The 53,369-nt window shown below is 71.8% G+C and carries 58 protein-coding genes and 1 pseudogene (2 of these 59 only partly in view); 24 read left to right on the plus strand and 35 right to left on the minus strand.

Annotation, left to right across the window (positions count from 1 at the left end):
* The 6 genes in view from C7444_RS14415 to C7444_RS14440 are tightly spaced (at most 36 nt apart) and all read left to right on the plus strand, a layout consistent with a single transcriptional unit that may run on beyond the window.
* Positions 1–1,242 carry the 3' portion of a nitroreductase family protein gene (locus C7444_RS14415; protein WP_245909580.1) on the plus strand. It extends 552 nt beyond the left edge of the window, so the window shows 1,242 of its 1,794 coding nt (coding positions 553–1,794); the start codon falls outside the window, past its left edge; its stop codon occupies positions 1,240–1,242.
* The gene (locus C7444_RS14420; protein WP_110401551.1) at positions 1,239–2,024 is read left to right on the plus strand and encodes an ankyrin repeat domain-containing protein; all 786 of its coding nucleotides are present in this window, start codon (positions 1,239–1,241) and stop codon (positions 2,022–2,024) included. The genes C7444_RS14415 and C7444_RS14420 overlap by 4 nt, the downstream gene beginning before the upstream one ends.
* 14 nt (positions 2,025–2,038) lie before the next feature.
* On the plus strand, positions 2,039–2,476 hold the full coding sequence (locus tag C7444_RS14425; protein WP_110401552.1) for an ArsC/Spx/MgsR family protein: 438 nt from the start codon (positions 2,039–2,041) through the stop codon (positions 2,474–2,476).
* A gap of 24 nt (positions 2,477–2,500) precedes the next feature.
* Entirely contained in the window at positions 2,501–2,737 is a 237-nt protein-coding gene (locus C7444_RS14430; protein WP_110401553.1) for an FmdB family zinc ribbon protein, read from the plus strand.
* 36 nt (positions 2,738–2,773) lie between these two features.
* Positions 2,774–3,211: an OsmC family protein gene (locus tag C7444_RS14435; RefSeq protein WP_110401554.1), complete on the plus strand. Its 438-nt coding sequence runs from the start codon at positions 2,774–2,776 to the stop codon at positions 3,209–3,211.
* 14 nt (positions 3,212–3,225) lie between these two features.
* A complete protein-coding gene (locus C7444_RS14440; protein ID WP_110401555.1) occupies positions 3,226–3,489 on the plus strand; it encodes a hypothetical protein in 264 nt (87 codons plus the stop codon).
* 28 nt (positions 3,490–3,517) lie between these two features.
* Here C7444_RS14440 and C7444_RS20300 read toward each other — a convergent pair whose 3' ends face one another.
* On the minus strand, positions 3,518–3,685 hold the full coding sequence (locus C7444_RS20300) for a hypothetical protein (protein WP_170130764.1): 168 nt from the start codon (positions 3,683–3,685) through the stop codon (positions 3,518–3,520).
* Positions 3,686–3,718: 33 nt separating this feature from the next.
* Here C7444_RS20300 and C7444_RS14445 point away from each other — a divergent pair, with 33 nt between their 5' ends.
* The gene (locus C7444_RS14445) at positions 3,719–4,021 is read left to right on the plus strand and encodes a DUF6156 family protein (RefSeq protein ID WP_211317564.1); all 303 of its coding nucleotides are present in this window, start codon (positions 3,719–3,721) and stop codon (positions 4,019–4,021) included.
* 14 nt (positions 4,022–4,035) lie between these two features.
* Positions 4,036–5,577, plus strand: coding sequence for a DUF2779 domain-containing protein (locus C7444_RS14450; RefSeq protein ID WP_110401556.1), 1,542 nt, complete (start codon positions 4,036–4,038; stop codon positions 5,575–5,577).
* Between the two features lie 110 nt (positions 5,578–5,687).
* Here the strand turns inward: C7444_RS14450 and C7444_RS14455 are convergent, their stop codons facing one another.
* Positions 5,688–6,140, minus strand: a complete 453-nt coding sequence (locus C7444_RS14455) for a transcriptional regulator (RefSeq protein ID WP_110401557.1) — start codon at positions 6,138–6,140, stop codon at positions 5,688–5,690.
* A gap of 152 nt (positions 6,141–6,292) precedes the next feature.
* Between C7444_RS14455 and C7444_RS14460 the strand changes: the two genes are divergently transcribed.
* Positions 6,293–6,541, plus strand: coding sequence for a hypothetical protein (locus C7444_RS14460; protein WP_110401558.1), 249 nt, complete (start codon positions 6,293–6,295; stop codon positions 6,539–6,541).
* Between the two features lie 29 nt (positions 6,542–6,570).
* On the opposite strand, the gene C7444_RS14465 is transcribed toward C7444_RS14460, so the two are convergent.
* The 5 genes from C7444_RS14465 to C7444_RS14485 all read right to left on the minus strand — a co-directional run bounded on the left by C7444_RS14465 (position 6,571) and on the right by C7444_RS14485 (position 10,106).
* Positions 6,571–6,945 (minus strand): ribonuclease HepT family protein, encoded by a 375-nt coding sequence (locus C7444_RS14465; RefSeq protein WP_110401559.1) that lies wholly within the window; start codon positions 6,943–6,945, stop codon positions 6,571–6,573.
* Positions 6,942–7,220: a hypothetical protein gene (locus tag C7444_RS14470; RefSeq protein WP_146219404.1), complete on the minus strand. Its 279-nt coding sequence runs from the start codon at positions 7,218–7,220 to the stop codon at positions 6,942–6,944. The genes C7444_RS14465 and C7444_RS14470 overlap by 4 nt, the downstream gene beginning before the upstream one ends.
* The gene (locus tag C7444_RS14475; protein ID WP_110401561.1) at positions 7,217–8,161 is read right to left on the minus strand and encodes an LLM class flavin-dependent oxidoreductase; all 945 of its coding nucleotides are present in this window, start codon (positions 8,159–8,161) and stop codon (positions 7,217–7,219) included. The genes C7444_RS14470 and C7444_RS14475 overlap by 4 nt, the downstream gene beginning before the upstream one ends.
* A gap of 199 nt (positions 8,162–8,360) precedes the next feature.
* On the minus strand, positions 8,361–9,116 hold the full coding sequence (locus C7444_RS14480; protein ID WP_110401562.1) for a YkgJ family cysteine cluster protein: 756 nt from the start codon (positions 9,114–9,116) through the stop codon (positions 8,361–8,363).
* Positions 9,117–9,209: 93 nt separating this feature from the next.
* Entirely contained in the window at positions 9,210–10,106 is an 897-nt protein-coding gene (locus C7444_RS14485) for a LysR substrate-binding domain-containing protein (protein ID WP_110401563.1), read from the minus strand.
* 208 nt (positions 10,107–10,314) lie between these two features.
* Here C7444_RS14485 and C7444_RS14490 point away from each other — a divergent pair, with 208 nt between their 5' ends.
* From C7444_RS14490 to C7444_RS14520, 7 genes are all read left to right on the plus strand, one after another.
* Positions 10,315–11,064: an SDR family NAD(P)-dependent oxidoreductase gene (locus C7444_RS14490; RefSeq protein WP_110401564.1), complete on the plus strand. Its 750-nt coding sequence runs from the start codon at positions 10,315–10,317 to the stop codon at positions 11,062–11,064.
* Between the two features lie 140 nt (positions 11,065–11,204).
* Positions 11,205–12,191 carry a TRAP transporter substrate-binding protein gene (locus C7444_RS14495; RefSeq protein ID WP_110401565.1) on the plus strand — a complete coding sequence of 329 codons (987 nt, stop codon included), beginning with the start codon at positions 11,205–11,207 and terminating at the stop codon, positions 12,189–12,191.
* Positions 12,192–12,267: 76 nt separating this feature from the next.
* Entirely contained in the window at positions 12,268–12,804 is a 537-nt protein-coding gene (locus C7444_RS14500) for a TRAP transporter small permease (protein ID WP_110401566.1), read from the plus strand.
* A 13-nt stretch (positions 12,805–12,817) separates the two neighbouring features.
* The gene (locus C7444_RS14505; protein ID WP_110401567.1) at positions 12,818–14,077 is read left to right on the plus strand and encodes a TRAP transporter large permease; all 1,260 of its coding nucleotides are present in this window, start codon (positions 12,818–12,820) and stop codon (positions 14,075–14,077) included.
* 34 nt (positions 14,078–14,111) lie between these two features.
* On the plus strand, positions 14,112–14,996 hold the full coding sequence (locus tag C7444_RS14510) for a sugar phosphate isomerase/epimerase family protein (protein WP_110401568.1): 885 nt from the start codon (positions 14,112–14,114) through the stop codon (positions 14,994–14,996).
* Complete coding sequence (locus C7444_RS14515; protein WP_110401569.1) at positions 14,993–15,877, plus strand: transketolase; 885 nt, start codon at positions 14,993–14,995, stop codon at positions 15,875–15,877. Before C7444_RS14510 ends, C7444_RS14515 begins: the two co-directional genes overlap by 4 nt.
* On the plus strand, positions 15,874–16,878 hold the full coding sequence (locus C7444_RS14520; RefSeq protein ID WP_110401570.1) for a transketolase family protein: 1,005 nt from the start codon (positions 15,874–15,876) through the stop codon (positions 16,876–16,878). Before C7444_RS14515 ends, C7444_RS14520 begins: the two co-directional genes overlap by 4 nt.
* 26 nt (positions 16,879–16,904) lie before the next feature.
* Here C7444_RS14520 and C7444_RS14525 read toward each other — a convergent pair whose 3' ends face one another.
* Positions 16,905–20,744 carry a PAS domain S-box protein gene (locus tag C7444_RS14525; RefSeq protein ID WP_146219405.1) on the minus strand — a complete coding sequence of 1,280 codons (3,840 nt, stop codon included), beginning with the start codon at positions 20,742–20,744 and terminating at the stop codon, positions 16,905–16,907.
* Between the two features lie 120 nt (positions 20,745–20,864).
* Positions 20,865–21,083 (minus strand): HP1242/YdcH family protein, encoded by a 219-nt coding sequence (locus C7444_RS14530; protein WP_110401572.1) that lies wholly within the window; start codon positions 21,081–21,083, stop codon positions 20,865–20,867.
* Between the two features lie 161 nt (positions 21,084–21,244).
* Between C7444_RS14530 and C7444_RS14535 the strand changes: the two genes are divergently transcribed.
* The gene (locus C7444_RS14535; RefSeq protein ID WP_375136937.1) at positions 21,245–21,514 is read left to right on the plus strand and encodes a DUF1653 domain-containing protein; all 270 of its coding nucleotides are present in this window, start codon (positions 21,245–21,247) and stop codon (positions 21,512–21,514) included.
* Between the two features lie 46 nt (positions 21,515–21,560).
* Here C7444_RS14535 and C7444_RS14540 read toward each other — a convergent pair whose 3' ends face one another.
* On the minus strand, positions 21,561–22,895 hold the full coding sequence (locus C7444_RS14540; RefSeq protein WP_110401573.1) for an aminotransferase-like domain-containing protein: 1,335 nt from the start codon (positions 22,893–22,895) through the stop codon (positions 21,561–21,563).
* Positions 22,896–22,940: 45 nt separating this feature from the next.
* Between C7444_RS14540 and C7444_RS14545 the strand changes: the two are divergent.
* Positions 22,941–23,258: pseudogene (locus C7444_RS14545) on the plus strand (AraC family transcriptional regulator); the annotation flags it as partial.
* A gap of 49 nt (positions 23,259–23,307) precedes the next feature.
* On the opposite strand, the gene C7444_RS14550 reads toward C7444_RS14545, so the two are convergent.
* The 4 genes from C7444_RS14550 to C7444_RS14565 all read right to left on the minus strand — a co-directional run bounded on the left by C7444_RS14550 (position 23,308) and on the right by C7444_RS14565 (position 26,686).
* Positions 23,308–23,679, minus strand: coding sequence for an energy transducer TonB (locus C7444_RS14550; RefSeq protein ID WP_110401574.1), 372 nt, complete (start codon positions 23,677–23,679; stop codon positions 23,308–23,310).
* Between the two features lie 97 nt (positions 23,680–23,776).
* Positions 23,777–25,090: a PQQ-dependent sugar dehydrogenase gene (locus tag C7444_RS14555; RefSeq protein ID WP_110401575.1), complete on the minus strand. Its 1,314-nt coding sequence runs from the start codon at positions 25,088–25,090 to the stop codon at positions 23,777–23,779.
* Positions 25,091–25,153: 63 nt separating this feature from the next.
* The gene (locus C7444_RS14560; RefSeq protein WP_375136938.1) at positions 25,154–26,170 is read right to left on the minus strand and encodes a sugar-binding transcriptional regulator; all 1,017 of its coding nucleotides are present in this window, start codon (positions 26,168–26,170) and stop codon (positions 25,154–25,156) included.
* Positions 26,171–26,236: 66 nt separating this feature from the next.
* Positions 26,237–26,686, minus strand: coding sequence for an RpiB/LacA/LacB family sugar-phosphate isomerase (locus C7444_RS14565; RefSeq protein ID WP_110401577.1), 450 nt, complete (start codon positions 26,684–26,686; stop codon positions 26,237–26,239).
* A gap of 343 nt (positions 26,687–27,029) precedes the next feature.
* Between C7444_RS14565 and dhaL the strand changes: the two genes are divergently transcribed.
* The 5 genes from dhaL to C7444_RS14590 all read left to right on the plus strand — a co-directional run bounded on the left by dhaL (position 27,030) and on the right by C7444_RS14590 (position 36,795).
* Positions 27,030–28,787 (plus strand): dihydroxyacetone kinase subunit DhaL, encoded by a 1,758-nt coding sequence (gene dhaL, locus C7444_RS14570; protein WP_110401578.1) that lies wholly within the window; start codon positions 27,030–27,032, stop codon positions 28,785–28,787.
* A gap of 134 nt (positions 28,788–28,921) precedes the next feature.
* Complete coding sequence (gene tkt / locus C7444_RS20930; protein ID WP_211317565.1) at positions 28,922–32,002, plus strand: transketolase; 3,081 nt, start codon at positions 28,922–28,924, stop codon at positions 32,000–32,002.
* Positions 32,003–32,216: 214 nt separating this feature from the next.
* The gene (locus C7444_RS14580; protein ID WP_170130765.1) at positions 32,217–35,123 is read left to right on the plus strand and encodes a CHASE domain-containing protein; all 2,907 of its coding nucleotides are present in this window, start codon (positions 32,217–32,219) and stop codon (positions 35,121–35,123) included.
* Positions 35,120–35,536, plus strand: a complete 417-nt coding sequence (locus C7444_RS14585; RefSeq protein WP_245909581.1) for a response regulator transcription factor — start codon at positions 35,120–35,122, stop codon at positions 35,534–35,536. Before C7444_RS14580 ends, C7444_RS14585 begins: the two co-directional genes overlap by 4 nt.
* Positions 35,533–36,795 (plus strand): methyl-accepting chemotaxis protein, encoded by a 1,263-nt coding sequence (locus tag C7444_RS14590; protein WP_110401581.1) that lies wholly within the window; start codon positions 35,533–35,535, stop codon positions 36,793–36,795. Before C7444_RS14585 ends, C7444_RS14590 begins: the two co-directional genes overlap by 4 nt.
* Before the next feature lie 40 nt (positions 36,796–36,835).
* Here C7444_RS14590 and C7444_RS14595 read toward each other — a convergent pair whose 3' ends face one another.
* From C7444_RS14595 to C7444_RS14690, 21 genes are all read right to left on the minus strand, one after another.
* Entirely contained in the window at positions 36,836–37,486 is a 651-nt protein-coding gene (locus C7444_RS14595) for a glutathione S-transferase family protein (protein ID WP_245909582.1), read from the minus strand.
* A gap of 26 nt (positions 37,487–37,512) precedes the next feature.
* On the minus strand, positions 37,513–37,869 hold the full coding sequence (locus C7444_RS14600) for a ribonuclease HepT family protein (RefSeq protein ID WP_110401582.1): 357 nt from the start codon (positions 37,867–37,869) through the stop codon (positions 37,513–37,515).
* 9 nt (positions 37,870–37,878) lie between these two features.
* A complete protein-coding gene (locus C7444_RS14605; RefSeq protein WP_110401583.1) occupies positions 37,879–39,618 on the minus strand; it encodes an ATP-binding protein in 1,740 nt (579 codons plus the stop codon).
* 25 nt (positions 39,619–39,643) lie between these two features.
* Positions 39,644–41,185, minus strand: a complete 1,542-nt coding sequence (locus tag C7444_RS14610) for a (Fe-S)-binding protein (RefSeq protein ID WP_211317567.1) — start codon at positions 41,183–41,185, stop codon at positions 39,644–39,646.
* A 3-nt stretch (positions 41,186–41,188) separates the two neighbouring features.
* A complete protein-coding gene (locus C7444_RS20410; RefSeq protein WP_211317568.1) occupies positions 41,189–41,665 on the minus strand; it encodes a hypothetical protein in 477 nt (158 codons plus the stop codon).
* Entirely contained in the window at positions 41,662–42,873 is a 1,212-nt protein-coding gene (locus C7444_RS14615; RefSeq protein WP_211317569.1) for a flavin monoamine oxidase family protein, read from the minus strand. The genes C7444_RS20410 and C7444_RS14615 overlap by 4 nt, the downstream gene beginning before the upstream one ends.
* Before the next feature lie 71 nt (positions 42,874–42,944).
* Positions 42,945–43,247, minus strand: coding sequence for a 2Fe-2S iron-sulfur cluster-binding protein (locus tag C7444_RS14620; protein ID WP_110401584.1), 303 nt, complete (start codon positions 43,245–43,247; stop codon positions 42,945–42,947).
* A 37-nt stretch (positions 43,248–43,284) separates the two neighbouring features.
* On the minus strand, positions 43,285–44,127 hold the full coding sequence (locus C7444_RS14625; protein ID WP_110401585.1) for an SIR2 family NAD-dependent protein deacylase: 843 nt from the start codon (positions 44,125–44,127) through the stop codon (positions 43,285–43,287).
* 46 nt (positions 44,128–44,173) lie between these two features.
* Positions 44,174–45,322, minus strand: a complete 1,149-nt coding sequence (locus C7444_RS14630; RefSeq protein WP_245909589.1) for a DegT/DnrJ/EryC1/StrS family aminotransferase — start codon at positions 45,320–45,322, stop codon at positions 44,174–44,176.
* A 64-nt stretch (positions 45,323–45,386) separates the two neighbouring features.
* The gene (locus C7444_RS14635; protein WP_211317570.1) at positions 45,387–45,662 is read right to left on the minus strand and encodes a hypothetical protein; all 276 of its coding nucleotides are present in this window, start codon (positions 45,660–45,662) and stop codon (positions 45,387–45,389) included.
* A gap of 7 nt (positions 45,663–45,669) precedes the next feature.
* Positions 45,670–45,894: a putative nitrogen fixation protein NifT gene (gene nifT, locus C7444_RS14640; RefSeq protein WP_110401587.1), complete on the minus strand. Its 225-nt coding sequence runs from the start codon at positions 45,892–45,894 to the stop codon at positions 45,670–45,672.
* A gap of 23 nt (positions 45,895–45,917) precedes the next feature.
* Positions 45,918–47,111, minus strand: a complete 1,194-nt coding sequence (locus C7444_RS14645) for a cysteine desulfurase family protein (protein ID WP_245909583.1) — start codon at positions 47,109–47,111, stop codon at positions 45,918–45,920.
* Entirely contained in the window at positions 47,108–47,482 is a 375-nt protein-coding gene (locus C7444_RS14650) for a DUF3024 domain-containing protein (protein ID WP_110401589.1), read from the minus strand. Before C7444_RS14650 ends, C7444_RS14645 begins: the two co-directional genes overlap by 4 nt.
* Complete coding sequence (locus C7444_RS14655) at positions 47,479–47,751, minus strand: nitrogen fixation protein NifZ (protein ID WP_110401590.1); 273 nt, start codon at positions 47,749–47,751, stop codon at positions 47,479–47,481. Before C7444_RS14655 ends, C7444_RS14650 begins: the two co-directional genes overlap by 4 nt.
* A gap of 12 nt (positions 47,752–47,763) precedes the next feature.
* Positions 47,764–48,099 carry a nitrogen fixation protein NifZ gene (locus C7444_RS14660; RefSeq protein ID WP_110401591.1) on the minus strand — a complete coding sequence of 112 codons (336 nt, stop codon included), beginning with the start codon at positions 48,097–48,099 and terminating at the stop codon, positions 47,764–47,766.
* Positions 48,092–48,904 carry a 4Fe4S-binding leucine-rich repeat protein gene (locus C7444_RS14665; RefSeq protein WP_110401592.1) on the minus strand — a complete coding sequence of 271 codons (813 nt, stop codon included), beginning with the start codon at positions 48,902–48,904 and terminating at the stop codon, positions 48,092–48,094. Before C7444_RS14665 ends, C7444_RS14660 begins: the two co-directional genes overlap by 8 nt.
* A 20-nt stretch (positions 48,905–48,924) precedes the next feature.
* Positions 48,925–49,521, minus strand: coding sequence for a hypothetical protein (locus C7444_RS14670; protein WP_245909584.1), 597 nt, complete (start codon positions 49,519–49,521; stop codon positions 48,925–48,927).
* Positions 49,518–49,910: a HesB/IscA family protein gene (locus C7444_RS14675; protein WP_110401619.1), complete on the minus strand. Its 393-nt coding sequence runs from the start codon at positions 49,908–49,910 to the stop codon at positions 49,518–49,520. The genes C7444_RS14670 and C7444_RS14675 overlap by 4 nt, the downstream gene beginning before the upstream one ends.
* A 5-nt stretch (positions 49,911–49,915) precedes the next feature.
* Positions 49,916–50,110, minus strand: coding sequence for a 4Fe-4S binding protein (locus tag C7444_RS14680; RefSeq protein WP_110401594.1), 195 nt, complete (start codon positions 50,108–50,110; stop codon positions 49,916–49,918).
* Between the two features lie 44 nt (positions 50,111–50,154).
* The gene (gene nifB, locus C7444_RS14685) at positions 50,155–51,735 is read right to left on the minus strand and encodes a nitrogenase cofactor biosynthesis protein NifB (protein WP_110401595.1); all 1,581 of its coding nucleotides are present in this window, start codon (positions 51,733–51,735) and stop codon (positions 50,155–50,157) included.
* Positions 51,736–51,965: 230 nt separating this feature from the next.
* Positions 51,966–52,943, minus strand: coding sequence for a tripartite tricarboxylate transporter substrate binding protein (locus C7444_RS14690; protein ID WP_110401596.1), 978 nt, complete (start codon positions 52,941–52,943; stop codon positions 51,966–51,968).
* Between the two features lie 296 nt (positions 52,944–53,239).
* Here C7444_RS14690 and C7444_RS14695 point away from each other — a divergent pair, with 296 nt between their 5' ends.
* A protein-coding gene (locus C7444_RS14695) for a class II glutamine amidotransferase domain-containing protein (RefSeq protein ID WP_110401597.1) crosses the window boundary here: on the plus strand, positions 53,240–53,369 show its start. The gene runs 476 nt beyond the window's last position; the window shows 130 of its 606 coding nt (coding positions 1–130); it begins with the start codon at positions 53,240–53,242; the stop codon falls past the right edge of the window.

The following is a 53,369-nucleotide window of genomic DNA, read 5'->3' on the forward strand; positions in this document are numbered from 1 at the left end:
CGCGAGGCCTGGAAGTACGGCGAGCGGGCCTTCCGCTACGGCCAGCTCGACATCGGCCATGCGCTGGGCGCGCTGCGTCATGCCGCGGCCGTGCTGGGCTGGCGGCTGCGCCGCGTGCCCATGGGCAGCGTGTCGCTGGCCCGGCTGCTGGGCCTGGACCGGGATGCGGACTACGGCCAGGCCGAGCGGGAAGAGCCCGAACTGCTGCTGCAGATCGTGGCCGACGACCGGGCGCCCGCCATCACGCCGCGGCCCGCCGCCTGGACCTGGTCGGGCCAAGCCAGCCGGCTGGACCGCCACCCGATGTACCGCTGGCCGGTCATCGCCACGGTGGCCCGGGCCAGCCTGTCCCCCGAGGTGGACGACACCGGCGCGAGCGGCCCCGGGACAGGCACACCGGCCAGCGCCCCGGCCGACCTGGCGGCCATGGCCGGCACGGACCCGGTGCAGGCCGTGCCGGCCGGCAGCCGGGCGCACGAGCTGGCGGCCACGCTGATCCGCCAGCGCCGCAGCGCGCAGCGCTTCGATGCCCGGGCGCGGGCGCCGCTGGCCACGCTGCTGCCGCTGCTGGCCACGCTGCAGTCGCCGCGGCTGCCGCTGGACCTGGGTCCGGCCGGGCCGCGGGTGCATGTGCTGGCGTTCGTGCACCGCGTGGACGGGCTGGCGCCCGGCGCCTACCTGCTGCCCCGGCGGGCCGCGGCGCTGCCGCTGCTGCAGCAGGTGCTGGGCGGCACGACCGACTGGCAGGTCGACGAGCCGGTGCGGCAGCAGGCGCGGGCGGCCGGGCTCGGCGAGCTCATGCTGATCCGCCTGACGGACAACCCGGCGCTGGCCGGCACGCTGCGCACGCTCAACTGCCATCAGGCACTGGGCTCGGATGCGCTGGTCGCGCTGGCCCTGCTGGGCGAGTTCGACGCCAGCCTCGGGCCGGCCGACGACGGCGCCCGGCCCTGGGCCTACCGGGACCTGTTCCACGAAGCGGGCCTGCTCGGCCAGGTGCTCTACCTGGAGGCCGAGGCCGCCGGCCTGGCCGGCACCGGCATCGGCTGCTACTTCGACGACGCCACCCACCAGTTGCTGGGCCTCGCGCCCGGGGACACGCGGCTGCAGAGCCTCTACCACTTCACGGTCGGCGTGCCGGTGCGCGACGGACGCATCACCTCGGAGCCACCCTACGCCCACCGCCTGCCTGTCCTGCCCCCGCCCCCTTCCACCGACGCCGACGGAGACCCCGCCCCATGAGCCCCAGCCCGACCCCCTCCAGCGGCCTGATCCGGCTGGCCCCCGACGAGGTGCAGGCCCACCTGGCGCAGCGGCCCGCCGCCCTGGTGCTCGACGCCCGCGACGAGCAGGCTCATGCACGCAGCCACTGGCCCGGCAGCGTGCGCCTGGACGGCCGCAACCACGAGCGCCTGCTGATGCGCGAGGCCCGCGACCGGCCGGTCTTCCTCTACTGCCACCACGGCAACGCCAGCCAGACCTATGGCGGGATGTTCGTCGACTTCGGCTTCACCGATGTGGCCGATCTGGTCGGAGGCTGGACCGCCTGGGAACAGGCCCGCACGCCGGCAGCGCCCGCCCGGCCCGTGCCCGATGCGCTGGCCCGCTGGCTGGAGGCAGAGGGTTTCGACGCGACCGCCCCCGAGCGGCCCGGCCGGCATGGCAACACGCCGCTGATGCATGCCGCCTGGCGGGGTCAGCACCACCGGGTCGACGAGCTGCTGGACCTGGGCGTGAGCCTGGAGGCGGTCAACGGCGACGGCAACAACGCGCTGTGGCTGGCCTGCGTGCACGGCGAGCCAGGGCTGATCCGGGCGCTGGTGGGTCGTGGCGTGCCGATCGACCACCAGAACGCGGCGGGTGCGAGCTGCCTGATGTATGCCGCCTCGGCCGGCAAGCCGCAGGTGGTCGAGACGCTGCTGGCCCTGGGCGCCAACCCGCGGCTGACCTCGCAGGACGACTGGACCGCGCTGGACATGGCCGCCTCGATCGAATGCCTGCAGCTGCTGCGCTCGCCGGCCTGAACGGAGCTCATCGCATGACCCACCTGCACTTCCATGAAAAACCCGGCTGCGGCGGCAATGCCCGCCAGCGCGCGCTGCTGGAGGCCGCCGGCCACACGCTGGAGCGGCACGACCTGCTGACCACGCCCTGGACCCGCGAGCGGCTGCTGCACTTCCTCGGACCGCTGCCGGTGGCGCAGTGGTTCAACCGTGCCGCGCCACGGGTGCGCAGCGGCGAGCTGCAGCCCGAGGCGCTGGACGCCGACACCGCCCTGGCGCTGCTGCTGGCCGAGCCGCTGCTGATCCGCCGTCCGCTGATGCAGCGCGCCGACGACGCCAGCGTGCAGGTGGGCTTCGACGCCGACGCGGTGCACGCCTGGATCGGCCTGCAGCCCGGCTCGGTGCCCGCCGGCGCCCGGCTCGAGGGCTGCGCCGCGGCCCGCGGGGCCTGCGCGCCGACGTCCGAATCTTGAACCTTGACGCACAGGAGATCCACCATGCCGATGTACGAGTACCACTGCCGGGCCTGCCAGGCCGAATTCGAGTTGCTGGTGCGTTCGAGCACCGTGCCCGCCTGCCCGCAGTGCGGCAGCGCCGAGCTGGAGAAGGTGGTCTCGCGCATCGCCCCGGCCGGCAAGATCGAGGCGATCCGGGCCTCGAACCGCCGGGCCGCTGCCCGGGAAGGGCATTTCAGCCACTTCAGCAAGGCCGAGCAGGCCAAGCTGCTCAAGTAACGGCCACCCGGCCACCTCCCCCAACAGGAGTCGATGATGGATCTTGTCTACAAAGCCGCGATGCTGACCCAAGGCGGCCGTGCCGGCAGCGTGCAGAGCGACGACGGCAGCTTCAAGCTCAAGCTGGCGGTGCCCACGGAGATGGGCGGCCCCGGCGGCGGCCCGTCGCCGGAGATGCTGCTGGCCGGCGCGCTGGCGGCCGACTACGAGCACTCGCTGCGCCACATCGTCCGGCTCGACCGCCTGCCGGTCAAAGGCTGCTACGTCGAGGCCACGCTGAGCCTCTACAAGACCTTCGAGGAGACCTTCAAGATGGCGCTGACGCTGACGGTGCATCTGGCCGGCCCGGTCGACCAGGTCAGCGCCGACGCGCTGGTGCAGCGCGCCCGGGGCATCAGCCCGATGCTCGAACTGGTGAAGAACAACATGACCGTCCACCTCGCCGCCGTGCTCGACACGCCGGTGACCGCCTGACACCGGAGCCCCGCATGAGCGACACCACCGCCCCCACGCCCGCCGCCGGATTTTTCGTCGACTGGGACAGCAACCTGCGCAGCGTCGACGACCCGGGCGGCGGCTACCGCTGCGAGGTCGACCACGGCGCCCGCTACGTCGGCGTGTTCAGCCGCGACGGCGCGCTGGCCCACGAGGCCACGCTCTACCGCACGCTCGAGGCCGTCGAGCGGGCCGGCATCAAGGCCAGGCTGGTGCCGGGCAGCCAGCCCTGGGGCCGGCCCCGGGACGGCTTCTGAGCCCCTCCGGCCGACCGGCGGGGCCGCATCAGTCGGGGGTCATGTCCGGCTGCAGCACCACCTCGTCGGGCTGGCCCCCCTCGCCGGGCGACCACAGCAGGCCGCCCAGCGGCGAATACCCCGCATCCCCCTCGAGCAACACCGCCGCCCGGGGCGGCAGGCCGCGCAGGGCCTCCATCAACTGTTCGACCGTCATCACAGGACCTTTCAGGTGAGTCAGAACCACACCGTGGCATGCAATGCCGATGCCACCGACACCACGATCGTGGAGCGCTTCTTCCTGACCTACCGCGGCGTGCGGCTGCCGCTGCAGCTCACCGAGGAGCTGGCCCCCGAGGCGCTGCGCCACCGCAACACCTGGTTCCGGGCGCTCTACGACGCGCAGGGCCGCATGCAGCGCTGCGAGAAGCATGTCTACGGCGCGATCGAGCTGCTGCACGAATACCGCTGGACGGCCGACGGGCGGCTGCACGAGGCCGTCATCACCGAAGGGGACGAGGCGCCACGCGCCCTGATCCTGACGCCGGCCTGAGAGGACCCGAACCCATGGCCGATCGTGACCCGCTGCTGCTCGACGAGGATCTGCGCCGCTGGCGCCAGTGCGCACGGCGGCTGTGGCTGCACCACCGCGCGCCCGGGGCGGCCACGCCGCGGGCGACCCAGGCCGAACGGGCAGATGCCAGCCTGACCGGCGGCCCCGCGCCCGGCGAGGCGCTGCAGGCCTCGTGGCCGGGTGCGCGGGTGATCTCGGCGGTGGACGCGCCGCGCGACAGCGCCGCCTTCTGGCCCGACGCGCTGCAGCGCACCGCCCACGCCCTGGCGGCCGACCCGCCGCGGCCGCTGATCGGCGCCTGCCTGGTCGATGCGGCCCAGGGGCTGGTGGTCCGCATCGACCTGATGGTGCCGGGCCCGCGCGGCTGGCGCCTGGTGCGGGTGCGCCACGCCACCGTCGGCGACGAGATCGACGTCGACCATCTGGTGCTGTGGGCCGAGCTGCTCGAGCGCCAGGGCGTACCCGTCAGCGCCCTGACGCTGGCCCTGGTGGACACCGACTTCATCTACCCTGGCCACGGCCTCTACGCCGGCCTGTACCGCGAGGTCGACCTGACCGAGGCCCGGCCCGCCCGCGCCGGCTGGAACTGGCCCGCCGAGATGCGTGTGCTGCTGTCCGGACCGGACCCCGGGACGCCCTGCGGCAGCCAGTGCCACCGGCCCGAGCGCTGCCCCTGCCTGGACCACTGCAGCGCCGGGGCCCCGTCCGACGACCCGGCGCCACCGGTCGACCCCACGGTCAGCCTCGAGATCTTCGGCCGCGAGCAGGCCGCCCGGCTGCGCGAGACCGGCTGCCGCACGGCCCTGGACGTGCCGCCCGCGGCCCTGACGGCACCACGGCACCGGCGCGCCTGGCAGGCCGTTCACGCGCGGCACCTGGTGGTCGCCCCCGGAGCGCGGGACGTGCTGGCCGTGCAGCCCGGGCCACGCCACTTCCTGCGCTTCGAGACCATCGGCTTCGCCGTGCCGCCGTGGGCCGGCACGCGGCCCTACCAGGTGCTGCCCTTCCAGTGGAGCTGCGCCACCGAGCACACCCCCGGCGCGCCGCGGCGCGAGGCGCATTTCCTGGCCGGGCCGCGCGACGGTGATCCGCGCCGGGCCTTCGCCCTCAGCCTGCTCGAGGCACTGGGCAGCTGCGGCGCGGTGCTGGCCTACAACGCCGGCTTCGAGCGCAACCGGCTGCGCGAGCTGGCCATCGCCTGCCCGGACCTGGGCTCCGCGCTGGAGGCGCTGCAGCCCCGCATCGTCGACCTGTTCCAGCTGGCACGGGCGCACCTCTACCACCCGGCAATGGCGGGTTCGTGGTCGGCCCGCTCGGTCTTCGACGCGCTCGCGCCGGAGCTGGGCTGCGGCCGCTTCGAGGTGCTGGGCAGCCTGTCGCCGCTGGCCGCGTTCGCCCGCAGCCTGGGCCGGGGGCTCGACGCGCACGGCATCGCCACGCTGCAGGCCGCGCTGATCGACCATGGCCGACGTCAGACACTCGCACTGGTGCGCCTGACGGCGGCGCTGGAAACCGGCCAGGTGGCAGCCCCCTGACGCGAGCGACGACCTGGCCATGCCACAGGCGTTCCGGCGCTCGGCCACGCTCGACCGCGGGAGCGACACCGCCACGCTGGCGCACCCGCGCCAGCCGACGAGGCGCCGCTTCATGCTCGGCGATCTGCATGCCGACGTGAGCCGCTGCCGGACGACAGGCACAGGGGGCTGGCGAGGCGTTCGTCGAGGTAGCGCAGCACCCAGGCATCGACGCGCGGCAGGCAGCCCTGCAGCGCCTGCTGACCCTCGGGAATGGCGAAGTACAGCGGCTCGTGCAGGTAGGGGTCGCGCATCGCGGCGACATCGGCCGCGTCGTGGCTCAGGTCGAGATGCAGTCCGTCGATGTCGTTGTACTGGTGCTGGTAGTGGCCACGGATCGAGCCGCCGAAGAGCCGGCACATGAGCAGCGAGCCGTACTTGCAGGCCCCCGACAGATCCGGCGGCGGCACGGCCTCGCGCTGGGCTGCCCACTCGCACCACATGCGGAACATGAAGGCCTTGGCCAGCGGGAAATGCCCGGCGGCGTAGGTCAGCGCGCCGCTGCGGGGTCGACTCCAGTCCATCCGGTCTCCTTGGCTCATCGGTGCCTGCCGCGCAGGAAACATGCCCGTGTGCGGATCGACACGCCGATCCGCTCTTTCAGGGGGGAAGGGCGCATGGAAAGTGTCAGCATCTTGTAAACTAGGTGAAAACCCTAGTCACGAAAGGACTCACCATGTCCAGACCCGTCGAGCTCATCAAGGCTCTGTTCTCCTCCGGCACCGAAGCCGCGCTGCTGCCCATGAAGGTCTGCACCCCGCCCGCCGCCGTGCTGGGCCTGCCGTTCGACGCCCTGCGTGCCCAGTACGCCTGGGCCGTGCGTGCCGGCCTGGTGGAGCGTTCGCTGCTGGCCTCGAGCCGCTTCGAGCGCCAGCTCGCCGCCCTCGAGCAGATGGCCTACGGCCCCTTCGCCCGCCGCGTCTGAGCCGCCCGGACACCGGGCGCGGCCATGCCTCAGAGCGTGAAGCGCCACAGCTCGGGCCAGCGCTGGCGGTAGCGCCGCAGTTCCAGGCCCGCCTCGGGCAGCCAGGACTCGAGGGCCGCCCACACCAGCCGGCGCGAGGCCTCGTCCTCGCGCGAAAGGCGATCACCCAGTTCCTCCCAGCTCTGCCAGTCCACCCGGGGCAGGCGCGCGCGCACCGGCTCGGGCAGGTCGCGGGCGCTGTCGCACAGGGTGCGCAGATGGCGCAGGATCGCGGGCCGCGCCAGGCGCGACTGCTCGTACTGCGCACGATCGGCATCCCCCAGCAGCACCTGGATGCATGCGCCCGCCTCGAAGAGGCTGGTCAGCAGCGAAGCGACGTAGAGATCGCTGGCGGTCGCGTTCATGCAGGACCGACCAGTGCCACGCCATCCCGGTAGCCCGCACCCGCGACCAGACGCTCGCAGCGGATGCGGAAATGCCGCTCCATCGCCTCGGGCACGGGCAGTCGATCGGCGAAGGACGGCTGGTGGCTCAGCACCTGAGCCCGATGGGCCACCCAGGCGGACAGCAGCGCCGCACGGGCCTCGGCCTCGCTGCCGCCCACGCCGCGCCACACGTGGTCGTGCGTGATCATCTCGGCCAACACCAGCGCCAACGTCGTGGCGGGTGGCGCCGTCATTCGTCTTCCAGCAGCGGCCGGACCTCGTCGACCATGTCCGCCAGGATGTGCTTGGCGGTGTCGAACTGCGCGCTGGTCGGCGCGATCGCCACGCTGGTGGCACCGAACTCGCGACCGAGTCGGCGCACGCCCTCGGCCACGTCGGCGTGGCTGCCCACCAGCGAGCAGGCCATCAGCGCCTCGACGTCACCGGCCATCGAGCGGTGGGGATCGGCGCCCCAGCCGCGGGCCTGCGCACGCGCCACCAGGTCCTCGAAGTAGGGCCGCGCGATCGCCTCGGCCTGCTCGCGCGTGGCCGCCGGACAGGCAAAGCGGGCGATGACCAGGCCCGGATCGGCACGCCCTCCGGCAGCCCGGTGGCTGGCCAGCATCGCGCGGATGCGGGCATCGGTGTGGGTGGCCGCCGCGATCAGGCCCAGCCCTTCGCTGGCGGCCACGGCCAGCGACTGCGGATCGTCGGCCGCCAGCCACATCGGCCAGGGCACCTGCACCGGACGGGGCACGACCCTGCCCGAGGCCATCAGACGCCTGAGCTCGGCCAGGCTGCTGCGCAGCCACTTGCCGGCCTCGTCGGCGGCGATGCCGTGGGCCTTCAGCGTCTCGGGAAAGGCCCGGCCGCTGGCCACGCCGACCTGCAAGCGGCCCTTGCCGAGCAGGTCGAGCGTGGCCAGGTCCTCGGCCAGCCGCAGCGGCGCATGCAGTGCCGGCACCAGCGGCAGCGCGCCGATGCGGGCCTTGCTGGTCACGCCGGCCAGGTGGCCCAGCAGCGCGGTGATGGCACCGGTCGGCCAGGCCACGTCACCGTGCTGCTCGCCTATCCAGATCTCGTCGTAACCCATGCGATCGGCCTCGCGCACCAGCACGAACTGGCGGATCAGCGCCCGGCCATCCTCGACCGTCGGGTTCTCGAACAGGCACAGGCACGACAGCTTGGGATGCATGGGAAGGGCTCCTGGTCACGGGGTTCCCGTCCGATGTTGCAAGACGCGTGCAGCCGCCCGGGGCGCCCTCCGGGCCGGTCGGCCGTGGCACCCGCGACATTCACGACACGCCGCCCCGACCAGCCTGTCGGAAAGTCGACAGGCCCGACAGGCTCACGGCAGGAGCCAGGTCGGCAGCGCCGGCCGCAGCGGGTCGCCCTCAGGCGGGCTTGAGCTGGTCGAAGGTGCGCGCCATCTCGTCGGCATCGACCTCGTGCACCCGCGCGGCGGCCAGCGGATCCTCACCCCGCAGCCAGGCCGCCTCGGCGTCGGGCCGGGCCATCGCCAACTGCAGCGCGCCGTTGAGCTCGTGCATGCCCCAGGCCATCCCGGCGTCGCGCAGCGCCGACTGCATCGCGTTCTGCACCAGGCTGCGCACGGTCATGTGAGCCAGCGAGCAGGGCACCTCGGTCGAGCGGCCGGCCATCGCGTCGACACAGGCGCGCCGGTCGTGCGAGGCATGGCCGCGGCACGACAGCGGCCGCACCGGGTAGATCACGCACGCCCCCTGGGCCACGAACGGGCAGGGCTCGCGACGCTGCAGGCGCTCAGCCTCGGTGAGCCCGGCGGTGTGGCGGTCGGCACCGGCCAGCCGGGCCATCAGGTCGATGCCACGCGCCAGCAGGCCGGGCTGGACGGCGCGCAGGAACTGCGCGACCAGCAGCACCTCCGGCGTGGTGGCCGTGACGCGCAGGCTGCAGCAGGCCGCGCAGCCTCGCCCGCAGTCCAGCGCCGGTCCGCCCTCGGCCTGCAGTTCGGCATTGCGCTCGTAGCTGTCGATGGCCTGGGACAGCAGGGTGCGCACCAGCACCGACGGATCCGCGTCATCGGCACGGGCGTGCTCGAGGGTCTGCACGAAAGCGCCATGCTGCGCCTGGAAGAAAGCCAGCGGACCGGCATCGACAGCGTCATTCATGGCCGCACAGGCTAGCGGCGACCCGTCCGCGCGGCTTGACCTGCCGCAAGCTCCTGCTCCTGCACATGACCGCGGGCCTGGCTCCGGGGCCGCTCAGGGAAAGGACGGCGATGCCAGCGCGGCCGTGCTCACCCAGTCGCTGAAGGCCTCCACCTCGGGGCGCTTGCCATGGCGCGGCGGGTGGACCAGGAAGTGAGCCAGCACCTTGACCGACCACTCGGGCGGGAACACCGGGGCCAGCCGCCCCTCGGCCAGCAGCACGCCGGCGATGGTCGCGCTCTCCAGCGCCACGCCCAGGCCCTGGACCGCTGCATCCATCGCCAGCTGGGCCCGGTCGAAGCGCAGCGCGAACCGCTCGGGCCCCTGGTTCACGCCGCGGTCGGCCAGCCAGTCGGACCACTGCACCACGCTCACCGTGCTCTGGATCAGCGGCGTCTGCAGCAGGTCGGCCGGCGTGCGCAGGCGGTAGCGCTCGATGAAGGCCGGACTGGCCAGCGGCAGGATGTGCTCCTCGAACAGCGGGCGCACCAGCAGGTCGGGCCACTGCGGCCGGCCGTAGCGGATGTCGAGGTCGGCCTGGCCGAGCGCGAAGTCGCTGTGGGTCGGCGAAGCCGACAGGAACAGCGAGATGCCCGGATGCTGGGCCGCGAAATCCGCCAGCCGGGGCATCAGCCACAGGCTGGCGAAACTGGGGCTGGCGTGAACGTACAGGCTGTTGCGCACGCCCTGGCGCACGTCGTCGGTGGCCGCGCCGATGGCGCCCAGCGCCCCGGCCACGCGCCGCAGGTAGGCCTCTCCGGCGACCGACAGGCGCACGCCCTGGGCGCTGCGGTCGAACAGCTTGACGCCCAGGAAACCTTCCAGCTTGGCCACCTGGTGGCTCACCGCCGAGGCGGTCAGGCTGAGTTCGCCGGCGGCCAGCGCGAAGCTGCGCCGGCGGGCCACTGCTTCGAAGGCCTGCAGCGTGGCCAGAGGGGGGAGATGGGCCATGTCGGACACCGGTGAAGAGAGGGAGCCGGGCGGTACCGCCCGGTTGCATGACCGCCACGAGGGCGGCCGACCGTGCCAAGCGTGGTTTCCCTATGCTGCACAGCAGCATGACAAACCATCATCAAGCACTGAAATCTTATCGCTTGTCTTCATGTGGCCGGCGCCAAAGAATCCGCCCCATTCCATTCCCCCACCTGGAGACGAACGAATGCTGCTGAACAAGAAAGTTGCCGTGATCACCGGCGGCGCCGGCCTCAACGGCCTGGGTTTCTCCACCGCCCGCATGATGGCCGCCCAGGGCGCCCGGGTCGTGATCCTCGACCTGGCCGGCGCCAACCCGGCCGCCGCCGCCGCCCAGCTCGGCGAGGGTCACGTCGGCCTGGTCGCCGACGTGACCGACAAGGCCAGCTGCGACGCCGCCGCCGCCGCCGTGCTCGAGGCCTTCGGTCGCATCGACATCCTGGTCAACAACGCCGGCATCACCCAGCCGGTCAAGACGCTGGACATCACCGGCGCCGACTACGACCGCATCCTGGACGTGAGCCTGCGCGGCACGCTGTACATGTCGCAGGCCGTGATCCCCGCCATGCGCGCCCAGAAGGCCGGCGCCATCTGCTGCGTCTCGTCCGTCTCGGCCCAGCGTGGCGGCGGCATCCTGGGCGGCCCGCACTACTCGGCCGCCAAGGCCGGCGTGCTCGGCCTGGCCCGCGCCATGGCACGCGAGTTCGGCAACGACGGCATCCGCGTCAACTGCGTGACGCCGGGTCTGATCGCCACCGACATCAACAAGGGCCTGATCCCGGACGACAAGATGAAGGCCATCCTCGAAGGCATTCCGCTCAACCGCGTGGGCGTGCCTGACGACGTGGCGGGTTGCCTGGTCTTCCTGGCCAGCGACCTGGCCAAGTACCTGACCGGCGTGACCCTGGACGTCAACGGCGGCATGCTGATCCACTGAGTCCGCCGACCGGCGACCCCCCCGGCCTGCCGGCCCCTCGACGTCAGGGTATTGCGCAACGCGCAGGCCCTGGCGGGCAGAGATGATCCCCGCTGACAACACCCCGCCGCGCACGCACGTGGCGACACTGGAGACAAGACATGCAACGCAAGACCTTCACCCTGGCCGCTCTCGCACTGGCCGCGCTGGCCGCCCTGCCGGTGGCGCAGGCACAGACCGTCAAGCTGACGCTCGGGCACGGTGCGGCCCCCGGCAATCCGCGCCACGAGGCGTCGGTGAAGTTCGCCGAGGTGGTGAAGGCCCGCTCGGGCGGGCGGGTCGAGGTGCAGGTGTCGCCGTCGGCGCAGCTGGGCGACGACGCGGCGATGGTCACCGCGATGCGCACCGGCGCGCTCGACCTGTCGGCCAACTCGCAGGGTGCGGTGGCCGCGGTGGTGCCCGAGTTCGCGGCCTTCGGCATGCCTTTCCTGTTCAGCGGCCTGCCGCAGGCCTGGAAGGTGCTCGACGGCCCGCTGGGCCAGGAGCTGGCCGGCAAGGCGGCCGAAAAAGGCCTGGTCGTGCTGGGCTACTGGGACAACGGCATCCGCCACATGTCCAACAGCAAGCGCCCGATCCTCAAGCCCGAGGACCTGAAGGGCCTGAAGATGCGCACCCCGCCCGACGCGGTGACGGTCGACATCATGCAGAGCCTGGGCGCCGAGGCGCAGCAGATCAAGTTCGCCGAGCTCTACGTCGCGCTGCAGCAGGGCGTGGTCGACGGCCAGGAGAACCCGCTGATGAACATCCACGCCAGCAAGCTCTACGAGGTCAACAAGTTCATCTCGCTGACCGGCCACAAGTACGAGATGACGCCGCTGCTGATGAGCAAGCGCACCTGGGACCGCCTGGGTGAAGCCGACCGCAAGGTGCTCCACGAGGCGGCCGCCGAAGCCACCGCGCTGCAGCGCAAGCTGTCCCAGGAAGCCGACGAGAAGCTCGTCGCCGACCTGAAGTCCAAGGGCGTGCGCGTGGACGTGGCCGACAAGGCCGCTTTCGAGAAGGCCACCGGCACGGTGGACGACAAGTGGATGGCCAGCCCGATCGGCCCCTTCGTGAAGAAGGTGATCGCCGCTGCCCGCGGCAAGTGATCCACCACCGCTGACGCGTCCCAACCTGATCCCGCGGTGCGCCGGCCACGCCGGCGCACCGCCTCCGGAGATTCCGATGAAGTTGCTGGAACGAGGCATCGTCCTGACCTGCCAGACGGTGATGTGGATCTCCACCACCGTGATCTTCCTGATCCTCAGCGTCAACACGGTGCTGCGCTATTCGACCGGCAGCAGCCTGCAATGGGGCGCCGAGCTGCCCGAGCTGCTGTTTCCGTGGCTGGTGATGGCCGGCGTGGTCCTGGGTGCGGCCCACGGCTCGCACATCACCACCACCTTCCTCGTCGAGACCCTGCCCGCCAGCGTGCGCCGGGTCATCGCGCTGATCGTCTGGCTGACCGTCGCCGCGCTGTACGGCACGCTGGCTCGCGCCACCTGGAACATGCTGGAGATCGTGGCCGACGAGAAGAGCCCGATCCTGCAGGTGCCCGGCTCGGTCACCTACGGCTGCGTGATGGGCGGCATGGTGATGCTGTCGCTGCTGGCCCTGGTCTCGGCCTGGCGGGTCTGGTGCGACGGCCCGGCCGGCTCGACCGACGGCCACGCCCAGAACCCGCCGATCGACACCGCGCGCGACGCGGTCCACCTCGCCTGAACCGGAGCACGACATGACCGGATTGATCCTCATGGTGTTCGGCATCGGGGCTGTCGCCGCGATGCCGATCGCCCACGCCCTGCTGATGGCGGCCATGGCCGCCACCGCCAGCTCCGACCGCGTGCCGCTCGACCTGCTGGTGCAGCAGATGGTGGCGCAGGTGCAGAGCTTCCCGCTGATCGCGATCCCCTTCTTCATGCTCACCGGCTCGCTGATGATGGGCGGCAAGCTGGGCGAGTCGCTGATCGGCGTGCTCAGCTCGCTGATCGGGCGCTTCCACGGCGGCCCGGGCCAGGTCGGCGTGCTGTCGTCGACCATCTTCGGCGGCGTGTCGGGCTCGGCCGTGGCCGATGCCTCGGCCATCGGCTCGCTGCTGATCCCGTGGCAGAAGCGCCTGGGCTACCCGCCGGCGTTCTCGGCCGCGACGCTGGCCGCGGCGGCCACGATCGACATCCTGATCCCGCCGTCGATCCCGATGATCCTGTTCGCGCTCAGCTCCAACACCTCGGTGGCGGCGCTGTTCGTGGCGGGCATCCTGCCGGGCCTGCTGATGTGCGGCGGTTTCATGGCCGCCTGCTGGTGGGTGGGCAAGCGCCGCAACTTCCCGCGCGACACCCGCAAGCTCGAGTGGGGCCCGTTCAGCCGGCAGCTGCTCTACGCCTCGCCCGCGCTGGTGCTGCCGGTGCTGATCATCGTCTTCCTGCGCTTCGGCATCGCCACGCCCACCGAGGTCAGCGTGCTGTCCACGCTCTACGCCGGCGTGGTGTCGGCGGTGATCTACCGCGACCTGGGCCTCAAGCGACTGCACCATGCGGTCGTCGAGGCCGGCCTGGCCACCGGCGTGGTGCTGCTGGTGATCATGGCCTCGGCGGCCATCGGCTGGCTGCTGACCTTCGACCACATGCCCGACGGCGTGGTGGCCTTCGCCAAGGACTTCCTCGACAGCCCCTGGGCCATCATCCTGATGATGAACCTGCTGATGCTGGTCTGCGGCATGTTCATCGACCTGCCCGCGGCGGTGCTGCTGCTGACGCCGGTGTTCGTCCCGCTGGCCAACGCCATCGGCATGGACCTGGTGCAGCTGGGCATCATGATGACGGTGAACCTGGCCATCGGCCTCTACACCCCGCCGGTCGGCACGACGCTGTTCATCACCAGCGCGGTGGCCAAGGTCAAGGTCGGCGAGACGGTGCGCGAGCTGGGACCGTTCTACCTCGTCGCCTTCGGCGTGCTGGCCCTGGTGTCCTATGCACCGAGCCTGATCCTGGGCTGACCCGCCCATCCCCTCGAGATCCAGGAGAGAGTCCATGAACAGAGATTCGATGCCGGCTGCCGCCGGCAGGAATCGCATCGTCTCGGTGTCGGGTGCCCCCTACGACGGCTACCCCGCGCCGATGATGCTGGAGAGCCTGGCCCGCATCGGTGCCAGCCACGTCGAGCCGGCCTTCATCGTCGGCTACACCGAGCCCTTCGACGAGTCGGCCTTCCGGCCCGAGCGGGCGGTCGAATACGCCCGCTGGCTGGCCGACGCGGGCATCGGCTGCCACGCGCTGTCCTCGCACATCGACCTGGGCCGCCCGGACGCGCTGGCGGTCTTCACCGGGCGCATGCACTTCGCCGCCCGCATCGGCGCGCGGGTGATCAACACCAACGCCGCCGCCCGGGCCAACGAGACGCGCTTCTTCCAGAACATCGCCCCGCTGGCCCGGCTGGCCGAGGAACTCGGCCTGGTCATCGGCCTGGAGAACCCGGGCGACGGGTCGGACAACCTGCTCAACACCGCCGCCGACGCCACCGCGCTGCTCGAGCGCATCGGCCACCCGCGCGTCGGGCTGAACTACGACGCGGGCAACACCATCTCGCACCGCCCCGGCGTGCCGGCGGCCGACGATGCGCTGGCGGCGATGGCGCAGTGCGTGCACACCCACGTGAAGGACGTGCGGCGCACGGCGCAGGGCTGGTTCTTCACGGCGCTGGGTGAAGGCGACATCGGCTGCGACCGCATCGTGCAGGCCATCGCCGGCACGTCGCTGAGCCTGTCCATCGAGATCCCGATGCGCCTGCACCGCGGCCCGGACGCCCAGCCCAGCCGCCTGGCCTGGCGCGTGCCGCTGACCGACATCGAGGCGCGCCTGTCGGCCGCGCTGAAGTTCGTCGACCACCACCTGTCGACCGTGGAGCAGACCGCATGAACATCCCCCCATCCGAGGCCCTCGACGACGTCGCCGAAACCGACCGGCAGGCGCTGCTGAGCGCCCTGCGGGCGCGGGCCCGCCGCATCCGCCGCCTGGCGGTGCGCATGGGCGCGGTCCAGGGCCAGGGCTACGTCGGCCAGGCGCTGGGCGTGGCCGACCTGCTGGCCGTGCTGCACGGCCATGTGCTGCGCTTCGATCCGGCCGAACCGCGCTGGCCCGGTCGCGACCGTTTCCTGCTGTCCTGCGGCCACTACGCGATCGCGCTCTATGCGGCGCTGATCGAGTCCGGCGTCATCCCCGACGCGGAACTCGAGACCTACGGCAGCGACGACAGCCGCCTGCCGATGAGCGGCATGGCCAGCTACACGCCCGGCATGGAGATCTCCGGGGGATCGCTCGGCCAGGGGCTGACCATCGCCGTGGGCATGGCCCTGGGCCTGCGCCACAAGGGCAGCGACCGCTGGGTCATCAACCTGATGGGCGACGGCGAGCTCGACGAAGGCTCGACCTGGGAAGCCGCCCAGGCCGGCGCGCACCACCGCCTGGGCCGGCTGATGGCCATCGTCGACGCCAACAACATGCAGGCCGACGGCCCGTCCAGCGACGTGATGCGCTACGAGCCGCTGGTCGACAAGTGGGTCGCCTTCGGCTGGCGGGTGCGGCGGGTCGACGGCCACGACGTGGCCGCGCTGGTCGAGGCCTTCGACGACCTGCAGCAGGGCCCGGGCGATGCACCCTGCATGTTGATCGTGGACACCCGGCTCGGCCGGGGCGTGCCGTTCCTGGAGGGCCGCGAGAAGGCCCACTTCATCCGCGTCGACCCGCATGAATGGGATCTGGCGCTGGAAGCCCTGGCTGTCGAGGAAACCCCCGCATGAACTCCGCCGTCTCCACCCCGACGAGGCTCAAGACCTCGGCCATGATCGCCTCGATCGCCGCCGAGGGCCAGCGCACCGTGGCGGCCCCGTTCGGCCACGCGCTGGCGGCACTGGCCGAGAGCCGGCCACAGATCGTCGGCCTGAGCGCCGACCTGGCCAAGTACACCGACCTGCACATCTTCGCGCGGCAGCACCCGCTGCGCTTCTTCCAGATGGGCATGGCCGAGCAGATCCTGATGGGCGCGGCCGCCGGCCTGGCCCATGAAGGCTTCATCCCGTTCGCCACCACCTACGCGGTGTTCGCCACGCGGCGGGCCTACGACTTCATGCACCAGGCGATCGCCGAAGAAGGCCTGCCGGTCAAGATCGTCGCCGCGCTGCCCGGCCTGACCACCGGCTACGGGCCCAGCCACCAGGCCGCCGAAGACCTGGCGCTGATGCGCGCCATGCCCGGCATGACGGTGATCGACCCCTGCGACGCGCACGAGATCACGCAGGCCGTGCCGGCGATCGCCGCGCACGACGGCCCCGTCTACATGCGCCTGCTGCGCGGCCAGGTGCCCTGCGTGCTGGACGAATACGGCTACACCTTCGAGCTGGGCAAGGCGAAGATGCTGCGCGACGGCCGCGACGTGCTGATCGTCTCCACCGGGCTGATGACCATGCGCGCGCTGGAGGTGGCCGAGCAGCTGCGAGGCGACTCGGTCGACGTGGCGGTGCTGCACGTGCCCACCCTCAAGCCGCTGGACGAGGCGGCCATCGTGCAGGCCTGCGCCCGCGAAGGCCGGCTGGTGGTGGTGGCCGAGAACCACACCGTCATCGGCGGCCTGGGCGAAGCCGTCGCCGGCGTGCTGATGCGCCACCGCGTGATGCCGGCCGGCTTCCACCTGGCCGGCCTGCCCGACGAGTTCCTGGCCGCCGGGGCGCTGCCGACGCTGCACGACCGCTACGGCATCTCGCGCGAGGTGCTGGCCCGGCGCATCCAGGGCTGGCTGGGCTGAAGCGGGACGCCGCCGCGCCGCGCCGCTCAGTCGGTGTCGGTGTCGGTGTCGGTGTCGGTGTCGGTGTCGGTGTCGGTGTCGGTGTCGGTGTCGGCAACGGCAACGGCAACGGCGTGGCCGAGCACGCGCCTGAGCCGCTGCACCAGCGCCATCAGCGCCGCGTGCAGCCGCTGCGCCTGCTGCTGCCGCGCCGGCTCGTCGGCCAGCGTGTCGTGGCCGGCCTCGAATTCGGCCAGATCGGCCTCCAGCCGCACCGCCCCGAGCGTGGCGCAGGCGCTGCGCAGCGACTGGCTGGCCTGGCGCCAGTCCGGCGCCCGCGTCAGCAGCGCCGGCACGCCGTTCGCGTAGGTGCGCACGAAACGCTCCAGCATGCGCTCCAGCGCCGGCAGGCGCCCGCCGACATGGCGCAGCGCGCCGTCGGCGTCGTAACCCTCCAGCATGGACAGCCGCTCGAACAGGCCGGCGGCGCCGCCCGCCGCCGGGCCGGGCTCCACGGCGTCAGCGGCCGCGGGCAGCGGCAGCCAGTGCAGCAGCGCGGCGTACAGGCGCGGCAGATCGACCGGCTTGGCCAGGTGGTCGTTCATGCCGGCGGCCAGGCAGGCCGCCCGGTCCTCGCCGAAGGCGTTGGCCGTCATCGCGATGATGGGCAGGGACCGGCCGTCGCGGGCCCGGATCAGCCGGGTGGCCTCCAGCCCGTCCATCTCGGGCATCTGCATGTCCATCAGCACCAGGTCGTAGGCGCGGGTGCGGGTCAGCTCGACCGCACGGGCGCCGTGCTCGGCGCTTTCCACCACCAGGCCGACCGCACGCAGCAGCTCGACCGCCACCTCGCGGTTGATCGGGTTGTCCTCGACCAGCAGCACCCGCTGGCCGGCATGGCGCCTGCGCAGCAGGTTCTCGTCCTCGGCCCTGGCCACCTCCGGCGCCGCGGCGGGCGCCGGGGCGCCACGGCGGCGCAGCACCTGGACCAGCCCGTCGTGCAGCGCCGACGGCGTGATCGGCTTGACCAGCACCGCGTCGCACCGGGCGCCACGGGCCTGCTGCCACATCAGCGGCTCGTCGAAGGCCGTCACCAGGATGCTCGGCGGCATGCCCTCGCCCAGCGTGCGGCGCAGGCGCAGCAGGGTCTCGGCGCCGTCCATCGGCTCCATGCGCCAGTCGACCAGCACCACGTCGAAGGGCTGGCCGCGGGCCATCGCCTCGTCCACGCAGGCCAGCGCGGCCGCCCCGTCGGCCCGGGCCTCGACCTGCAGCCCCAGGTCGACCAGGCGCTCGCCGAGCACGCTCAGCGCTTCGGGCAGGTCATCGACCAGCAGCGCGCGCAGGCCGGTCAGCGGAATCGGCGCGGCCCGCTCGCCCGCCTCGGCGGCTCGCCCCAGCCAGGCGGTGAACCAGAAGCGGCTGCCCTGGCCGGGCTGGCTTTCCACCCCGACGTCACCGCCCATCAGCTGGGCCAGGTGGCGGGTCAGTGCCAGGCCCAGGCCGGTGCCGCCATGGCGGCGCGAGGTCGAGGTGTCGGCCTGCTCGAAGGCCTGGAACAGGCGGCCGATCTGCTCGGCGGCGATGCCCTCTCCGGTGTCGCTGACCTCGAAGCGCACCTGCACCCGCTCGCCCTGTTCACGCAGCAGCTCGCCCCGCAGGCGCACCCAGCCCTGCTCGGTGAACTTGACGGCGTTGCTGAGCAGGTTGATCAGCGCCTGCGACAGCCGGGTCGCGTCTCCGCGCAGGTGGGCCGGCAGGTGGTCGGTGTCGAGCACCAGCTCGAGCCGCTTCTCGCGCGCCCGGGCCGAGACCATGTCGAAGCTGCGCGCCAGCAGCTGGTCGGTCGCGAACTCGGTCTCCTCGAGCACCATCTTGCCCGCATCGATCTTCGACAGGTCGAGGATGTCGTTGATGATCTGCAGCAGGTGGCGGGCCGCGTCGTCGATCTTGCCCAGGCGCTCGTGGTGCAGGCTGTCGCCGCTGTCGCGCAGCAGCAGGTGGGTCAGGCCGAGGATGGCGTTCATCGGCGTGCGGATCTCGTGGCTCATGTTGGCCAGGAAGGCGCTCTTGGCGCGGGTGCTCGCCTCGGCCTCGTCGGCCCGGCGCGCCAGCTCGAGCTGCATCCGGGCGATCTGGCGCTCGCTGGCCTGGCGCTCGCTGTCGTCCACCATCGTCGCGCGGCTGGAGACCAGCCGGCCCTGGTCGTCGTGCTGCGGATCGGCGCTGATGCGCACCGGCAGCAGCTGGCCGTCGGGCCGCACGACGTCGTAGGCGAGGTCACGGGCCCGGCCGCCGAGCAGCCGCTCGGTGAAGTGCCGCCGGTAGGCCGCACGGCTGTCGGCGTCCATCCAGGCGTCCAGGGGCTGGCCCACGACGGCCTCGCGGCGGCAGCCCAGCAGCGTCAGCGCGGTCTCGTTGACCGACGTGACGCGGCCGTCGGGGTCGAGCCCGAGGTAGCCGCATGGGGCGTGGTCGTACAGGTCGGTGATGGCCTGAGCGCGCTGCGCCAGCGCCTGGTTGGCCACGTCGAGCTCGGCGGTGCGCTCGCGCACCTGGGCCTCGAGGCGGCTGTGGTGCTGCTCCAGCGCCTGCTGGGCCCGGACCTGGGCGGTGATGTCCTCGGTCGACAGGATCAGCCCGCCGACCTCGCCCTGTTCGTCGCGCCAGCCCACCAGGGCCGAGCGCCGCCAGGTCTCGCGGCCGTCGGGCGTGTAGCGCAGCCCCTCGCTGCGGGTCGGCGGCCCGCCCTCGAGGATGGCCCGGTGGAGCCGCTTGCCCTCCTCGGGGATCTGCGGGTTGAGCACGTAGTGGTTCATGCCGGTCACGTCGGCATGGCCCTGGCCGTACTCGGCCAGCCAGCGGGCGCTGGTGGCCAGGTAGTTCATGTCGCGGTCGAACATCGCGATGCTGTGCGGCGCATGCCGGATGAACTGGTGCAGCTGCTCGCGCGAGGACTGCAGCGCCTGCTCGGCCGCCTTGCGCACGCTGATGTCGCGGTGCACGCCGACCAGGCCCAGCGAGCTGCCGTCGGGCCCCAGGATGCGGCGCCCGCTGGTCTCGGCCCAGAACACGCTGCCGTCGCGGCGCCGGTAGCGCATCTCGTAGGGCGCGCCCGCATCGACCGCGCCGGCCGGGAAGCGCTGCTGCCCCATGCTCGCGTAGTCGGCCGCATCGGCGTACAGGAACTCGGTGGTGCGCCCGACGACCTCCTCGGGGCCGTAGCCGAACATGCGCACGAAGGCCGGGTTGACCCGCTGGATGCGGCGGTCGTCGCCGGCGAAGACCAGCGCATCATTCAGGCCCTCGAACATGGCCTGTAAGGTGGCGTCGCTGTGGCGCAGCGCGGTGGCCGCCTGGTGCTCCCGGCGGGCGGCGTCGCGTGCGTCACGCACCAGCGCGCGGTGCATCAGGCGGGCGTTGATCAGCAGGGCCAGCATGATCAGCGAGCCCAGGATCGTGATCGGCCGGGTGAAGGCGCCCGGGTAGCTCAGCAGCACCAGCGACACCGACAGCAGCAGCGTCAGCAGGGCCACGCGCAGCCGGCTGATCGAGAGCGCCAGCACCAGCGGAATCCACAGGCCCTGCGGCACGGCCGGCTGGGTGAAGGCCGCGGGCTCGAAGATGAACGGGATGGCCCCGGCCATCACCAGCGGGGCCGCGTCGGCCGCCCAGCGCCGGCCGCGCCCGTAGAGCCAGGCCAGCAGCAGCATCAGCACGGCCACCGTCGCCAGGGCCAGCGTGCGGGCCTGCAGCCAGCCCGCCTCCGACACGACCGGTCCCCGGCGCCCCAGCAGCTCCGGCAGCAGCATGGCCGTCACCAGCAGCGCGCAGCCCCACAAGGTGGCCCGCGTCAGCCGCCGGGCATTCAGATCCAACTTGAGCACTCGGCCCTCCCCATCACGTCACCCGTGCGCCCCTCGGCACGCACTGCGGCACATGTTGCCGCAGTTTCAGCGCAGGGCGGCGCCCGGGACCGTGAAGAAGCCCTGGACCGGGCCGCAGGCTCAGGTGGCGCTGGCCTTGCGCAGGATCACGTAGAGCTCGTCCTTCAAGTGCAGCTTGCGCTTCTTCAGCGCCTCGATCTCCTCATGGGTCGCCGGTTCGATGCGGTTCTCCATGTTCTTGATCTTCTGGTCCAGCTCGTTGTGCTGGTCGAACAGGTGCTGGAAGTGATGGTCGGAGGTCTTCAGGCGGGAGATCAGGTCGCGGTACTCGGGGAACATGGCAACTCCTTGAAAGGATGGAAGGGAAGATGGACTGCACCCAGCCTAAGCCGGCGGCCCCGGACCGGCCTTGACATCGGACAGGGTCCGGCGAGAGGACCGGTGCGTCGATGCCCTCGCGGCGCCTGCCCATAATGCAGGCCCGCCTCACGAATGCACGAATGCAGGAACGCACGGCCGACGCCATGAGCACCGACACCGACCTCATCCCCCTGCCGGCCACCCCGCCGGGCCGCTACCGCCACTACAAGGGCGGCGACTACGAAGTCATCGGCGTGGCCCGCCACAGCGAGACGCAGGAGCCGCTGGTCGTCTACCGCCCGCTGTACGACGACTCCGGCTGGTGGGTGCGCCCGCACGCGATGTTCTTCGGCACCGTGGAGATCGACGGCCGCAGCGTGCCGCGCTTCGCGCCGATGGCGGCCGGCTGAACCCGCACCCACTCCCGGGCACCGGACACCCGCCCGGGCGCGGACCTCAGACGGGAGCCGCCTCGATCACCCGCCGCACCCGCTCCAGGGCGGGCCGCAGCTGGTGCAGCTCGACCGAGCCGAGCGCCAGGCGCAGCGCATGCGGCACCTGGGCGGTGCTCGCGTAAGGCTCGGCCGTCGACACCAGGATGCCCTCGCGCAGCAGCGTCATCGCCACCTGGTCGGCACGGACCTCCTCGGCCAGGGGCAGCCAGGCGAAGTAGGACGCCGGGTGGCGCATCCATGCGAAGCCGGCGAACACCTCGGCGGCGATGCGCTGGCGGGCCCTCGCGTCGCGTCGCTTGGCCGCCTCGAGCCGGGTGACGGTGCCGTCGTCCAGCCAGCGGCAGGCCATCGCCGTCATCACGCCGGGCGTGTTCCAGGTGGTGGCACGGATGGCCCGCTCGATCCTCGACACCCACGGCGCCGGGGCCGCGACGAAGCCGACGCGCAAGCCGGTCGCCACGCTCTTGGACAGCCCCGAGACGTACACCGTCGCCTCCGGCGCCAGCGCGGCCAGCGGCGCGGGCGGATCGGCATCGAGGAAGGCGTAGGCCGCGTCCTCGATGAGCAGCAGGCCGTGCCGGCGCACGATCTCCACCAGCTGCCGCCGCCGGCCCGCCTCCATCACCCAGCCCAGCGGGTTGTGCAGCGTCGGCATGGCGTAGACGGCCCGCACGTGGCGGCGCCGGCACCCGGCCTCCAGCACGTCCAGGTCCGGGCCCTGGCCCGCGGCGGGGATCGCCAGCAGTTCCAGGCGATGGGCCTCGGCGAGCACCTTGAAGCCCGGGTAGGTCAGCGCGTCGACCGCGACCACGTCGCCGGGCTGCAGCAGCGCCATCACCGTCGTCGCCAGCCCGTGCTGCGCCCCGTCGACGATGGCCACCTGCGACGCCGTCAGCGCCAGGCCGCGGCTCGCCAGGTGGCGCGCCACGGCGTCGCGCTCGTGGGGACGGCCGCCGTGCGGCTGGTAGCGCAGCAGCGCCTCCAGATCACCGCAGGACGCCAGCTCGCGCAGCGCCGAACGCAGCAGGTCGGCCTGGCCGGGCAGCGACGGGTGGTTGAAACCCAGGTCCGTCAGCCCCGGCGCGGCGGCGGGCCGGTCGATGCCCAGGCCGCGTGGCAGCGACGTCTCGCGCACGAAGGTGCCACGCCCCTGCTCGCCGGTGACCAGGCCCATGGCCTCGAGCTCGGCATAGACACGGCTCGCGGTGACCAGCGCCAGGCCTTCCCTGGCGGCCAGCGCCCGGTGCGTGGGCAGGCGGGTGCCCGGCGCCAGACGGCCGCCCCGGATGTCGGCCGCCAGCGTGTCGACCAGCGTCTTGTAGCGAGCATGGGCCATGCGTCAATGCATCCATGACAATCATTTGATTGTATTGCTTGCGATGCCCAGAACAGCGTGGTGCTGGAAGCCCAGGCCACGCTGCACGAGGCCTGCAGCGCCGACGTGGTCCTCGTGGGCAGCGGCCTGCAGACGCGTGAAGTCGCCGACGTGCTGGACCAGCCCTTCGTGGCCCGCGGCAACGTGGCCACCGCGGGCGGCTGCCTCGCGTCGGTCTACCTGGCCGCCTGGGTGATCGCCCGGCAGGAAGGGGTCGACGCGGCCCGCAGCGCGATCCACGACGTCGCCCCGGTGGGGGAGAAGGAGGAGCATGTCGAGCGGGCGATGCGCCACGTCATGCCCTTCCTCGGCGCGCCGGCCTGATCCCGCCGCGGCAGGGCTGGCGAACGGGTGGAGCGGCGGGGCTGCCGCGCTAACGAGCGTGAAAAGGTGCGATCACCGTGACGTCAATGGCTTGACCATCACGCACGTAAGGCTGGTATTGCGCCTTCCATGCCGCCTTGACGAAAGCTTCATCCAGATTGGTGTGACCACTGGATTCCAGGCGATCGACTTTCTGCGCGCGGCCGTCGCTGTCGACATGGATGCGCAGGACGCAGGTCCCGGCAGGCCGCCCGTTCGTGATGTTGTAGAAGTAAGAAATGGCCATGGGCTTGACCGGCTTCACCTCTTCGATGGCGACGACGGTCGCGGGCCACGGCACGCGTGCAGCCGGCGGGGTGGCACAACCCGCCAGCATGGCAACGCAGCACGCCAACGGCAGCGACACTTGCTTCAAGAACATTCCCTGTACTCCTCTTGTTGAAAAGTTCGCTGACGATGATGAACAGCCAGGACGCCCCACGTCCCACACAGATGCGGAGACAGACAGGAGCCGCCGTCTAGCCCGTCACCCGCCAGATCACGTTGCCCACGTCATCGGCCACCAGCAGGGAGGCGCGGTCGGGGCCGATGGCGACGCCGACGGGGCGGCCCCGGGAGACCGTCTCGTCGGGGGCCAGGAAGCCGGTGAGCAGGTCGCGCGGGGGGCCGGCCGGTCGACCGTCGACGAAGGGCACGAAGATCACCTTGTAGCCGCTGAGGGTGCTGCGGTTCCAGGAGCCGTGCTGGCCGATGACCATGCCGTCGGGGAAACCGGGCAGGGTGCCGGCGGGCAGCCAGCACAGGCCGAGCGAGGCGGTGTGGCCGCCCAGCGCGTAGTCGGGCTCGAGGGCCTGGGCCACGGCGACGGGGTCCTGCGGCACGCGGTCGTCGACGGTGCCGCCCCAGTAGCTGTAGGGCCAGCCGTAGAAGCCGCCGTCGCGCACGGAGGTGAGGTAGTCGGGCGGGGTCTCGTCGCCCAGGCCGTCCCGTTCGTTGACCACGGTCCAGAGCTGGCCGGTGGTGGGCTCCCAGGCCAGGCCGACGGGGTTGCGCAGCCCGGCGGCGAAGATGCGGCGGTGGCCGCTGACCAGGTCCAGCTCGTGGATGCAGGCGCGGTCGACCTCGGCGTCCAGGCCGTCCTCGCCGATGTTGCTGAGCGAGCCCACGCCGATGTAGAGCTGCTGGCCGTCGGCACTGGGCAGCAGGCTGCGGGTCCAGTGGCCGCCGGGCTTGAAGGTGGTCAGCAGGCGCCCCGGGGCGGCGAGGCGGGTCGCGCCGGTGGCATAAGGAAAGGCGAGCACGCCGTCGGTGTTGCCGACGTAGAAGGTCTCGCCCAGCAGCGCCATGCCGAAGGGCTGGCTCAGGCCTTCGAGCAAGGTGGTGCGGACCTCGGCCACGCCATCCCCGTCGGCGTCGCGCAGCAGCGTGATGCGGTTGGGGCTGATGCCGGCGGCCGCCGCACGTTTCATCGTGCTGACCATCGCGTAGTCGAACAGGGAGTTGACGGCACCGGGCAGGAAGCAGGCCTCGGAGACGGTGACGTCGCCGTTGGGCAGCACGAGCATCCAGCGTGGGTGGTCGAGGCCGGTGGCGTAGGCCTGCACCTGCAGGCCGGGCGCGGCCACGGGCTTCTGCCCGGGACCCCAGCCCTGGGCGGTGGGCATCTTCAGCGTGGGCAGGCGGCCCTGCGGCCGGGCCTCGGGAATGGTGGGCGAGGGTCCCATCGCCGGGCGGGGCGTGCTGCCGTGCAGCCGCCGCCACACGATGGCCGCCTCGCCGACCCGGGCGACCACCCGGGCCATCACCTGCGCCAGAACACCGGATCCGCTCATGCCACCCCTCCTGTTGTCTGCACGCATGTTAGGCGCAAGTGCGCCCGGCGCCGCGTCGTGAACTCAAGCGGCCTTGCCGCCCCGCATCGCGTCATCCAGGTGCAGCACCGCCATCGCGTTGCTGGCGGTGGTCGCCAGGGTGTTGACGGTGCCGGTGCGCAGGCCGCCGAGCACGGCCGTGACCTTGCTCGATTCGGCGGCGATGGCGATGACGTTGGGGATGCGGCGCAGGTCGGTCGCGCTCAGGCCGACCACGCGGCCCTGGATCGGCGTCATCGCGGGCTGGCCGTGGATGTCGATGAAGTCGTAGCCCATCATGTCGCCGACGGTGCCCACCCGCTTGGCCTCGGCGATCTCCTGGGCGCTGAACCAGCCCATGCGCACCATGTTGCTGTCCTCGCTCATGTCGCCGATGCCCACCAGCGCGACGTCGGCGCGGCGCGCCTTGTCCAGACTCTGGCGCACGGTGTCGTTCTCGAGCAGGGCGGTGCGCACGGCGGGGTCGTCGATCATCGCCGGCGCGTAGAGGGTCTCGCTCTCGCCGCCGAAGCGGGCGGCCAGGCGGCGGCAGATGTGGTCGGGGTTCATCGTCTCGCCACCGCGGTAGCTGCCGCCGATGGCGCAGACGAAGGTGGCCGCCCGGCGGGTCGCGCTCATCGCATGCTCGCTGACCGCGCTGACGTTGCGGCCCATGCCGACGGCGACGATCGCGCCGTCGCTCAGGTTGCGGTCCAGCCAGGTGGCGACCAGGCCGGCCAGCAGCGCACGCTGCTTCTCCGGGTCCTGGTGGTCGACCGACAGCAGCGCCCGGCTGATGCCGAAGCGGCGCACCAGCTCACGCTCCAGGTCCACGGTGAGGGTCGGGTGGTGCTGCACCCGGATCTCGACGATGCCCAGCTCCTGGGCCCGCTTGAGCATGCGGCCCACGGTGGCACGGCTGATGCCGAAGCGGCGCGACAGCTCCTCCTGCGTCTGCCCGTCGACGTAGTACAGCGTGGCGATGCGGGTCAGCTCTTCCATCGACATGGACGAGGACGGGGCAGCGGTCTGCGGGGCACGGGGGCGAGGGGCTTCGGTCATGGAGCGTGATTGTGCGCGAGGGCTCGCCACGGCGGCCCCGGCGCACACCAGCACCCCGGGCGAGGCTCAGCGGCGGCGCAGGCGGTCCTCGTGGGCCGACAGCGCATCCAGCTTCGATTGCGAACGCGGTTCGAAGGAACTGCCGATGAAGGCCTGCACGATGGCCTTGGCCAGCTCCACTCCCACGACGCGCGCACCGATCGTGATGATCTGGGCGTCGTTGCTCTTGCTGGCACGCTCGGCCGAATAGGTGTCGTGGGCCTGCGCGGCGCGGATGCCCGGCACCTTGTTGGCCGAGATCGCCATGCCGATGCCGGTGCCGCAGAACAGCAGGCCACGCTCGGCCTCGCCGCGCGCCACGCCTTCGGCCAGCGCCACGCCGATGTCGGGGTAGAGCACCGGGGCGTTGTCGTGCGTGCCGTAGTCCTGCACCTCGTGGCCCTGGGCGGTCAGCTCGGCCTTGATGGCGTCCTTCATCTGGCAGGCGGCTTCGTCGCAGCCGATGGCGATCTTCATGACGGGTCTCCTGTGGGATGCCCGGCGCCCGCAGCGCACTGAGCATCTGATCTGTTGGTGAGCGGATTAGCGCATGCATCTTGCGCATTTGTCAAACGCATGATCATGTGATCACAGCCAGCAGACCCATCGCTCGGCGGCAGCTGAAGTCGATTTCCCTATGAAAGGCCTTTGAAAAGGGTGGTCACCGGGTATTCCCTGAGCCCATTCTCACGCAGCTTCAGGACTCACTCGCTTGCGCATCCGCTCATCATCAAATACATTTGATCAACATCAGAGCCCATGACCGAGCCGCGCCCATGTCAGCATCGGCCGCGCCGGCAGCCCCCAGGAGACAACCCCCATGGCCCTCAATCGTGTCATCAACAACCCCGACCTCGTCGTCGAAGACATGCTCACCGGCTGGCTGCATGCCCATGCCGACAGCGTCTGCGCGACCGACGAGAACCCGCGCGTGGTCAAGCGGGTGCAGTCGCCCGAGGCCGGCAAGGTCGGCGTGGTGACGGGCGGTGGCTCGGGCCATGAGCCGGCGTTCATCGGTTACGTCGGCGACGGCATGGTCGACGCGGTGGCGATCGGCGAGATCTTCTCGTCGCCCACCGCCCGCAGCTTCCTCGACGCGATGCGCGCGGCCGACGGCGGCGCGGGCGTGGCCTGCCTGTACGGCAACTACGCCGGCGACAACATGAACGTCAAGATGGCCATCCAGATGGCCGAGCGCGAGGGCATCGTCGTGCGCACCGTGGTGGCCAACGACGACGTGCCATCCGCGCCCAAGGGCGACGAGGCCCGCCGCCGCGGCGTGGCCGGCGAGATCTTCCTGTGGAAGGTGGGCGCGGCCAAGGCGGCCCAGGGCGCCAGCCTCGACGAGGTGATCGCCGCGTCGCGCAAGGCCATCGACCGCACGCGCAGCATCGGCATCGGCCTGTCGGCCTGCGTGATCCCGGCGGTGGGCCACGCCAACTTCACGATCGAGCACGGCACGATGGAAGTCGGCATCGGCCACCACGGCGAGCCCGGCATCGACGTGCGCGCCACCGCCAGCGCGGCCGAGATGGCCGAGATGATGTTGAAGGTGGTGCTGCCGGATCTGCCCTTCGGCCGCGGTGACCGCGTCGCGGTGCTGGTGTCGGGCCTGGGCGCCACGCCGCTGATGGAGCAGTACATCCTGTACGGCGAGATCCGCAAACGCCTGGCCGAGCAAGGCATCACGGTGGCCTTCAACCAGGTCGGCAACCTGTTCACCTCGCTGGAGATGATGGGCGTGACGCTGACGCTGATGCAGCTCGACGAGGAGCTGGAAGCCTGCCTGAAGCACCCCTGCCACTGCGTGGGACTGACGGTGGCGGGCCAGGCTTCGGCCGGCCGCGCCTACACCGGCTCGGCCACGGCGCGAGCGAGCGGTCCGGTGGCCACGCGCGCTGCAGTCGCCGCACGCACCGCGGTCGGCCCGGCGCTCGCGCTGGAAAGCACCGGCGCCCTGGTGCGCGACCTGATCGACACCATCGTCGCCAACCGCCAGTACCTCAGCGACATCGACGGCCTGATCGGCGACGGCGACCACGGCATCAACATGGCCAAGGGCTTCACCGGCTGCGGCACGCGGCTCGACGCGCTGGGCGACGCGGCGCAGTCGCTGCCCGCCGCGCTGGAGCAGCTGTCCAAGGCGCTGATGGACGACATCGGCGGCTCGATGGGCCCGCTCTACGGCAACTTCTTCCTCGGCTTCGTCAACACGCTGGAGCCGCACACCCTGCTGGACGCGGCGCTGTTCGGTGATGCGCTGGCCGCGGCGGTCGCCAACGTGCAGGCCATGGGCAACGCCCAGGTCGGCGACAAGACGCTGATGGACACGCTGATCCCGGCGCTGGCGGCGTTCCAGGCCGCGCATGCGGGCGGCGCCGACTTCAGCGCCGCCTTGTCCGCGATGAGCGCGGCGGCCGAGGCTGGCAAGGATTCCACGAAGGCGCTGCAGGCCCGCATCGGCCGCTCGGCCCGGCTGGGGCCGCGCTCGATCGGCGTGCTCGATGCCGGCGCCACCTCGTGCTGCCTGATCCTGCAGACGCTGGCGCGCTCGCTGCAGCAGCGCCTGGCGGGCTGACGCCGGCCGCATCGCCCAGCCCCCGTTTCCCTCCCGATCCGAACGGCCCCGCAGGCCGCCGATGCGGCCCTGCGGGGCGTCCGCTCGTCCCTGTCCGACCCGCTCCTCTGCCTCCACCTGCCGGAATCCATCGCATGACCGCACCGACCCGAACCACCCTGGCCAACGCGCTGCGCGTGCTGGCGATGGACGCCGTCCAGCAAGCCAACTCCGGCCACCCCGGCATGCCGATGGGCATGGCCGACATCGCCGAAGCGCTGTGGCGCCACACGCTGCGCCACAACCCGGCGAACCCGAAGTGGCCGAACCGCGACCGCTTCGTGCTGAGCAACGGCCACGGTTCGATGCTGCTCTACGGCCTGCTGCACCTCACGGGTTATGACCTGCCGATCGAGCAGATCAAGCGCTTCCGCCAGCTGCACAGCCAGACGCCGGGCCACCCCGAACTCGGCTACACGCCGGGCGTCGAGACCACCACCGGCCCGCTCGGCCAGGGCATCGCCAACGCGGTCGGCCTGGCGCTGGCCGAGCAGCTGCTCGCGGCCGAGTTCAACCGCGACGGCCTGCCGGTGGTCGACCACCACACCTACGTCTTCCTCGGCGATGGCTGCCTGATGGAAGGCGTGAGCCATGAGGCCTGCTCGCTGGCCGGCACCTGGGGCCTGGGCAAGCTGGTCGCGTTCTGGGACGACAACGGCATCTCGATCGACGGCCACGTCGAAGGCTGGTTCACCGACGACACGCCCGGCCGCTTCGAAGCCTACGGCTGGCAGGTGATCCGCGGTGTCGACGGCCATGACCCGGCCGCGCTCGATGCGGCCATCGCCGCCGCCCGTGCCGAGTCGGCCAAGCCGACGCTGATCTGCTGCAGGACCGTGATCGGCAAGGGCTCGCCCAACAAGGCCGGCACGCACGACAGCCACGGCGCGCCGCTGGGCACCGCCGAGATCGCCGCCTCGCGCGCCGCACTGGGCTGGACGCACGCGCCGTTCGAGATCCCGGCCGAGGTCGGCGCCGCGTGGGATGCACGTGAAGCCGGCGCGCGGGCCGAAGCGGCGTGGAACGAGTCGTTCGCCGCCTACGAACGTGCGCACCCGGCGCTGGCCGCCGAGTTCCGGCGCCGCATGGCCGGCGAGCTGCCGGCCGGCTTTGCCGATCTGGCCGAGGCCGCACTCGCCCAGGTCGTCGACCAGGGCGAGACCATCGCCAGCCGCAAGGCCAGCCAGAACGCGATCGCCGCGCTGGTGCCGGCGCTGCCGGAGATGGTCGGCGGCTCGGCCGACCTGGCTGGCTCCAACCTGACGCTGTGGCCGCAATCGCGCAACGTGATGTCGCCCGAAGGTGGCAACTACGTGCATTACGGCGTGCGCGAGTTCGGCATGGCCGCGATCATGAACGGCCTGACGCTGCACGGCGGCCTGCGCAGCTTCGGCGGCACCTTCCTGATGTTCAGCGAGTACGCGCGCAATGCGCTGCGCATGGCCGCGCTGATGAAGCTCAACCCGATCTACGTCTTCACGCACGACTCGATCGGCCTGGGCGAGGACGGCCCGACGCACCAGCCGGTCGAGCAGACCGCCACGCTGCGGCTGATCCCGAACATGGACGTCTGGCGCCCGGCCGATGCGGTCGAGACGCAGGTGGCGTGGACCGCGGCGATCGAGTCGACCGACCACCCGACCAGCCTGATCCTGAGCCGCCAGAACCTGCCGCACAACGCGCGCAGCGCCGAGCAACTGGCCGCGATCCGCCGCGGCGGCTACGTGGTGAGCGAGGCTTCGGGCGGCGCCGCGCGCGCCGTGATCATCGCCACCGGCAGCGAGCTGGGCCTGGCGATCGCCGCGCAGAAGCAGCTCGCCGCGCAAGGCGTGCCGGTGCGCGTGGTGTCGATGCCGTCGACCAACGTGTTCGACCGGCAGGACGCCGCCTGGCGCGACAGCGTGCTGCCAAAGGGCCTGCCGCGCGTCGCGGTCGAGGCGGGCGTGAGCGATTTCTGGCGCAAGTACGTGGGCCTGGAAGGCGCCGTGGTCGGCATCGACCGCTTCGGCGAATCGGCCCCGGCGGGCGAACTCTACAAGTTGTTCGGCGTCACCGCCGACGCGGTGGCGGCGGCCACGCTGGGCGTGCTCGGCGTGTCGGCCAAAGCGGGCAGCCGGGTCGCGCCGGTGGCGGCGCACGGCCAGCAGATCTGGCTCGACAAGCTCTCGCGCAGCCTGGTGGCCAGCGGCGAGCTGCAGCGCTGGGTCGACGAGCACGCGGTGGCCGGCGTCACCAGCAACCCGGCGATCTTCGCGCAGGCGCTGGCCGATGACGCGGCCTACGCGCCGGCATTGGCCGAACTGCGCGGCGTCGAGCCGGATCTGGAGCGCCGCTTCGAGTTGCTTGCGATTCCCGACGTGCAGGCCGCCTGCGACGTGCTGCGCCCGCTGTACGAACGCAGCCACGGTGATGCGGGTTACGTGAGCTTCGAGGTCTCGCCCAGCCTGTCGCGCGATGGTGCCGGCACGCTGGCCGCGGCGCGCCGCCTGTGGGCACAGATCGCACGTCCCAACGCGATGATCAAGATCCCCTCCACGCCCGATTGCCTGGAGGCGATCAGCGCCGCGCTGGCCGACGGCATCAACATCAACGTGACGCTGATGTTCTCGCCGCGCCAGGTGCGGCAGGTGTTCACGGCCTGCACCGAAGGCCTGCGCCGCCGCCACGCCGCGGGGCTGCCGCTGGCCGCCGTGCGCTCGGTCGCCAGCCTGTTCGTCAGCCGGGTCGACACGCTGGTCGATGCCCAGCCGGGCGCGTCGACCGACGGCCTGAGTGGTGAGGTCGGCATCGCCAATGCCCGCGCGGCCTACGCCACCTGGCTCGACACCTACGGTGGCGCGGCCTTCGCCGGCCTGCGCGCGGCCGGCGCCACGCCGCCGCTGTGCCTGTGGGCCAGCACCGGCGTGAAGAACCCGGCCTGGCGCGACACCTGCTACGTCGAGGCGCTGATCGGCCCGCGGACCGTCAACACCGTGCCCGACGCGACGCTGGCCGCCTTCGCCGACCACGGCGAGACGGCGCGCACGCTCGACACCGACCTGCCCGGCGCGTGGGCGGTGCTGGCCCGGGCCGCGGCGGCAGGCATCGACCTGGACACGCTCGGTGAGCAGCTGCAGGCCGAAGGCCTGAAGCAGTTCGAGCAGGCCTTCGAGCGGCTGCTGCAGTCGGTGCGCTGAGCTGAGCTGAGCTGAGCGGGGCTGAGCTCAACGGGACGGGGCGGAGTGTGGCGGGGCGCTTCAGCGGCCGTCGGCCGGCAGGCGGCCGAGCAGGGCTCGGCGGCAACCCTCAAGTTGCCGGCCGATCCGCCGAAATGAGGTTGCGCAGCCTTTCTGCCCAGCCGCGCGGATCGCCGTACCGGGCATGTTCCTGCCTCAACCGACCGGTTCCTGCATGTCACCGACTCCCGCCGTGCCCACCCGCCTGCCAGCCCTCGTGCTGCTGGTCGGGCTGTGCATCTCCGCGGCGGCCGGCCTGGCGCTGCAGCACGGCGTCGAGGCCCGAGCGGACACGCTGCTGCAGCACAACGCCGAGCGGGTGGCAGAGGAGATCGAACGGCGCTTCCGCCTGCCGCTGTACGGCCTCAGGGGCGCCGCCAGCTTCCTCGCCGCGAGCCCGCAGGCCGGCCGCGAGGCCTTCCGCATCCATGTGGCGTCGCGTGACCTGCCCCGGGAATTCCCGGGGGTGCGGGGCTTCGGTTTCATCCAGCGGGTCACGCCCGGACAGCTGCCGGGCTTCATCGCTGCCCAGCGGGCCGACGGCGCACCGGATTTCAGCCTGAAGCGCCTGAGCGGGCAGCCCGCTGACGAACACTACGTGATCCGCTTCATCGAGCCGATGCAGGCCAACCGGGGTGCACTGGGCCTCGATGTGGGCTCGGAGTCGCGTCGGCGCACGGCCTTCGAGCATGCGATCGCCTCCGGACAGCCCTGGATGACCCAAGTGATCACGCTGGAACAGGACCCCTTGCGGCGTCCCGGCTTCCTGCTGTACCTGCCGGTCTTCACGCGGGACGCTCCCCAGGCCAGCACCGAGCAGCGCCAGGCCGCCCTGGTCGGCCTGCTCTATGCGCCCATCGTGGCCACCGAGCTGCTCGACGGGCTGGTCCAGCGCGACCCGGAAGAACCCGAACATCAGATCGACGTCACGCTGTCCGACGCCGAGCTCGACGATCCGGCCGCTGCGCGGATCTTCGACTCGCGAGCCGCAGGCCTCAGGCCGAGCCGCTTCGAGGCCCGCAAGCGGGTGCGACTGTCGGGGCACACCTTCAATCTGCTGGTCAGCGGTACCCCCGAATTCGAGCGGCACGCCCGCAGCGCCTCGCCCTGGCTGGCCCTGGCCATCGGCGTGCTGGCCAGCACGCTGCTGGCCGTGCTGCTGAGCCAGCAGACGCTGGGCCGGCGCAACGCCGAGGTACGGGCCCGGCGCATGAGCGCCGACCTGGCGCGCCTGTCCCGGGTCGCCCGCGACACCTCCAACGCGGTGATCATCACCGACACGCGGCGGCGCATCACCTGGGTCAACCACGGCTTCGAGCGGCTCACCGGCTACCGCTTCGACGAGGTGATCGATCGCACCCCCGCCGAGCTGCTGCAGTTCGAGGGCACCGATCCGGGCTGCATCCGGCGCATGCGCGCAGCGCTCGATGCCGGGCAGGCCTTCGGCGGCGAGATCTGCAACCGGGACAAACACGGCGACCTGCACTGGATCGAGCTCGACATCCAGCCTCTGCACGACGGCGAGGGCCGGCTCACCGGCTTCTTCTCCATCCAGTCGGACGTGACCGAGCGCAAGCTGACCGAGGCCGCGCTGCGGGCCAGCGAAGCCTTCCTGGACAAGGCCGGCCGCATCGGCGGGGTCGGAGGCTGGTCCTTCGACCTGAACACGCGCACGCTGCGCTGGACCGAACAGACCGGCCGCATCCTGGGTTTCGAGCCGGGCCACCTGCCGACCGTGCAGGACGTGTTCCAGTGCTGCGACGAGGCGACCCGCCAGCGGCTGCAGCAGGCGATCGAGACCCGCTTCGCCGCAGGCGCCGACCGTGACCTCGAGCTGGCCATCACCACGGCACGAGGAGCGGCCCTCTGGGTGCGCCTGGTGGCCGAGGGCGAGTATGCCGACGGCGGCATGGCACGCATCGTGGGCACGCTGCAGGACATCACCGCCCGCCGGGCGATGGAGGACGACGTGCGGCGCAACGCCGCGCTGCTGCGCGGTGCGATCGACACGCTCGACGAGGCCTTCGTGCTCTACGACCCGCAGGACCGCATCGTGTTCTGCAACGACAAGTACCGGCAGATCTACCCCACGATCAGTCACATGCTCCAGCCCGGTGCCCGCTTCGAGGACATCATCCGGGCCGCCGCGCAGCGGGGGCAGGTGCCGGCGGCCATCGGGCAGGTCGAGCCCTGGGTGGCCGAACGCCTGGCGCAGCACCGGCAGGGCAACACCGACCTGGTGCAGCACCTCGACGACGGGCGCATCCTGCGGGTGGTGGAGCGGCGCATGCACGACGGCCACACCGTGGGCTTTCGCATCGACATCACCGACCTGGTCCGGGCCACCGAAGCGGCCGAGCGGGCCAATCTGGCCAAGTCCGAGTTCATCGCCACCATCAGCCACGAGCTGCGCACGCCGCTGCAGTCCATCATGGGCTTCTCGGACCTGGGCATGCATTTCGCGCAGGACCAGGAGCAGTTCCGGCAGATGTTCACCGACATCCACGCCGGCGGCCAGCGCATGCTGACCCTGGTCAACGGCCTGCTCGATGTCGCCAAGATCACCGAGGGCGATCGCACGCTGCAGCTGCGCCCGGCCAACCTGGCGCAGCTGGCCACCGACGTGGCGCGTGAACTGCACAGCCTGGCCGACCAACGGCAGGTGCGGCTGCAGCTGCAGCGCGCCGACCCGCTGCCGCAGTGGCCGGTGGAGGTCGACGGCTTCCGGCTGCAGCAGGTCATCCGCAACGTGCTGGCCAACGCGATCCGGTTCTCGCCCGCAGGCAGCACCGTCGAGATCGACGGGCAGGCCACGGCCGCCGGCGTGACGCTGACGATCCGGGACCATGGCCCCGGCATTCCCGCGGACGAACTCGAGACCATCTTCGACGCCTTCGTCCAGTCCAGCCGCACCCGCGACGGCGCGGGAGGCACCGGACTGGGCCTGACCATCAGCCGCAAGATCATGCGTGCCCATGGGGGACGCATCGAAGCCGGCAATGCCCCCGACGGGGGCGCCCTGATGCGACTGCATCTTCCCGCTGCCCCCGCGCAGCCCCTGGACGCACGGACCACCGCATGACCACCCCCCCTGCCGCGACCGCCCCGAGCATGAATCACACCGTGCTCACCATCGAGGACCAGCCCGACATCCGCCGGCTGATCCGCATGACGCTCGAGTTCAAGGGCTTCCAGGTGCTGGAGGCCGGCGACGGGGAACAGGGCCTGGCCCTGGCCCGCAGCCGCGCGCCCGACCTCATCCTGCTGGACGTGATGATGCCCGGCATGGACGGGCTGAGCGTCAGCAAGATCCTGGCGCAGGACCCCGCGCTGCGGCAGATCCCGGTGGTGATGATCTCCGCGCTCGGCCGCGCCGACGACGTGGCCCAGGGCCTGGAGACGGGCGTGCGCGCCTACCTCGTCAAGCCGTTCAGCCCCTGGGAGCTGCTCGACCTGACCCATCGACTGCTCAACGAAAGCAAGGCCACGTCATGAAGCAGACCTCCGCACCCACACCCGCACCGGCAGGCGCCAGCGCGGGCAGGCCTTTCCCGTGGCTGCGGCTCGGGGCCGCCAGCCTGACGCTGCTGGCGCTCGCCGCCGGCGCGCCCTGGCTGCTCGAGGTCGCCTGGCCGGCCCTGGGCCTGTCCCCGGCCTCGGGCCTGCCGGCGGCGGCGCTGCTGGGCCTGCTGGGCACGCCGCTGCTGGAGGCGCTGGGCCGGCGGCTGCTGCGCGGGATCGGCCGGAGCCGGCCGAGCGGCATGCCCCGGGCGCACCTGCTGCAGGAGGTCCGCGACATGTCCCCCTACCTCGGCCTGATGGACCGGCAGCTCGACACCGCCCTGCAGGACTACGAAGAGGTGACGCTGAAGGTGATCGACCGGATCAGCTCGATCCACCAGGTCTCCGTCGAGCAGTTCGAGCGCATCCGCACCACCGAGGCCAACAGCGAGGCCCTGGTGCGCACGATGCAGGAGAAGTCGATGGTCGACACCCAGCTGGGCTCCATCCTGCAGATGTTCGTCGAGAGCCAGGAGAAGGACGTCGAGAACAACCTCGAGCGCATCAAGCGGCTGCAGGGCGTCAGCGGCCTGGTGCCGCTGGTGGACGTGATCGCCCAGGTGGCGCGCCAGACCAACTTCCTCGCCATCAACGCCGCGATCGAGGCGGCCCGGGCGGGCGAGTCCGGGCGCAGCTTCTCGGTGCTGGCCGCCGAGATCCGCGGGCTGGCCCAGCGCACCGCCGAGGCGGCGGCCGACATCAGCGAGCAGATCGGCCTGGCCACCCGCGGCATCGACAAGGAGCTGGCCGACGCGGTGCAGGCCTCCGAGCGCCAGACCACGACCAGCAACATGCGCAAGGTCATCGCCGACATCGGCGAGATGCAGACCCGCTTCAGCGACTCGGTGTCGCAGCTGGCGCTCCACCAGGTGATCACCGAGATCAAGGTCGGCCACCAGGCGATCGAGGAGCAGCTGACCGACGCCCTCGGCCAGATGCAGGAGCAGGACGTGATGCGCCAGCGGGTGGGCGGGGTGCAGGGCGCGCTGCACGACCTCGACGCCCACCTGCAGGGCCTGGCCGAACACCTCCAGCAGCGCACCTGGCAGCCCGACGCCGGCCCGTCGATGAAGGTCAGGCTGGAGTCTCAGCACCGCCACTACGTCACGCAGGCGCAACGCCAGGTCCATGCCGGCGTGGCCGGGCAGAGCCGGGCCGGCACCCCGGCCGAGCCGCTGATCGAGCTGTTCTGACGCCGCGCGCCGGCCGGACCCGGGGGTGGGTCCGGGCGCCTCAGCGGTAGCCTTCTTCCCGAAGCACCTGGTGGACCACCGGCCGCGCCTTCATTCTCGCCAGGTGGGCGGCGAGGCCCGCAGGCATCGCCAGCCCGATGCGCTCGGCCCAGAACTCGGTGTAGAACAGCGCCGCATCGGCGATCGAGAAGGCCCCGCAGACCCAGCCGCCCTGATCGGCATGCGCGGCGAGCTGGCGGTCGAGCAGGTCGAAGCCTTCGCTCACCAGCGCCCGGCCGCGCGCCTGCAGCCGTTCACGCCGGGCGGCGGCCGACGGGCCGGCCTCGTCGCCCTCCAGCAGATGGGCCTCGGGCGTGAAGATGCGGGTGTAGCCCTGGCCGTGCACGGTGCCGACCACGTGGTTGACGGTGGCCAGCACCCGGGCCTGGGCGGCCGGCTCCTCGGGCAGCAGGCCGGCACGCGGGTGGGTCCGGCCCAGCCACCAGGCGATCGACAGCCAGTCGGTCAGCGCCTGGCCGTCGGGCAGCACCAGCGTCGGGATGGTGCCCTTCGGGTTGAGCGCGAGGTAGCCGGGGCGGCGGTGCTCGCCGGCCGGCAGGTGGACGACGTGGACCTCGAAGGGCAGCTCGAGCGTCTCGAGCAGCACGTGGATTCCGGTGCTGCAGGAGCCCGGGGTCATGTGGAACTGCATCGTGGCCATCGTCGTGCGGCGCCCGTTCAGTAGACGATGGCGAACAGCTCGGGCTCACGGCGGCGCAGCTTGTCGAGCAGCACCAGCGTGGCGGGCACGAGTGCGCAGACCGCATACCAGACGATGTCGCGGCGCGGCTCCTGCCCGGCCTGCAGCGCCTGGTGCACCGCCCCCCAGCCGGCCCAGTCGATCTGCGGCAGGCGCAGGTGCAGGATGGGCGGCAGGTGCGCCATGGTGTTGGCCATGATGCTCAGCTGCAGCTCGATCGCCGCCAGCGTGTTGGGGCTGGCGAACAGCTCGTCGGCGCCTTGCATCTCGACCACCAGGTCGAGGATGGCCTCGCCGGTGTGGCTGATGATCTCGAACAGGGAATGGGTGTACATGGCGGGGTTTCAGTCGTGCAGGCCGTCCAGCCCGCGGAAGATCGCGCAGCGCTGGAACACCTCGACCGAGGGCAGCACCTGCTTGTGGTGGCAGTACTTGGCGACGAGCTTGGCCAGGCCCTTGATGTCGCGCCCGCTGGCCTCGGGGTAGGCCTCGGCCAGCCAGGCGAGCCGGGTCTCGTCGAGCGCCAGGGCGAACTGCCCGGCCATGACGCGCCAGATGCGCTCGCGCGCCGCGCGGTCGGGCGAGTGGTAGCGGATCAGCGCGATGCAGCGGCTGACGATGGCCTCGTCGATGTCGTCGATGCGGTTGGTGGTCAGGAAGAGCAGGCCGTTGAAGTACTCCAGCACGCGCAGGAACACGCCCACCACCGCGTTGGCGGCGATGTCGTCGCTGCGCTTCCTGATGTAGACGTCGGCCTCGTCGATCAGCATCACCGCGCCCCAGCGCTGGGCGCGGGTCAGCGCCTCCTTCAGCGCGCTCTCCATCGCGGCCACCGACAGCCCGAGCTGGCCGGAATGCACACGGTAGAGCGGGCGGCCGATGACCTCGGCGTAGACCTCGGCCGTCAGCGTCTTGCCCACCCCCGGCGGGCCCGCGCACAGCACGGTGGTGCCACCGCTCTTGCCCGCGACGATGTCGTCCATCAGCACGTCCATCTCGGCCGTCAGGATGTCGATCAGGTCGGTCTGCTCACGCGGCAGCACCAGCTTGCCCTTGAGCTCAGGCGTGTAGACATGCGGCTCGATGTCGTCCACGTGCACCCACAGGTGCTGGTGCAGCTCGAGGTGGAACATGAACAGATAGGCGTGCACCGGCAGGCGCGAGAACAGCGGACCGTCCTGGCCCACCTCGTTGCGGAGCCGCTCGCGCAGCGCCTTGACCTCGTCCTCGTATTCATAGTCGCTGCTCTTGCCGGCCTTGCGCAGGTAGGGGCCGACCACGTCGCCGGCCGCGTCCAGCGCGGTCGAGCGCGGGGGCAGGATGCCTTCGTCGTTGACCAGCTTGCTCAGCCCGCCGCCGGAGGCCAGCACGATGCGGTCCTTGCGCGCCCAGTCGGTGTCGCGGTGGGTGGCGTTCGGGTCCTCGGCGTGGAAGCCGATGCCGCTGCCGTTGAACAGCGCGCCGTAGCGACCTCGCCACTCGATGTAGCGCTCGAGCGAGGCATCGGCGGCGGCCAGCAGCTCCGGCGTCTCCTTCAGGAAACCCTTGGCGGCGAGCAGCTCGGCGATGGTCGGCCCGGCGGGATGGGCAGCGTGGCGCAGGTCGGCGTCGGCCAGGCGGATGCTCTGGCTCAGCACGGTGGCACGCGCCTGGGCCTTCAGCTCGATCATCAGCTTGGCGTTTTCCTCCGACGAGCCGGCGACGAAGTCGACCCGGGTGACGACCCAGCCCAGCGGCTTGCCCTCGGTGTTGGCGGCGAAGAGCCAGCCGCGCCGGCCGTCGTCGATCAGGTAGCGCAGCAGGGCCGGCAGCAGCGCCTCGAGCTCGCTGCCCGGAGCGAAACGCTGCCCCTGCGCCCCGTGGCGCAGCGCGTGCACCAGGCCACGCAGCTGCGCGGCCCGGCCGGCCAGCGCGCTGCCGGCCTGCAGGTAGAGGTCGGCCAGGAAGTCGAGCGCCTCCAGCGACAGGCTGGAGGCGGCCACCTCGATGCGGTGGCCGTAGCGCAGCTGCTCCTGCAGCCGCTCCAGGCCCGGAAAGGCATCGGTCAGCGCGAGCACGTGGGGGCGATCGAGGTGCAGTTTCATCGGGGCCTCGGAGGCTTCGGCGGGGTCAGGGGGACACGGCGGCGGGCGCCACCGCCGGACCGTCGGGGAGCGATGGCGAGGGCGACAGCGCGGCCCGCAGCAGCAGCGCCAGGTGCACGGCCTCGCGGCCCGCGCCGTCGCGGATCTGGTGGCGGCAGCTGGTGCCGCTGGCCAGGATCAGGTCGTCCGGCGCGGCCGCGCGCACGGCCGGCAGCAGCGCCAGTTCGCCCATGCGCATCGAAGCGGCATGGTGCTCGGCCTCGTAGCCGAAGCTGCCAGCCATGCCGCAGCAGCTCGACTCGATCCACTGCACCTGCAGGCCCGGCACCAGGCCGAGCAGCTTGCGCATCGCCTTGAGCGTGCCGAAGGCCTTCTGGTGGCAATGGCCGTGCACATGCACCGTGCGCTCGAGCGCCCGCCAGGGCAGGGCCAGGCGCCGGGCGTCGTGTTCACGCACCAGGAACTCCTCCATCAGGAAGACCTGGCGCTCGAGCTTCTTCACCGACCCGGGCGGCAGGCGCAGCAGGTGCACCTCGTCGCGCAGCATCGTCAGGCAGGAAGGCTCCAGGCCGATCACCGCGCGGCCCGCGTCCAGGTGCGGCTCCAGCGCCTGCAGCAGCCGGCCGGCGTGGGCGCGGGCCTCGTCGACCAGCCCGGCCGAGAAGGCGGTGCGCCCGCAGCACAGCGCGCCGCCATCGGCCGCCCGCAGCAGGTGGACGCGCAGGCCCGCGGCCTGCAGCACCACCACGGCCGCCTCGGCCACCTCCGGATCGAGATGGTTGGCAAAGCAGTCGACCAGCAGGACCACTTCACGGGCCGGACCGGCCTGGGGCAGCGGGGTCGGGGTCGGCCGATCCAGGAACGGACGCGCCGCCAGGCGCGGCAAGGAGCGCGCGGCGGCGATGCCGGTCAGCCGCTCGCCGAGCCGCGCCACCCAGGGCAGGCGATCGCGCCAGACCAGCAGCGAACGCAGCGGCCGCAAGCGCGGCAGGTGGAGGGGCAGGGCGGCAAAGAAGCGGGTGCGCCACGGCGGGCGCTGCCGGTGCCAGCGCTGCGCCAGGGTCTCGGCGCGCAGCGCGGCCATGTCGACCCCGTTCGGGCACTCGCGCTTGCAGCCCTTGCAGGCCACGCAGAGTTCCATCGCGGCGTCGAGCCGCTGCGCGGCGGCGGCGTCCCACAGCGGCGAGGTCGCCGCCGCGGCCAGACCGGCCGTGCCGCCGGGCGCGAGTTCGCCGTCGAGGGCCTCGCGCAGCGCGGCCGCCCGGCCGCGCGTGCTGTGCAGATCGTCCTGCGTGATGCGGAAGCTCGGGCACATCAGGCCCTTGTCGCCGGCATCGCCGCGGGCCTTCTGGCACTGCCGGCTGCCGATGCACAGCGAGGCTGCCTTGCCGAAGCCCTCGCCTCGCCCGGGCACCGCCGCGTAGGCGTCGCCCTGGCCGTAGGCGTCATGGGCCGACCAGTCGAGCTGCAGCGCGCTCGGCCCGGCCGGCCCGCACGCGCCGGGCGGCATCGGCTCATCCATGCCGGGCGGCCCCATCGGCAGCTCCATCGAAGGCAGATCGGCCATCGTTCAGCCCCGGTGCTCGCAGAGCAGGGCGTTGGCGCGCAGCGCGAAGTCGCGCCAGGTGGCGGCGAGTTCGCGGCGGATCAGCGCCAGGGTCGCGGTGCTGGGGCGGTGTTCCTGCGGGAAGTTCGACAGGGCGCAGGAGGTGTTGTTGAACTTGACCACCTCGGTCACCAGCGCTTCGGCCGACCCGCGGAAGGGGGCCAGCACCTCGGGCGTCAGCCGGTGGCGCCCGGCCTCGACCGGCAGATGCGCGGTCGCTGGCCCGCCTGCCAGGCGGGCCAGCGCCTCGCCGTGGAACGCATCCATCACCGCCAGCACGGCGTTGAGGGTCAGGTCCTCGGCCTGCTGGCTCGACAGCGCCGCATGCACCTGCTCGCGGTAGCGCTGCATCAGGCCTGCGCGGCCACGCTGCACCGCCTCGGCAAAATCGGCCAGCCAGGGCCCGTGCTCGACCGGCGACGCGGGGCTCGGCGCGGTCATGGCAGCGCGCCTGCCGGCACCGGGACGGGCGCGGCATCGTTGGCGGCCTCGGTCAGCAGGCGGCGCAGCCGCGCGGCGGCCGACAGCGCCCCTTCGAGATAGCCCCCGCCCTGGCGGGCCGTCTCGCTGCCGCCCAGCAGCAGCCGGCCCTGCCACAGCGGCCGCTGCAGCGCCTCGTCACCGTAGACCGGGTGGCCACCGGGCTGACCGTCTTCGGCGACATCGAGTGCGGTGCAGGTCAGCGGCTCGCGGGCCCAGTCCTGCAGGTGCTGTTCGAGCACGCCGAGGCCGGTGCCGGCACCGAACAGCATCTGGACCTGGCTCTCGATCAGCATCGGCAGGCCGACGCGGAACTGGTCGCGCTGCGAAGCGCCCAGCGCCAGGAAACCGGCCAGCGCGGCGCCTTCGCGCGCATCGGCCGGCCCGGCATCGAACACCTCGGCCAGCACGGCCTGCGGGTGGGTGACCCAGGCGTTGCCGCTGAGCCCCTGGTCGCGCCAGGCGGGCCGGTCGCAGCGCACGGCCGCCTTGGCGGCGGTGGCCATCCAGGTCGGGGTGGCGCGCAGGGCCGCGTCCAGCGGTTCGGGCAGCGCCGGCTCGAAGGCCAGCGAGGCCGCCGCCAGTCGGGGCGGCAAAGCCAGCACCACCCGCCGCGCGGTCAACCGCGCGGTCGAGGTCGACCCGCAGGCCTCGGGCGCCGAAAAATGCAGTTCGACATGGTCCCCGCGGTCGACCAGGCGCAGCAGGCGCTGCCCCAGGCGCAGGCGCTGGGCCGGCAGCATCGCCTGCATCGCGCCGGTCAGGGCGCTCATGCCACCGGTCAGGCGGCGGGCGCCACCGTGCAGCGCGCCGGCCTGGGCGGGGGTGCGGTCGCCCTCGGCACGCAGCGTGCCGGTGTGCGGGTCGAAGGCGCGCGGGGTCGGCACCCGGTTCGGGTCGTCCAGCAGCAGCACGCGGCCATCGTCGGGCTGCTCGATCCAGTCCAGCCCCAGGTCGTCGATCAGGCGGGTGATCGACGGCTGGGTGGCCGGCCAGAACCAGGTCGGGCCCAGGTCCAGCGCCGGACCGGTGCCGGCCGGGCTGCCGAGCACACGACCACCGAGGCGGTCGCGGCCCTCGAAGAGTGCCCAGTCCATGCGGCGGGCCTGGAGGCTGTGCGCAAGCGCCAGCCCGCACAGGCCGCCACCGATGATCGCGATGTCCAGCATGGCAGGAACTCCCCTGTAGCGGTGATGCAGGCCGGCGCGGCACGGGCCGCCCGGCGACGGCCCGTGGTGACTCAGTTGAGCGCGCCCAGCAGCTCGACCGTCACCGGCTCGGTGCCCAGCAGCGTGACCTGGCAGGCCAGGCGCGACTTGGAGCCGATGCCCACGAGGGTGTCGAGCTTGGCGTTCTCGGCCGGGGTCAGCTTGGACACGCCCTTGCGGCCTTCCTTGACGAAGATGTGGCAGGCGCCGCACTTGGCCTCGCCGCCACACTTGCTGGCCAGCGCTTCGCCGGCGGCGAGGATGGCCTTGAGCAGGTTGGTGCCGGCTTCGAATTCGAAGGTCTTGCCCGAAGGCTGGAGGGTGAGCGTGGTCATGGAAAAACTCCTGTGCTTGGAGGGTGGGTGGGGGAAATCAGGCGGCGACGGGCGTGCCGGTGGTCAGCCGGGCCGCCACGTCGGCCAGGGGCAGGGCGATCCGGGTGATGCCCTGCTCCTCGAGGAAACGGACCTCCATGCGCGAGGGCTCGTCGGGCAGCACCGCGTAGTGCGGACCGCCGGAGCGTTTCATGATCTGGCGGGCGAAGGCGCGCGGCAGCTGGTCGTTGAAGCGGCAGCCGAGGAAGACGAAGCCCCGCTCGCTGCGGCGCTGCTGCACCAGCGCCGGGATCGGCGTCTGGATGTCGATCTCGGTCAGCACCTCGACCATGTCGGTGTCGGAGACCAGGAAGTTCTCGGCCGGCGCCCGGCCGCCCCAGGGCTTGTAGAGCACGGTGCGGGCCTCGACCGGATCGGGGCTGCCCTCGCCGGTGGCGCCGTACCAGCCCACCCAGGTGCCGAAGTGCTCGCTCTGGCTCAGGCCCTGGACCTCGGCCCAGTCGCTGCGACCCGCCAGCGCGCTGCGCATCGTGTCGTCGTACCAGGTGTCGACGATGAACGGCGCGCCCAGCGTCGCCAGCCACTGGTGCAGCGGCGACGGCGCGGCCTGCGTCGCGAAGGCCTCGACCATCGCCTTGACCAGGGTCTTGCGGTGCTTGAAGTTCTCGATGAACTGGGCCGCGGCGGTCAGGCGGTTCTTGATCTTGCCCGGCACCGACACCTTGGCGGTGAGGAACTGGGCCAGGCCCAGCGGATCAGGCGGCGGCGTGCTGCCGCTGCACAGGGCCAGCATGCCCGGGCCCAGGTAGGGCACCAGGGTGCCGGCGGCGAGGCCCTCGGCCACGGCAGGGGGCAGGTGATCGACGGTCGGATGGCTCATGGGGCGCCTCGTGGAGAGTGGGGTGGACGGGGGGAGGAAGGCAGGATCAGTAGATCGCCGCCCCGGCACCGACGTTGACCGACGAGTCCTTCATCGTCTTGACGATGAACTTGACGTGGTCGGGCTCGAGGTGGCCGTGGAAGGGCAGGGCCATCGCCCGGTCGGCGATGCGCTCGACCAGCGGGAACTGGCCGCGCTTCCAGCCCAGCTGCTGGTAGTGGAACTGCTGGTGCAGCGGCTGGCAGTACAGCACCGACTCGATGGACTCGGCGCTCATGTCCTCGATGATCTGCTCGCAGGCGCTGGCGGTGAACCGCTTGCCCAGGTGCACGATGAACAGCATCCAGTGCACCTCGTCGACGTCCTGGCCGACATACGGCGGCTTGATGCCCTCGAAGCTCTGCATCTGCTCGAGGTAGCAGCGCTCGACCGCCTTGCGCCGCTCGAGCAGCTCGGGCAGCCGGGCCAGCTGGCCGGCGCCGAGCGCGGCGGTCAGCTCGCTCATGCTGGCCTGCAGCGGCACGCGCGAGCCGACCGAGACGCTGCGGCGGTCGGCGATGGAGCGCGAGCGCAGGTAGCGCAGCTCGGCCGCCAGCGTCGCATCGTCGGTGACGAGCATGCCGCCTTCGCCGCAGCACAGCGCCGAGGGCTGCGAGAAGTCGAACACCGACACGTCGCCGAAGGTGCCCACCTCGCAGCCGCGGTAGCGCGAGCCGATGGCCTCGGTGGAATCCTCGATCAGCTTCAGGCCGTGCTGGTCGGCCACCGCGCGCAGCTCGTGCCAGGCCGCCGGGTGGCCGTTGATGTTGCCCGCCAGGATGGCGCGGGTCGCCGGCGTGATCTGGGTGGCCGCCCGCACCGGGTCGAGGCAGCCGGTCCAGTAGTTGATGTCGGAGAAGACCACGCGAGCGCCGGTCAGGCCCACGGCGTGAGCCACCTGGTGCCAGCCATAGGGCGAGGCGATCACCTCGTCGCCCGGGCCGATGCCCATCGCCCGCAGGGCCAGCCAGACACCGATCGTGCCGCTGGCCACCGCCACCGCATGGGCACGGCCCAGGTGGCGGGCGAACGCCTGCTCGAAGTGCTCGACCATGCGCCCGGCCGACAGCCGCGGCTCCTTCAGCGCGGCCAGCACCAGCTGCTGCTCGACCTCGCTGACGTCGGGATCGCTCAGCAGCAGCCAGTCGTCGGGCAGGTCGAAGTGCTCCTGCTCGTCCTCGGCGGTGGTCTCCATCAGGTCGGGGAAGGCGCTCATCGCATCACCCCCGGTCGCTGATGAAGAAGCCGACGGCCCGGGCCGGATCGGCCGTGACCTGCCAGCAATGGCCATCGCTGGCACCGAGGTAGAGGGCACGCCGCTCGCCCTGCGCGGCCGGGGTCTCGGCGCGCATGTCGAAGGCGTCGACCACGACGATCCTCATCGGGGCAAAACGGGTGCGCAGCGCCGCGGCGGCTTCGCGCACGGTGGCGGCGGCCTCGGCGAGGCCGAGGGCTTCGTCCAGCGCGGTGGCATCGATGGCCAGGGTGGCGGTCATGGCGGCCTCACTCGGCGGCGGTGGCGTCGGCCAGCTTGCGGGCCTCCACCGTGATCGGCAGCGTCGTGCCGGCGGGCATCTCGGGCAGGGTCAGCACCCAGCCGTTGGCCAGCGTGACGTTGCCGCCCCACAGGTCCGGCCGGTCCTGCGCGACGACGGGCTCCTCCAGGTCCTTCTTGGGCACGTAGACCGACAGGATCCCGGCAGCGTTGCGGCGCATCATCACTTTCATCACGTTCTCCAGAGGGGTTTCAATCAGGCCGCCATCGCGGTGGTTTCGATCGGGGCCAGCAGCGGGCCGATCACCCGGGCCACGGCGTCGAGGGCACGCTGGATCTCGGCGGCGGCGGTCTCGCGGCCGAGCGAGAAGCGCACGCCCGCCTTGGCATGCAGCGCGCTCTCGCCCATCGCCAGCAGCACGTGCGAGGGCTGGGTGCCAGCCGCGGTGCAGGCCGCGCCCGACGAGGCGACCACCCCGGCGTTCTCCAGCCGGTTGAGCACCTGGTCGCTGTCGAGCGCGCCGAAGCGCAGGCACACGGTGTTGGGCAGGCGAGCGGCCTGGCGGCCGTAGACCTGCACCTGCGGCCAGGCCCTCAGACCGTCCTCGAGCCGCTCGCGCAGCGCCGTCATGCGCGCCAGGTCCTCGTCGAGCGTGCGCCGCGCCAGCTCGCAGGCGGCGGCGAAACCGGCGATGCCGGGGGTGTTCTCGGTGCCACCGCGGCGGTTGCGTTCCTGGCGGCCCGACAGCAGCGCCGGCAGCACCACGCCCTTGCGCACGACCAGCGCGCCCACGCCCTTGGGGCCGTGCAGCTTGTGGGCCGACACGCTCATCAGGTCAATGCCCGAGGACGCGAAATGCAGCCGCGACTTGCCCAGCAGCTGGGTCGCATCGACGTGCAGCAGGCTGCCCGCGGCGCGGGCCAGCGCGGCCAGCTCGGCCACCGGCATCAGCACGCCGGTCTCGTTGTTGGCGCCCATCACGCTGACCAGCGCGACGTCGTCGCGGATCAGCGCCCGGGCGGCGTCCAGGTCGAGGCGGCCCTGCGTGTCCACCGGGATCAGGTCGACCGGCACGCCTTCACCCTGCAGGCGCCGGGCCAGGGCCAGCAGGCCGGGGTGCTCGACCGCCGACAGCACCAGGCGGCGGCGCTGGCCGCCGGAGGCCGCACGGGCCGCCTCCAGCGCGCCGAGCACCGCCATGTGGTTGGCCTCGGTCGCGCCGCTGGTGAACACCAGCTCCGTGCCCTGGCAGCCCAGGAAGGCGGCCACGCGGGTGCGGGCGTCGGCCAGCAGGCGGCGGGCGCCCTGGCCGGGCTCGTGGGTCGAGGACGGGTTGGCCCAGCCCAGCTCCAGCGCGTCGACCATCTCGGTCACGACCTCGGGGGCCGGCCGCGTGGTGGCGTTGTGGTCGAGGTAGACGAGCGAAGCGCCTGCAAGCGACATGTTCATTGCCAGTACTCCCGGTCACGGTCTTCACAGACGAGGTCCAGCGCCCGGGGCAGCGTCAGGCCTGCCCCCTTGCGCACCCAGCGGCCCGACGCGTGGTCACGGGCGTGCAGCGCCCAGCGATCGCCCTCGGGCTCGAACCAGGCGATGTCGATCTCGCCACCCATCGGATCGATGTTGCGCGAGCAGTTCGCGCTGACGATCTTCCAGCCGTGCCCTTCACGCTCCAGGCGCGGCTGCACGTACTTGTAGCGGGCCCGCCGCTCCAGCGCCCGTTCGATGCGGCGCCGCGACAGGTCAGTGACCGGACCGGCGACGGCGCCGCCCGGAGGGCGCGGCCGGCTGCCCCGCGGAGGGACGGTGTGCGGAGTCACGCGGCGACTCCCTCGGCCTCGGGCACGTAGAGCCCGGGCGGCACGATCTCCTCCTCGAGACAGCCCAGCACCACGATGCCGAAGTCGACCATGTAGAGCGGGATGTTGGCCTCGCCGTGATGGCCCACCTGCACGATCTCGCCCGGGCCGCCGGCGGCGACGACCAGCTGGTCCTCGGGCACGTCGGGCAGGCTGCCGTCGTTGTAGAGATCGGTGGCGGCCACCACCTCCTGGCCCCACTCGTAGCGGGGCAGACGCTGGTCGATCATGTCGGGCTCCTGTCAGCGGATGTCATTGAGCTGGGTGAAGCGCTCGCCCAGCTGGGCCAGCACCTCCTCGGGCAGGTGGTCGAGCGTGCACAGCTCCTTGGCGCGCATGCCGACCTGGTGGCCGGAGTCGACGAACTCGACGGCGTAGATGTAGAACATCTGCAGGAAGGTGCCGATCGAGCGCACGTAGCCGATCTCGCCCTTGTTCACCAGCACGTCGCCGATGTCCTTGCCGTTGTAGGTGCCGTCGTTGCGCACCACCGAACGGCTGATCACGCGCTCGCCCATCGAGAAACGGGGCGGCAGGGAGATCTCGAGCACGTCGTCGTCACGGGAGATGTCAGCCATCGGAGCACTCCTGGGTTGCGGAAGGAATCAGCTGCAGCAGGCGGGTGCGCACCTGCTCGCGCACCTCGGCCTCGTCGTCGTCGCGCAGGCGGGCCAGCAGCGCCGGGGCGGCCCGGCCGGCCACGTGCCAGCGCACGACCCAGTCGGGGTCGTGCACCAGGGCCTCGAGCAGCCCGGCGGGCAGGCGCTCGGCCACGAGGCGACGCACCTCCGGATCACGGTCGGCGGCCAGGCGCAGCAGCGCGGGCATCTCGAGGCGGCGCGCCACCTCCAGACGCACCTGCAGGTCGGTGTCGTGCATCAGCAGCGGCAGCAGGGCGACCGGCAGGCGGCGGGCGACGACCTTGCGCACCTCGTAGTCGCCGTCGCCCAGCATCGAGGCCACGTCGGCATCGGCCAGGCGCTGCGCCACCCGGATGCGCACCTCACGATGGGGATCCTCGCGCAGCCGGCCCAGCAGCCGCTGCGGCAGGCGCAGCGCGACCTGCAGCCGCACGGTCTCGTCGGGATCGTCCATCAGCGCGGGCAGCTGGAAGACGTCGGCATAGCGGGCGGCGATCGCCCGCACCTCGAAATACGGGTGGCCGAGGTGCCGGCCGGCCAGCGTGCGGTGCTGGCGGAAGAAGCGGTCGATGCGCCGGGCATAGGCGTCCTGCATGCAGCAGCGCCCGGGCGCGCAGCCGGCGTCGGCCCCCAGGGCCAGCAGGTCCTGGTGCGGGCAGGCGCTGCAGTCCAGCGGACCGCCCTGCCAGTCGAGCACGGGGATGTCCTGCCAGGCCGGGGGGGAGTTGGACAGGTCGGCCATGGCGGGGGTCCGTCGCTGTCTCAGGCCGAAGCGCCCGGGCGGTGGCCGGTGCCCGAGGCCCGGGCCCACGCGGCGGCACCGAAGGCCGGGGCGTCGGCAGCGTCGGGCGCGTCCGGGTCGTCACCCACCAGCGCACGCACCCGCACGGCCTCGAGCAGCGCGCCGCCGACCCGGTCCTCCGGGTCCAGCTCGCGCAGCTTGGCCAGCGCGTCGCGGGCCTCGTTCTGGTCGTCCAGGCGCAGGCTGAGGTAGGCGTAGCCCTTGAGCACGAACAGGTAGAAGCGGGTGCGGGCGCCACTGCCCGCCTCGGGCAGCGGGCGGTCGGGCACGTCGCGCCAGACGGTCGGCAGGTCCAGCGCCAGGGCGCCCACGGTCAGCGCCCGGCGGGCGATGTCGCGGGCCGCCGCCAGGCGGTGGCCGTAGAAATGGTGGCGGTAGAAGGCGATCAGCACCGCCGGATGGTCCGGCGCCAGCGACCGGGCCCGCATCAGGGCGGCCATCGCCAGCGCCGGCTCCACGCCGCGCAGCTGGCCGGCTTCTTTCAGGGCCGCCTCGGTCTCGGCCGACAGGCCGCCCCCCAGCACCGCATCGTCGAAGTCGGCCAGCCCGTCCATCATGCCCTCACCGTGCGCTTGATGGAGTCCAGCGAGACGCTGGTCTCGGCCGGCATCGCGGCCGCGTCGCCCGAGCTCGAGCAGCCGCAGGCGGCCTGGTTCGGGTTGACGAAGGTCAGGCCGCTCTTGGTGGGCGTGTCGGCGAAGTCCACCGTGATGCCGTCGAGCATCAGGCGGCTCTCGGCCGGCAGGAACACCTGCACGTCGTTGACCATCAGCACGCTGTCGCCGGCCATCGGCCGGGGCTCGACGGTGAACTCGCTCGAATAGCCCGAGCAGCCGCCGGGGCTGACGGTCAGGCGGAAGCCGCCGGCCGGGTGCTCGGAAAAACGCACCATGCGCCGCATGAACTTCTCGGCCGCCGGCATGACGATCACGTTGGGTTGCAGCATGTCGCTCACACTTTCTTGATGCAGTTGTCGACCGGGCACACTGCGACGCACTGGGGCGAGTCGAACTGGCCTTCGCACTCGGTGCACTTGGCCGGATCGATGATGAAGGTGCCGCCCTTCTCGCGGATGGCGACGTTGGGGCACTCGGGCTCGCAGGCGGAGCAGCCGGTGCACATCGAGGCAATGATCTTGAGAGCCATGTCTATCTCCTTGGGCTGGATGGGTGGGGGGGCGTGGAAGGAATTCAGGCGGCCGCTTCGGTGCCGCTGGTGAAGGCACCCTGGCGGATCTGCGCATCACCGCGGACCTGGTGGGTGATGGCACCGCTGGCGATGCGCTGGCGGTAGTCGGAGAACCAGGACAGCGCGGCCTTCTCGATGAACTCGTGGGCGTACTGGTCGACCGGCTCGATGCCGGCGGCCTTCAGCTCGTCCCGCGGGCAGGCGCCGATCTTGGAGACCAGCACGGCGTGGCAGTCGTTGATCGCGCTGACCACCGAGGGCAGAGCCTCGTCCTCGCCATAACCGCCCTGGCAGTACAGGTCGACGCGGCGGTGGCCGACGAACAGCGCCTCGGCCTTGCTGACCTCGAAGATCTGGAACTCGGTGGCGTGGCCGAAATGCTGGTTGACCTTGCCATGGCCTTCGGTGGCCACGGCCACCAGCACCTTGATGCTGGGGTCCACGCCGTCGTCGGCCTGGGCGGCGACCAGCGCGGCGCGCTTGGCGTCGACCTGGGCCTGGCGTTCGGCCTCGACCTTGTCCTGGTAGGTGCGGCGCTTGTCCAGGTCGTAGACGATCTCCATCTCCTCGATCTTGTCGAGGGTGAACTCCTCGGAGCGGTCCTCGCCCAGCAGGCCCACCGCATCGGCACGGCACTGGCGGCAATGCCGCATCAGGTTGGCGCCGCCCATGCAGGCGTCCTGCACGGCCTTGAGCTCCTGCGCGGTCGGGCCGCGCTGGCCGTTCAGGCCGAACCAGGTGCCGTGCTCGGCCTCGCTGATCAGCGGCATGATGTTGTGCAGGAAGGCGCCGCGCTTCTTGACCTCGCGGTTCACCTCGATCAGGTGCTCGTCGTTGATGCCCGGGATCAGCACCGAGTTGATCTTGGTGAGCACGCCGCGCTCGGTCAGCATCTCCAGGCCCTTCATCTGCTGCTCGTGCAGGATGCGGGCGGCCTCGACGCCGGTGACGCGCTTGTGCTCCCAGAAGATCCACGGATAGATCTTGGCGCCGACCTCCGGATCGACCATGTTGATGGTGATCGTGACGTGGTCGATGTTGTACTTGCAGATCTCGTCGACCAGCGCCGGCAGCGCCAGGCCGTTGGTCGACAGGCACAGCTTGATGTCGGGCGCCTGCTCCTGCAGCATCTTGAAGGTGGCGAAGGTCTTGGTCGGGCTGGCCAGCGAGTCGCCGGGGCCGGCGATGCCCAGCACCGTCATCTGCGGGATCTCGCTGGCGACGGCCACGACCTTCTTGACCGCCTGCTCGGGCGTCAGCTTCTGGCTGACGACACCGGGGCGGCTCTCGTTGCTGCAGTCGTACTTGCGGTTGCAGTAGTTGCACTGGATGTTGCAGGCCGGCGCCACCGCCACGTGCATGCGGGCGTAGTGGTGATGGGCCTCTTCCGAGTAGCAGGGGTGGTTCTTGACCTTGTCCCAGATCTCCTGGGGCATGTCGTCGGGACCGGCCGACGTGCCACAGCTGGCCTTGCCCTCGCCGCCGGTGGTGCCGCAGCCTCCACCGGTTTCGATGACCTCGCTGACTGCCTTGTGACCTTTTCGCAGGTCACCGATCGAAACGAATGCCGTGGTGCTGGACATGGGCTTGCCTTTGGGACGTCAGTGGTACGTGCAACCCTCATTGCGAGAGCCGTGCCAAGCCGTCCGATGGCAAATACACCAGACAAATCAATCGGTTGCGCTGGATCAAGGCGCATGTCGGGATGTGCGGATCGCGACAAAGTCGACAGATCGCGGCGGGGCCGCGACAAAGCCCCGGGCGCGCCGCAGCGGCCGAAGCCGATGCACCGAGGTGCCGGCGGGCCGCGGGCTCAGTCGAGCTGCAGGCCGATCTTCTTGACCAGGCGGCCGAAGCGCGCGCCTTCGCTGCGCATGAAACGGCCGGCCTCCTCGGGGCTGCTCATGCGGATCTGGTTGCCCTGGCGCAGCATCGCCTCCTTGACCTCCGGCGCGTTGAACGCGGCGCTGAAGGCGGCATGCAGGCGCCGCACCTCGGCCGCCGGCAGCCGGGCCGGGCCGACGATGGCGAACCAGCCTTCGGCCTCGGCACCGGGCAAGCCCTGTTCGGCCAGCGTGGGCAGGTCCGGGGCCGCGGCGATGCGCTCGCGGCTCATGACGCCGATCGCCCGCAGCGCGCCGCTGCGCAGGTGCGGCTGCACCACCACCAGCGCGCTGACGCCCATCTCGACCTGGCCGCCCAGCAGGTCGGCGATCTGCGGGCCGGTGCCCTTGTAGGGAATGTGGCGCGCGCTGGCGCCCATCTCCTCGACCACCAGCTCGCCGGCCAGGTGGACGATGGTGCCGTTGCCGGCCGAGCCGTAGTTGTAGCCGTCAGGTCGGGCCTTGAGCAGCGCGGCCAGCTCCTTGACGTTCCTGGCCGGCACCTTCGGGTGGACCACCAGCACCATCGGCGAACTGCCGCCGATGGCGATCGGGGTGATGTCCTCGTAGGTGTCGTAGGGCAGCTTCTTGTAGACGCTTGGGTGGACGACGTGGTTGTTGGACAGCACGCCGAGGGTCAGCCCGTCCGGCGCGGCCTTGACCAGGGCGGACGTGCCGGTGATGCCTCCGGCGCCGGGCAGGTTGTCGATCACCACCGGCTGGCCGCCGAGCGCCTTGCTCAGCGCGCCCTGGGTGGCCCGCATGATGGTGTCCACGGCCGAGCCGGCGCTGACCGGCAGGATCAGGCGCAGCGGCGCGGTGGAGGTCTCGGCGCGCACCGGCAGGGCGGTGGCCAGCAGGGCCGGGGCGGCCCCCAGCAGCAGGCGGCGTTTCAGGTCGGGGTTCATGGGCGGGTCTCCGGGCAACGGGGATCGGGAAGCACGCGGCCGCGCCGCGCCTGGTTGGCCTTCTGGTGAGCCCTCTGGTGACACAGGCTGGTGCGCACGCGCGCCCCTGAACGGCACGCCGATCCCCCGATGTCGGGCATCGTTGCACGTTCTTGTCGGATTTCGGACAGGCACGTGACGTGCATGTGACAGATGTGCTTGGTTCCCGGGGCGGACTTGCCCTAAGGTGGTGACGTGCTCCATCGAGCGCAGCACCGCCCGGACCGGATCGTGCACCGAACTGCCATCGAACTGCCATGTGCCTCATCATCAAGAAGCCCGCTGGACGCCAGATCGCCACCGATTTCCTCGCCAACGCCTGGCAGCACAACAGCCACGGCTGGGGCAGCTTCCATGTGCAGCGCGGCCAGCTGATCCGGTCGCGGG

Source organism: Sphaerotilus hippei (assembly GCF_003201595.1).
GTDB lineage: Bacteria > Pseudomonadota > Gammaproteobacteria > Burkholderiales > Burkholderiaceae_C > Sphaerotilus > Sphaerotilus hippei.

What these genes read in the sequence shown, in the direction of transcription:
- C7444_RS20410 (WP_211317568.1), bottom strand. Translation starts at nt 41,665, where the DNA reads ATGACCGCGCCGAGCCCCGCGTCGCCGGTCGAGCACGGGCCCTGGCTG.
- tkt (WP_211317565.1), top strand. Translation starts at nt 28,922, where the DNA reads ATGACCGCACCGACCCGAACCACCCTGGCCAACGCGCTGCGCGTGCTG.
- C7444_RS14430 (WP_110401553.1), top strand. Translation starts at nt 2,501, where the DNA reads ATGCCGATGTACGAGTACCACTGCCGGGCCTGCCAGGCCGAATTCGAG.
- C7444_RS14460 (WP_110401558.1), top strand. Translation starts at nt 6,293, where the DNA reads ATGTCCAGACCCGTCGAGCTCATCAAGGCTCTGTTCTCCTCCGGCACC.
- C7444_RS14490 (WP_110401564.1), top strand. Translation starts at nt 10,315, where the DNA reads ATGCTGCTGAACAAGAAAGTTGCCGTGATCACCGGCGGCGCCGGCCTC.
- C7444_RS14645 (WP_245909583.1), bottom strand. Translation starts at nt 47,111, where the DNA reads ATGAACATGTCGCTTGCAGGCGCTTCGCTCGTCTACCTCGACCACAAC.
- C7444_RS14615 (WP_211317569.1), bottom strand. Translation starts at nt 42,873, where the DNA reads ATGCTGGACATCGCGATCATCGGTGGCGGCCTGTGCGGGCTGGCGCTT.
- C7444_RS14535 (WP_375136937.1), top strand. Translation starts at nt 21,245, where the DNA reads ATGCAGGAACGCACGGCCGACGCCATGAGCACCGACACCGACCTCATC.
- C7444_RS14450 (WP_110401556.1), top strand. Translation starts at nt 4,036, where the DNA reads ATGGCCGATCGTGACCCGCTGCTGCTCGACGAGGATCTGCGCCGCTGG.
- C7444_RS14540 (WP_110401573.1), bottom strand. Translation starts at nt 22,895, where the DNA reads ATGGCCCATGCTCGCTACAAGACGCTGGTCGACACGCTGGCGGCCGAC.
- C7444_RS14515 (WP_110401569.1), top strand. Translation starts at nt 14,993, where the DNA reads ATGAACATCCCCCCATCCGAGGCCCTCGACGACGTCGCCGAAACCGAC.
- C7444_RS14480 (WP_110401562.1), bottom strand. Translation starts at nt 9,116, where the DNA reads ATGAATGACGCTGTCGATGCCGGTCCGCTGGCTTTCTTCCAGGCGCAG.
- C7444_RS14495 (WP_110401565.1), top strand. Translation starts at nt 11,205, where the DNA reads ATGCAACGCAAGACCTTCACCCTGGCCGCTCTCGCACTGGCCGCGCTG.
- C7444_RS14425 (WP_110401552.1), top strand. Translation starts at nt 2,039, where the DNA reads ATGACCCACCTGCACTTCCATGAAAAACCCGGCTGCGGCGGCAATGCC.
- C7444_RS14565 (WP_110401577.1), bottom strand. Translation starts at nt 26,686, where the DNA reads ATGAAGATCGCCATCGGCTGCGACGAAGCCGCCTGCCAGATGAAGGAC.
- nifB (WP_110401595.1), bottom strand. Translation starts at nt 51,735, where the DNA reads ATGTCCAGCACCACGGCATTCGTTTCGATCGGTGACCTGCGAAAAGGT.
- C7444_RS14440 (WP_110401555.1), top strand. Translation starts at nt 3,226, where the DNA reads ATGAGCGACACCACCGCCCCCACGCCCGCCGCCGGATTTTTCGTCGAC.
- C7444_RS14550 (WP_110401574.1), bottom strand. Translation starts at nt 23,679, where the DNA reads ATGTTCTTGAAGCAAGTGTCGCTGCCGTTGGCGTGCTGCGTTGCCATG.
- C7444_RS14660 (WP_110401591.1), bottom strand. Translation starts at nt 48,099, where the DNA reads ATGGCTGACATCTCCCGTGACGACGACGTGCTCGAGATCTCCCTGCCG.
- C7444_RS14590 (WP_110401581.1), top strand. Translation starts at nt 35,533, where the DNA reads ATGAAGCAGACCTCCGCACCCACACCCGCACCGGCAGGCGCCAGCGCG.
- C7444_RS14510 (WP_110401568.1), top strand. Translation starts at nt 14,112, where the DNA reads ATGAACAGAGATTCGATGCCGGCTGCCGCCGGCAGGAATCGCATCGTC.
- C7444_RS14605 (WP_110401583.1), bottom strand. Translation starts at nt 39,618, where the DNA reads ATGAAACTGCACCTCGATCGCCCCCACGTGCTCGCGCTGACCGATGCC.
- C7444_RS14470 (WP_146219404.1), bottom strand. Translation starts at nt 7,220, where the DNA reads ATGACGGCGCCACCCGCCACGACGTTGGCGCTGGTGTTGGCCGAGATG.
- C7444_RS14625 (WP_110401585.1), bottom strand. Translation starts at nt 44,127, where the DNA reads ATGAGCCATCCGACCGTCGATCACCTGCCCCCTGCCGTGGCCGAGGGC.
- C7444_RS14690 (WP_110401596.1), bottom strand. Translation starts at nt 52,943, where the DNA reads ATGAACCCCGACCTGAAACGCCGCCTGCTGCTGGGGGCCGCCCCGGCC.
- C7444_RS14500 (WP_110401566.1), top strand. Translation starts at nt 12,268, where the DNA reads ATGAAGTTGCTGGAACGAGGCATCGTCCTGACCTGCCAGACGGTGATG.
- C7444_RS14465 (WP_110401559.1), bottom strand. Translation starts at nt 6,945, where the DNA reads ATGAACGCGACCGCCAGCGATCTCTACGTCGCTTCGCTGCTGACCAGC.
- C7444_RS14520 (WP_110401570.1), top strand. Translation starts at nt 15,874, where the DNA reads ATGAACTCCGCCGTCTCCACCCCGACGAGGCTCAAGACCTCGGCCATG.
- C7444_RS14610 (WP_211317567.1), bottom strand. Translation starts at nt 41,185, where the DNA reads ATGGCCGATCTGCCTTCGATGGAGCTGCCGATGGGGCCGCCCGGCATG.
- dhaL (WP_110401578.1), top strand. Translation starts at nt 27,030, where the DNA reads ATGGCCCTCAATCGTGTCATCAACAACCCCGACCTCGTCGTCGAAGAC.
- C7444_RS14620 (WP_110401584.1), bottom strand. Translation starts at nt 43,247, where the DNA reads ATGACCACGCTCACCCTCCAGCCTTCGGGCAAGACCTTCGAATTCGAA.
- C7444_RS14530 (WP_110401572.1), bottom strand. Translation starts at nt 21,083, where the DNA reads ATGTTCCCCGAGTACCGCGACCTGATCTCCCGCCTGAAGACCTCCGAC.
- C7444_RS14680 (WP_110401594.1), bottom strand. Translation starts at nt 50,110, where the DNA reads ATGGCTCTCAAGATCATTGCCTCGATGTGCACCGGCTGCTCCGCCTGC.
- C7444_RS14665 (WP_110401592.1), bottom strand. Translation starts at nt 48,904, where the DNA reads ATGGCCGACCTGTCCAACTCCCCCCCGGCCTGGCAGGACATCCCCGTG.
- C7444_RS14655 (WP_110401590.1), bottom strand. Translation starts at nt 47,751, where the DNA reads ATGATCGACCAGCGTCTGCCCCGCTACGAGTGGGGCCAGGAGGTGGTG.
- C7444_RS14435 (WP_110401554.1), top strand. Translation starts at nt 2,774, where the DNA reads ATGGATCTTGTCTACAAAGCCGCGATGCTGACCCAAGGCGGCCGTGCC.
- C7444_RS14595 (WP_245909582.1), bottom strand. Translation starts at nt 37,486, where the DNA reads ATGCAGTTCCACATGACCCCGGGCTCCTGCAGCACCGGAATCCACGTG.
- C7444_RS14580 (WP_170130765.1), top strand. Translation starts at nt 32,217, where the DNA reads ATGTCACCGACTCCCGCCGTGCCCACCCGCCTGCCAGCCCTCGTGCTG.
- C7444_RS14420 (WP_110401551.1), top strand. Translation starts at nt 1,239, where the DNA reads ATGAGCCCCAGCCCGACCCCCTCCAGCGGCCTGATCCGGCTGGCCCCC.
- C7444_RS14475 (WP_110401561.1), bottom strand. Translation starts at nt 8,161, where the DNA reads ATGCATCCCAAGCTGTCGTGCCTGTGCCTGTTCGAGAACCCGACGGTC.
- C7444_RS14555 (WP_110401575.1), bottom strand. Translation starts at nt 25,090, where the DNA reads ATGAGCGGATCCGGTGTTCTGGCGCAGGTGATGGCCCGGGTGGTCGCC.
- C7444_RS14455 (WP_110401557.1), bottom strand. Translation starts at nt 6,140, where the DNA reads ATGGACTGGAGTCGACCCCGCAGCGGCGCGCTGACCTACGCCGCCGGG.
- C7444_RS14505 (WP_110401567.1), top strand. Translation starts at nt 12,818, where the DNA reads ATGACCGGATTGATCCTCATGGTGTTCGGCATCGGGGCTGTCGCCGCG.
- C7444_RS20300 (WP_170130764.1), bottom strand. Translation starts at nt 3,685, where the DNA reads ATGACGGTCGAACAGTTGATGGAGGCCCTGCGCGGCCTGCCGCCCCGG.
- C7444_RS14560 (WP_375136938.1), bottom strand. Translation starts at nt 26,170, where the DNA reads ATGACCGAAGCCCCTCGCCCCCGTGCCCCGCAGACCGCTGCCCCGTCC.
- C7444_RS14485 (WP_110401563.1), bottom strand. Translation starts at nt 10,106, where the DNA reads ATGGCCCATCTCCCCCCTCTGGCCACGCTGCAGGCCTTCGAAGCAGTG.
- C7444_RS14635 (WP_211317570.1), bottom strand. Translation starts at nt 45,662, where the DNA reads ATGACCGCCACCCTGGCCATCGATGCCACCGCGCTGGACGAAGCCCTC.
- C7444_RS14670 (WP_245909584.1), bottom strand. Translation starts at nt 49,521, where the DNA reads ATGATGGACGGGCTGGCCGACTTCGACGATGCGGTGCTGGGGGGCGGC.
- C7444_RS14675 (WP_110401619.1), bottom strand. Translation starts at nt 49,910, where the DNA reads ATGCTGCAACCCAACGTGATCGTCATGCCGGCGGCCGAGAAGTTCATG.
- C7444_RS14585 (WP_245909581.1), top strand. Translation starts at nt 35,120, where the DNA reads ATGACCACCCCCCCTGCCGCGACCGCCCCGAGCATGAATCACACCGTG.
- C7444_RS14600 (WP_110401582.1), bottom strand. Translation starts at nt 37,869, where the DNA reads ATGTACACCCATTCCCTGTTCGAGATCATCAGCCACACCGGCGAGGCC.
- nifT (WP_110401587.1), bottom strand. Translation starts at nt 45,894, where the DNA reads ATGAAAGTGATGATGCGCCGCAACGCTGCCGGGATCCTGTCGGTCTAC.